Source organism: Rickettsia endosymbiont of Thecocarcelia acutangulata (assembly GCF_964263195.1).
GTDB lineage: Bacteria > Pseudomonadota > Alphaproteobacteria > Rickettsiales > Rickettsiaceae > Rickettsia > Rickettsia felis.
In genome coordinates this window covers 345794-403464 of sequence record NZ_OZ181652.1, presented here as the reverse complement: position 1 = coordinate 403464, position 57671 = coordinate 345794, and the positions used below count along the sequence as shown (strand labels likewise).

Here is a 57671-nt window from a genome sequence, read left to right as displayed (position 1 = left end):
CCCTATTTGCTCTTTAGAAAAATCGTTTTTTGCATCATTAATAAGCATATTTCCAATACCGAACTTATTAACACCTACTTCTCCTTTCCAACTACTCTTGCCCGCATAAAAAGCTTGATCTGTTAAATCGTTATGATATTGATATTGCGTTCCATCCTTATCAGTTATGTAATGAACACTTGCACCTCGTGTTTGTAAGGCTTCAAGAGTGGAATTAATATTATCACTTACAGAATAAGTAATAACTACACAGTTAGGTTTTACTCCTTCCGGTCTTGGAGCCATATATTTACCGTTTGGGCTATTTGTGTTACTGATACCGTTATTATTATCATTTGGCATAATATTTACCTCATATTTTTTTAATAAAAAGTTCAATCTCTGAACTATAGCACTAATTATTAGTATTAATTAATAACTAGGTCAAGAAATAATTAATTTTTATTAAGTAATTAGATAGGTAAAAGCAATAACATTTTACTCAAAAGGTTGGCGTAGGTTAATAGCGGCAGATAAGGTACCCTCATCTAAATAATCAAGTTCACCTCCGATAGGTATACCACTAGCTAGGCGAGAAATTTTGGCAGGATGTTCTTTTAAATATTCAGTAATAAAATACGCAGTAGTTTGACCTTCTAAAGTAGAATTAGTAGCAATAATAACTTCTTTAATATTTTCTGCAAAACATCTTTTAAGTAGTTCAGGCAACCGAAGTATGCTAGGATTTTGCCTACTAGCTGCCGATAAATTATGACCTAGTACGTGATATAAACCTTTAAAATTACCGCTACGCTCCATTGCCCATAGTTCAGCTACGGTTTCAACAACAGCAATAACCGATTTATCTCTATATTCCGAAGAACAAATACGGCAAATATTTTCCGTATCCATATTACTGCAAATCTCGCATTTTACTATTTTCTTATCTATCTCTACAAGGTTATTAATCAGGCTTTTTAACCTAACATCTTTGTCTTGTAGTAGATAAAGCACTATACGTCTTGCCGACCTAATACCAAGCCCAGGCAATTTGGAAAAAAGATAAATTAGCTGGTCTATATCATTATCATTTGTTTTATTCATAGTCAGGGTATATATCATTATAAATGAAGAGTTAGTATATGATACGAAGCCAATTTTTCAAATTCAGCGAGTACGTATTAAGACTTAATAACAATTGTTCCGGCTATCTTATCATGCAATGCTTGTTTTTTAGAAGAAAAAAGTATGAAAAAAATACCTATAGGAAAAGTCATATACCCTAAAAATCTTTTAATTAACTGCTTTAAAGTCGGACGATTTAATGTTACGGCATCTACGATTTTCATACGTAAAAACATTTTACTAAGCGTTGCACCTTTATAATACCAAAGCGTTACGAAATATGAGCCTATTACTAATATATTAGTAGCAAAAATTGAAATATTAAACAAAATATATTTATTAAAATTCCCTGCTTTAAGATATTCATAAAATTCCTGACTCATAACAGAGTTAAACATTTCATTGGGATTATGAAGATTAATGTTATTACTAAGGAAATAATCATTAAAGAACAACCATAATAAATTAAAAGAACAAAATTGTGATATTGGGATTGCTATAAAGGCAAATAATGATAAATCAAGTGCCGTAGAAAAAATTCGTGCTATAAAATCAGGATAAATAATTTGCTTTTTCATTGCCGGTTACTTTATTTTGGTGTTAGATAGTAGGGGTTACCGAAATCGTCATTGCGAGGATATGCGTAGCATTGACGCGGCAATCTCATAAAGTAATACCAATTCCTGAGATTGCCACGCTCTCTATGATCGCTCGCAACGACGATTAGTACCCCTAATCAAAATTCAATATATTACATTTATGAATCAATTTGAAGCATATAGTTTATTATTCGTTGATAGTTTTGTCTCAAATCTTGTTATCGGTTTTCAGAATGAATTAATATTTCATTCTATGAAAATGTTTGGGGGCTATAATAGTTTAATAATGCTGTTAGTAGCTATTTGTGCTTCTCTTAGCGGTAATGCAGTCAATTATATTTTTGGAATAATAGTTTTAAATATCTTTTATGCTTCCAAAAACGAACAAAATATCTTAAGACATAAAAATTTAACAAAATTATATTATAAATATGAGATATTTACAATTTTCTTAATGGCCTTTCCTTTTTGGGGATGCTTTATTTCTTTATTCTCTGGTTTTTTTAAAACAAAATTTCTAAAATTTTTAGGTATTGGTTGTTTGGCAAAAGCATGCTATTATGCTCTAAGTTTTGTGAACATTTCTAATTGATTTGCTATTTTGAGGTATTTTTTAGCGAAAATTAATAAGATTTTTGTAGGAATAGTTATTCATATTTCAAAAAAATCTTATAATTTGCAGCAAAAAATAACCAAAATTAAATCTTTTTAGAAAGGTTCACAAAACCTAAAATTGTATATATTTTAACTCATGAAAAAATTAACCAAAACTAATTCTCATAGACAACAAAAACTAGCAAGCATTATAAATGAAGCATTAATTGAGGTGCTAAGGTGCGGAAAAATGCTGGATAGTAGACTTTTTGATTGCCCTCTCACTATTACCAAAGTTATAGTTACTGCCGATTTAAAAATAGCTAATTGTTATTTCTTGCCTTTTAATACTAAATTAACAATAGATGAAATTATGGAAGCACTAAATAATTCCAAAAATGCTATCAGAAATTTTATTACTAATAAAATCAATATGAAATTCTCACCCGATATAAGGTTTCATTATGATCGCGGATTTGAAAATGCTATAAAAGTAGAAGAGTTACTAAAAAATATTAGTACTAGTAATTAAATACAGGTAGGTAGACGAGTATAGGTGCTAGGGGATAAACTTAATCATTGAAAACAATAATTATCCGTTATAATTAAAACTTAATGAATTAAGTTTCAGTATAACAGCCCCCTAGCATAAATGAACTAAAGGCTATGTGTTTTGCAACGATGGAGTTTAAACATCATTTACAAAACGACAATATCATAATAATTGAAATAATCAAGATATTTTAGTTGTCTTTTAAAATTTTTTTAAACTTTAAGTATAGCCAAAATAAAAATAATCCTTATTTTTATTAAATAACTTTAAAAGATTGTTTTTTTATATTAAAATATAAGAATCATCTTCAATAATAAAAATAAGTAAAAAATGTCCCCTCAAATAATAGAGCTATTAATTTTTGCCGCTATTGCCTTTTACATTATAAATAAATTAATTACGACTCTTGGTTCTACTTCGGAAGAAGATCCAACGAAACAAAAATCTTATTTTGGCGAACCCGTTATTAAAGACGTAACTCACAGTGTGGTTAAATCTAATAAAGAAAAAAATATTCCAACAGCCCAAGATATTAAGGTTTTTAAGGATATAATAGTAGAACATAATATAACAGCGGTCGTAGACGGGATGGAACAAATACATAAACGTCTTTATTCATTTGATCCGGTTAAATTTATAAATAACGCTAAAACTGCTTTCCAAATGATTATAGAAGCAGCGTATAAAAAAGATGCTCAAGAATTATCTGAGCTAATAGATAAAAGATATTTTGAAGAATTTGAAAAAATAGCCCCTACTTACGGTGATTTTTTTGACTCATCAGCTTTAAGTACAAGATATTCAGAAATTTACATGTTTGGCAACAATATTTTTATCAAATTACTATTCCAAGGTAAAAATGTAGTTGACAAAATTGAAGATTTAAAAGAAGAATGGACATTTACACGTAATGCTAATACTAAAGAAGTTGATTGGTTTTTAAGCAATATTGAGAGAGTGTAAATAAAATTCCACGTCATTGCAAGGAGCAAAGCGACGTGGCAATCTCGTGCTAAAGTCCTGAGATTGCTTCGTCGAAACTTGCAGTTTCTTCTCGCAATGACGGCTTAAATAACCTAACAAACCATTAGTAATGAGTAAAATTTTCTATATTATAGGCACTATATTAATAATAAGTGTCGGTATTTTTATGTTTCAAAAACAAACAGCAACAGATAACAATCAAATAATCCCAAGAAAAGTTTTATTCGGTAACCCTGATAAAGCAAGGGTTTCTCTAACCCACGACGGCAAATATATTCTATATATTGCACCGAAAGACGGTGTATTAAATATCTGGCTAGCCCCCTCAGATGATATTAGTAAAGCAGAAGCCATAACCCATGACAAAGGGCGTGGTATTTGGTCTTATGCTAAAGCTTATAATAATAAAAATATTTTATATACCCAAGATTTTAACGGTGATGAAAATGACCGAATTTATAGCTATAACATAGAGACAAAAGAGACAAAATTACTTACTCCTGAAAAAGGAGTTAAAGCCGGAATAGCAGGAGCAAGTCATAAGAAACCAAATGAGATATTAATATATTTAAATGAGCGTAATCCTGAATATTTTGATATTTACAAATTAAATCTAGATACTCTAGAAAAAGAATTAATTTATAAAAATGATAGATTTACTGATTGCGTAGTTGATGAAAATTTAAATTTAAGATTCGGTAGTTTACTAGATAAAGACGGAGCTGTTGAATATTATGAACTAAAAGACGGCGAACCTAAATTATATACTAAAATCTCAATGGAAGATTCTTTCAATACTTCTATACTCGGTTTTGATGCTAGCGGCGAAATTCTTTATATGCTTGAGGGGCGTAACCGCAATACTTCAGCCCTTAAGGCGATAACACTTGCTACAGGCAGCGAAGAAATATTAGCTGAAGATTCAAAAGCCGATATCGGCTTATTTACAGTTCATCCCACAAAACAAACTCCGCAAGCAGTATCTATAGATTATGATAGAGTCTCCTATAAAATATTAGATAAAGATATTGAAGATGATATTAAATATTTACAAGCTCTCGATCGCGGTGATTTAATTATTAATAGTAGGACGCTAGACGATAAAATTTGGATCATTGCTTATATGGCTGATAATGTACCGGTGAAATATTATAAATATGATCGGGCAAATAAAAAAGCCGAATTTTTATTTACTAATCGCAAAGAACTTGAGCAATATAATCTTGCTAAGATGATACCGGTAATTATCAAGTCACGTGACGGGCTTGATTTAGTTAGCTATATCACTTTTCCAAATGATGTAAAACTTGATGAAAATAATATTCCTGATAAAAAAGTACCGCTAATAATTAATGTTCATGGTGGACCGTGGGTTCGTGATAGCTGGGGATACAATCCTGAGCATCAATGGCTTGCAAATCGTGGTTACGCAGTTTTAAGTATAAATTACCGTGGTTCTACCGGTTTTGGGAAAGATTTCTTAAACGCCGGTAATTTAGAATATGCCGGTAAAATGCACACCGATTTAATTGACGGTGTTAACTGGACTATTAAGAATAATATAGTTGATTCTGACAAAGTTTGTATTATGGGCGGAAGTTATGGCGGTTATGCTACACTTGTCGGTCTTACCATGACCCCTGACATATTTGCTTGCGGTGTTGACGTTGTCGGTATGTCTAATTTATTAACTCATGTGCAATCTAAAGCTCCTTATATGACACCATTGTTAAGTATATATAAAACACGTATAGGACCTTGGGATACTGAAGAAGAAAAAGAGTTTTTAAGACAAAAATCACCGATTAATTTTGTTGATAATATCAAAAAGCCTTTATTTATAGCACAAGGTGCTCACGATGTGAGGGTCGTACAGGCAGAATCAGAACAGATTGTAAATAGCATGAAAGCAAAGCATATACCGGTAGTTTATGCACTTTACAAAGATGAAGGACATGGATTTGCAAAACCAGGTAATAGAATCTCATATTACGCTCTTGCCGAACAATTTTTAGCTAAGATTTTAAAAGGAAGAGCGGAGCATATAGGGGATGACTTAAAGAATGCTAATCTCATTCTGAATGATAAAGAAAAAATTAGCGGTACAGAGGCAGAAAAGATTATAGATACGGCAGTTGGGAATTAAGAACAAACTATTATACTGCGACTCGGTGTCATCCCGTGGCTTGACCACGGTATCCAGAAAAATAACTAAAAATATCAATGTTATTGATATTTTTAACTGGATCCCGTGAATAAATCACGGGATGACAAGAGGAAAATCGAGCCATGCAACAAGACCGGACAAGCCACGGGATGACAAATCGACAAAAAACTCTCTACTTTACAGTTTAAAGATTAATTATTATACTGTGCTTTAATTATTTAAATAAATTATTTAAAATGAATATTCATGAATATCAAGCAAAAGAGATTTTAAGAAAATACGGCGTACCTACCTCCACCGGACTAGTTGTTACGAAAACCGAAAAGATTAATGAAACCATAGATAAGTTAAATACGGAAGTATACGTGGTTAAAGCACAAATACATGCCGGTGGCAGAGGTAAAGCGGGCGGTGTTAAAGTTGTTAAGAGTAAAGAAGAAGCTAAGAAAGTTGCCCATGACATGTTCGGTATTAATTTAGTAACGCATCAAACAGGACCTCAAGGACAAAAAGTAAACCGTCTTTATATTGAATCAGGTTGTGATATTTTAAAAGAATATTATTTCAGTATCGTATTTGATAGATCAGCTAGCTGTATTACTTTCATAGCTTCTACCGAAGGAGGAGTTGATATTGAAGAAGTAGCAGAAAAAACTCCGGAAAAAATTGTTAAATTTTCTGTTGATCCTGCAACCGGTTTACAAGATTTTCATATGCGAGGTATAGCTTATGAGTTAGGCTTTAAGGATAACCAAGCAAAACAGATGAAAGAAATAGTAAAATCAGTCTATAATGCTTTTATTGAAACCGATGCAGCACAAATTGAAATCAACCCGTTAATTGTAAATAGCGACGGAAACTTATTAGCTTTAGATGCAAAAATTACTTTTGACGATAATGGCTTATTTAAGCATCCGAATATTACAGCAATGCGTGATCACGATGAAGAAGATCCTTTAGAAACTAGAGCGGCAAACGCAGGACTTAGCTATGTAAAAATGGATGGTAATATCGGTTGTATGGTTAACGGTGCCGGTCTTGCTATGGCTACTATGGATATTATTAAGCTTTACGGTGCTTCGCCTGCTAATTTCTTAGATGTTGGCGGCGGGGCTGATCGTGAGCGTGTAAAAGAAGCTTTAAAAATAATTTTATCTGATAAAGAAGTACAAGGGATTCTAGTTAATATTTTCGGTGGTATTATGCGTTGTGATATTATAGCGGAAGGGATTATTGCAGCAGCAAAAGACATAGGTATAAAAGTACCGTTAGTGGTTCGTTTAGCCGGTACAAACGTTGAAAAAGGGAAAGAAATTTTATCAAATTCCGGTTTAGAAATAATACCGGCCCATGATTTAGCAGATGCTGCAAATAAGATAGTTGAAGCGATACGGTAAAGTTGTAGGTGTCATTCCTGCGAAAGCAGGAATCCAGGGTAAAGCGAGATAAATCGAGCTTTTAATTTTAAAAACCTATTATGTATAACCTTTAAATTACTGGATTCCCGCCTACGCGGGAATGACATAATAACAATCCATGCAACAACGCTTTCAGTTGCTCGCAATGACGATGACGACACAAAAAAATAAAAACAATAAAAATTATTTAACATGGCAATATTAATAAATAAAAAAACAAAAGTTATCTGTCAGGGCTTTACTGGTTCACAAGGAACTTTTCACTCTGAACAAGCGATAGCTTACGGCACTAACATGGTTAGCGGTGTTACACCCGGCAAAGGCGGTCATACTCACCTTGATTTACCTGTATATAATACCGTACATGAAGCAAAAGCAAAAACCGGTGCAAATGCAAGCGTTATATATGTTCCGCCCGGCTTTACCGCTGATTCGATATTAGAAGCAATCGATGCCGAAATCGAAGTAGTAGTATGTATAACGGAAGGAATTCCGGTACTTGATATGGTGAAAGTAAAACGTGCTTTAGTCGGTTCTAAAACTAGATTAATCGGTCCTAACTGCCCTGGAGTTATCACACCGGGTGAATGTAAAATCGGTATTATGCCTGGGCATATTCATAAAAGAGGAACGATAGGTATTGTTTCAAGATCAGGTACTCTAACTTATGAAGCAGTAGCACAGACAACAGCCGTAGGACTTGGACAATCTACATGTGTCGGTATAGGCGGCGATCCTGTTAACGGCACTAATTTTGTTGATTGTATTGATATGTTTTTGAAAGATGATGAAACAAAAGCAATTATTATGATTGGTGAAATTGGCGGTAATGCAGAAGAAGATGCAGCCGAGTTTATCAAGCAATCAAAAATCAAGAAGCCTATTGTTAGCTTTATTGCAGGTATTACAGCACCTCCCGGTAAAAGAATGGGGCATGCCGGTGCTATTATTGCCGGAGGAAAAGGAAGTGCCGAAGATAAGCTTGAAGCTCTACAAAGTGCCGGCGTAACTATCACTAGATCCCCTGCCGATATCGGTAAAACTATGTTAGATTTACTGAATAAAAAAGGCTAATCATTATATACAATCATCATTGCGTGAGACATTCTATAGTACCGGGCAATTGTTAAAAAATCCTCGTCATTGCGAGAAGAATTACGCAGTAATTCGACGAAGCAATCCAGTTAAAAAATACTAAAAATTAGCATTTTTTTAATTATTTGCTGGATTGCCGCACTCACTTCGTTCGTTCGCAATGACGATTTGCAGGAATGACATCCTGAACACTCGTACATTGAACGCTCACGGATACGACGGTCAATTTCAAAAAGAGCAAGGAGTCTGCAAGGCGAGGAGCGGAGCGTATACTTAATACGTGAGCACCGCAGATCTTGCTAGACGACACCGCCAATTTTTGAAATTCACCGAGTATCCCTAATTTCTTTAACTAGTGGATAAACCATATTTAGTAACTGTGGAAAATCTATTAACCCGGGTATTAATTTTGAATCAATTATATACGCAGGTACTCCTTGGATTCTAAGGCTTTTAGCTATTTTCATATTTTGAATAATTAAATCTTTAATCTCATTGCTATCGGCAGTTTCTTCAATTTCCTTAGCATTTAAGCCATTCTCGGTTAATAATTCTTTTATAGATTCCTTAGAAACATCTCTTATTTTTATTAGTTCATCATGAACAGCTTTAAATTTACTTGGATTAACTTTATAAACGGCTAAAACTATTCTTGCCAGATATTCGGAAGCATCTCCAAGGATAGGTAGCGGTCGTAATATAACTTTAACTTTTGGATCGTTTTGCAATAATTCATTTATAGAAACATCGCCTTTTTTACAATAAGAACAATTGTAATCATAAAAAGCAATTATTGTTATATCACCGTCTTTATTTCCTATAATAGGAAAGCTTGTTCTATCTTCAATACCTAACTTATTATCTTTTAGATAGTTATTAACTTTAGTCTCATTTTCCTGTACTTTACGTTTTTGCAAGCCTTCTATTGATTCTATTATTATTTCCGGAGTTTTAAGCAAATAATCTTTGATTATTTCTTGGACTCTTTCCTCTTCACATTTCCTTGCATCCTCGCTTTGTTTAACCTCAACGGAAACCGGATTTGTAGAATAAGTTTTCATTGTTTTGAAAACAAATAAAACTCCTATCACAACTACAAATATAACCAATATTTTACCTATAATATGCTGCATAAATACCTATATTTAATTTTTATATTGTTTTTGCTTTGTTTAATGTCATTGTGAGCGGTCAAAGACCGCACGGCAATCTCAGGAATTTGGTACTAGATTGCTTCGTCGAATTACTACGTAATTCTTCTCGCAATGACGGAAAAAGCAAAACTCCTACTTCTGTCTTATTAATCTGCTCTGATCTCTTTTCCAATCTTTTTCTTTAATTGATTCTCTTTTATCATGTAATTTCTTACCTTTAGCAATACCAAGCTCGACTTTCACTTTATTTTTTTTATTAAAATACATAGAAAGAGCTACTAGCGTATAGCCTTTTATTCTAATTCTACCGATAATTTTCTTTATCTCTTTAGTATGCAACAATAATTTACGAGGTCTACGAGTAGAATGATTAAATCTATTCGCTTTCTCATATTCCGCAATATGGCAGTTATACAAAAATACCTCATGTCCGGTATCTGCCGCATGGCTTTCCTCTATAGAAACTTTGCCTTGACGCAGAGACTGTACTTCACTGCCCTTTAATACAATACCTGCTTCTAATCTTTCTTCAATAAAATAATTAAAAAGGGCTTTCTTATTTTGTGCAATAACTTTCTTATACTCGGTCATAATTTTATGGATAGTGATGTTATAATGTTTTCAATTTGTTTTTTAGCACTACCGCTTGCTTCAGTTAATGGGAGTCTAATTTCATTTTCACATAAACCTAAATAATATGCAGCATATTTTATCGGAATTGGATTAGATTCTACAAATAATGCTTTATATAAAGGCAGTAATTTCTGATGGATTTCTAATGCTCCTTTAGTGTCATTCTTATTCCATTTCTCCAATAACTTTTTACACATATCGGGAGCAATATTAGAAGCTACGGAAGTCCACCCTACCCCGCCTTGTGCGTTAAAAGCTAAGACTACTTCATCGTTACCGGTTAAAATGTTGAAATCCTTTTTAACTATTGCTCTAATCCGCAATGGACGTTCTAAATCTACACCGCAATCTTTTAATGCTAAAATACGCGGTAGCTTGCTAAGTTTTAATATCGTCTCATCAGAAAAATCTACTCCGCTTCTAGTTGGAGCTGAATATAACATAATAGGTAGATTACACGCTTCATGTAATACTTCAAAATGCTTATAAATCCCTTCTTGAGTAGGTTTTACATAAGATGGCGGACTAGCCATAAAACCATCAACCTTGATTTTTGTAGATTCCGCTGCAAGCTCTCTTGCATAAGCAGTATTATTTGATGAACATCCGCTTATTATAGGAATACGCTTATTAACGATTTCTACACTAGTTTGCAGTAATAACTTATATTCTTCAAAGCTTAAGCTACTACCTTCTCCGGTTGAGCCTGCAATTAATACTGCATCGACTTCATGCTTTATTTGATGTTTTAAAATTCTCTCTAAAGCATATAAGTCTAACTTATTATCTTTAAAAGGTGTTATAGTTGCGGTAATTAAACCTTTACATATATTGTTCATTGTTTTTTATTTTTTTATTAATTTGTCATTGCGAGGAAGGCTTGCTTGCGTAGATACCAAAATCGTCATTGCGAGGAGAAACGTAGTTTCGACGTGGCAATCTTGTCAAACATCCTGAGATTGCTTCGTCAAATTACTTCATAATTTTCCTCGCAATGACGGTTCGGGTATCCCACACAGCTCTTCCTACTCCCTAATAATACGCCCATATTCTTTTTTCAAACGATCTGCAATTTGATGATCATCGAAAGTAATCTTTTTATTGCCTAAATCTATAGAATCAATATTTTGTACCTCGATTGCCGTGCCTGTAACAAAACATCCGGTAAAATTCTCTATTTGCTCTAATTTCAAACGCTCTTCTTTTACTTCTAGACCTAAATCTTTTGCAATTTCAATAATAGTCTGTCTTGTTATACCGTTTAAAAATCTATCGGCAATTGGAGTATATAATGTTTTATCTTTAACAAAGAAAATATTTGTTGTAGTGCATTCAGCAATATATCCTTCATAATCAAATAATAAGGCATCATCATAGCCAAGAGCTTTAGCTTCTTTTTTACTCGTTATTGCCATATTATATTGAGCGGCGGATTTAGATTGTACCGGAGTGCTATCAGGTATTGCTTTACGCCAGCGACCTACATGCAAATTTATACCTTTCTCAAAAGACCTTGGCATTGATGGAATACCGGCAATCAAAAGATTAGTAGACAAATCAGGATTAGTAATATTTAGCGATTCGTCTCCGCACCAAATAAGCGGTCTTATATATGCATCCTTAATATTATTCTGTTTTATTACAAGTTCATGAGCTTTTATTATCTCGTCTACACTATAAGGTACTTTCAAACCTAATGCTTCTGCTGATTTTATTAATCTTTCCGTATGTTCTTTTAACTTAAAAACTTTGCCGTTATAAGCTCTCTCACCCTCAAACACCGATCCTGAATAATGCAGGCTATGAGTTAAAACATGAATCCTTGCGAATTGATAAGGAACTAAATCACCATTAATCCAAATATGCCAAAAAATTTGCTCTAGTTTTATCATTGTCATTAACCTATATTTATATTAAATTAAGATTTCTAAACGTCATTGCGAGCAGCCATAGGCTGCGTGGCAATCTCATGAAATAATGACAAACTCCTGAGATTGCTTCGTCACTATGTTCCTCGCAATGACGGAAAAGCTAACACCAATTTTCAAATTAAATGAGTATACATGCAACCACATAAAGCACATATTTTAATCGTAGATGATGATAGCAGAATATTAACACTTTTAAAGCAGTTTTTAAATAAAAACGAGTTTTTAGTATCAACGGCAAGCTCAGTCATAGAAGCTAAAAATCTATTAAAAACTTCTAATTATGATTTAATTATTTTAGATGTTATGTTACCTGAAATAACAGGGCTTGATTTTGCTACTACTATAAGGGATGCCGGTAATAATATTCCTATAGTTATGCTTACTGCTTTATCGGAAGCCGATGACCGTGTTAAAGGACTTGAAGCCGGTGCCTCTGATTATATAACTAAACCTTTTGAACCACGAGAATTATTACTTCGGATAAATAATTTAATTAATAATTATAATAACTTTAAAAAAGAAACGAATATAATTAAATTTGGCAATAATTTCTATAATTTTGATACAAAGGAATTCACTAAGAACGATCAAATCATATCTCTTAGCTCTACCGAACAAAAATTACTTGAGATATTAATAAAAAATTCCGGTAAATCTACTAGTCGTTTTGAACTTTCAAAAATTATGGGCGGGCTTAGTATGCGTTCTATCGACGTACAAATTACAAGAATAAGAAGTAAACTAGAAGATAATCCAAAAGAGCCGAAATATTTAAAAACCGTGCGTAATGAGGGCTATGCACTTTATATCTAAATTATTACCGAGAACATTATTTGTACGATTTATGTTCATTATAATCATTCCGATTTTAATAGGGCAAATTGTTGCTATATTTTTGTTTTACGATCGTCATTGGTATAATGTTTCATATTATACTAGTACTATTATTATTAATGAAATAGAATCACTGATTAAAGAACATAGAAATAATTCAAGAGAGATAACCCATTTATCGGAAAATTATCTTAATTTATCTTATCAATTTCAGCTTAATAAAAAGTTATCTATAAAACAACCTAAATTAAGTGAGCCTCTAACTATATTTAAAAATATTTTAGCTACAAAAATCCATGAAAAAAATATAGTTAAACTAAATAAAGAAAATAAAATCGAAGTATTTTTAGAATTAAAAGATGGAATATTATATATTACTTTTCCTGCAAAATTACTACTTAATCCTACAGTATATATATTTGTTTTATGGATTATATCTTTAACTGTTATATTACTTTCTGTTTCTATTATTTTCTCCAAAAATCAAATTAAATCAATACTCACTCTTGCGGATAGCATGGATAAATTTGGTCGAGGTGTTTTAAAAGGCAAAAATTTCAAACCTTCAGGAGCTTTAGAAATAAGAAAAGCAGGGCTTGCTTTTTTAAAAATGAAAGCCCGTATTGAAAAACAAATTACTAAAAGAACCACTATGCTTGCTATGATTTCGCATGACCTTAGAACTCCTTTAACAAGAATGAAGCTACAACTTGAATTGATGGAAGAAAGCGAAGAAATTGAAGGGTTAAAACAAGATATATTAACTATGCAGCAAATGATAAATTCTTATTTAGATTTTGCTAAAGGTGAAAGTACAGAAGAATTTGAAGAAATTTTATTATTACCTTGGATAGAACATTTTTTAAACAAATGGTTACATGTAGATATTGAATTTATAAAACTTAATAATATAGATAATTCAAAAGTACGAATTAAACCGAATTCTTTTGAAAGAGCCTTGTCTAATTTAATCGGTAACGCTATAAAATATGGAAATAAAATTAAAATATCTTTGACAGATAATTCATCTACGGTAGCTATAATTATTGAGGATAACGGTCCCGGTATAGATGATACGGAAAAACATCTTGTATTTAAACCGTTTTATAGATCGGATAAAGCAAGACAGCTTGATAATGCAAGTAACGTAGGACTTGGGCTTGCTATTACTAAAGAAATAATAAACGATCATAAAAGCTCTATTTATTTAGAGGATAGCAAGGATTTAGGCGGGTTATCGGTAAGAATCGAAATACCTAAAATATGAATACTGATATCATTGCGAGGAGAGGCAAAGCCTCGACGTGGCAATCTCATAAAGTAGGACTCCTGAGATTACCACGCTCCTTGCAGTCGCTCGCAATGACGGAAAATCTATTCATGCAGCAAAATTTAAAATATAAAATAATGACTAACATAAAACATTTAGCAATAATAATGGACGGTAATGCTCGTTGGGCAGTTCGGCATAACTTAACAAAATCTGAAGGACATAAGCTAGGTGCCGATAAAATTCGTGAATTACTGCCTGAGTTTATTAACCTTAATATACCTTATATAACTTTATATACTTTCTCTTCCGAAAATTGGCAACGTTCAAGCACGGAGGTAGATTTCTTAATAAAATTATTAAGTATTTATTTAAAAAATGAATTAAACAGTTTACATAAAAACGGCGTTAAAATAAAAGTAATAGGTAGGCTTAATTTATTAAGTAGCTCATTGCAAAAACAAATAAATAATGCTATAGAATTAACAAAAAATAATAATAAAATAACGCTTTGTATAGCTTTTAGTTATGGAAGTCGTCAAGAAATAGTTGATGCCTGCACAAAAATTATTGCAAGCGGTAAAAAAGAAATAAGTGAAAGCGATATAGGACACGCTTTATATGATCCTGAAATGCCGGATGTAGATTTATTAATAAGACCGAGCGGGGTCTATCGCATAAGTAATTTCTTGCTTTGGCAAGCAGCTTATGCTGAATTATATTTCTCACCCAAATATTGGCCCGATTTTAATAAAGATGATATAATAGAAGCTATAAATGATTACTCAAAAAGGAAAAGAACATTTGGCAAAAGATAAACAAAATATATATTTAAGAATCCTATCTGGTATAGTTTTAGTGCCGTTATTTGTTATAGCTATATTATGGTTTAAGCCTTTATTCTATATTTTAATGATATTAGTGGGTATGGGAATGTTAAGTGAATGGTATAATATGACCTATTCTTCTATTCCTTATCTATTAATCGGGCTAATTATTATTCCGATTCCTATAAGCCTATTAATATTTTTAAGTATGGAAGATACCAATAGATGGCTTATTATGCTTTATTTTTGCATAATTTGGTCGGTAGATAGTTTTGCAATGATTGGCGGCAAAACTTTTAAAGGAGCAAAACTTGCTCCAAAAATCAGTCCTAAAAAAACTTGGAGCGGTCTGATTACGGGAACATTATCCGCAGGTTTGGTTGCGGTATTAGTTAGTTTTATCCCAAACTTTCATATTGAAAATTACTATTTTGCAAATAAAATTTATTTGTTTATAATTAGTTATATATTAGCATTAATAGCTCAATCAAGTGATCTATTTATTTCATATTTTAAGCGAAAATTTAATATTAAAGATAGCGGTCATATAATACCCGGCCATGGAGGAGTTTTGGACAGATTTGATAGTATTATTTTAACCGCTCCGGTATTGTTTTTTATAAGTATACTCTAATCGTCATTGCGAGCAGCCGTAGGCTGCGTGGCAATCTCGTCAAACATCCTGAGATTGCTTCGTCACTACGTTCCTCGCAATGACGGAAAATTTGGTCCATTATAACTTATGATAATACATTTAAACAATCATTCTAAAAAAATAATTTTAAATATCTTTTTAGCTTTACTGCTTGGATATTTTGTTTTTCATTGCATATATGGTAACAAAGGGATTATTGCATATTTAAAAGTAAATAGGCAGCTTGAAAAAGCTTATGATGAACTAAAAGGCTTACGAGCAGAAAGAGTAGAACTTGAACATAACGTCAAATTACTCCGAACGGAATCGCTAAATAAGGATATGTTAGAAGAACAAGCAAAGAAAGTTTTAGGAGTAGCAGATCCTAAAGAACAGGTGTTTACAATAAAAGATACACCTAGTCAAAGGTAAACATCGTCATTGCGAGGAGCTGTAGGTCTTGTTTCATGACTTTTATGTCATTCCTGCGAAAGCAGGAATCCAAAAAAAGTATACATACAGCAAATTTTTGAAATTAAAATAAAAGCTTAGGTTATCTCGCTTTATGATGGATTCCTGCTTTCGCAGGAATGACATCCAAAACAACATTATTGATTAAAAGGAATTGAACATAATTTATGAACATTAAAATTTATCAAGACGACCTACCTAATAATTTTGAACTTGAAGGGGATATTGCTATAGATACCGAGACAATGGGGTTAAATCTACATAGAGATAAACTCTGTTTGTTACAATTTAGTAACGGCAACGGTGAAGCCCATCTTGTTCATTTTGTAAATCAAGATTATACTGCTCCTAATTTAAAAGCATTATTGTTAGATAAAACTAGATGCAAGATATTTCACTTTGCTAGATTTGATTTAGCAGCTATAAAAAAATATTTGAGTATAGATTTAGAAAATATCTTTTGTACTAAAATATCTTCAAAGCTCGTTAGAACCTATACTGATAGCCACGGTCTTAAGGATTTATGTCGAGAGCTACTTTCCATAAATATTTCCAAACAACAACAATCTTCTTACTGGGGAGCTAAAAATTTATCTCTGGAACAACAAGAATACGCAGCAAAAGATGTGCTTTATTTGCATCAGTTAAAAGATATTTTACAAAAAATGCTACTTAGAGAAAATAGGCTTGAACTTGCCCAAGATATTTTCCGCTTTTTACCGACAAGAGCTAATTTAGACCTTATAGGTTGGAATGAAATCGACATTTTCATGCATTAATATAAGTTAATAAATTGACTCTAGGTATAAAATCAGGCACATTATTTATAGGACTATTAACAGAATAGCTTTAAAATTATTTTGTTAACAGTCCCAATTAACAACTAAAATAGGGGATCTTTATGACTAATAAAATAACAAGCGAAACACTCTTAGGTTCAAATAAAACACTGAGTCTAGAGAAAGAAAAATATACTTTAGAGCCGAACAAAATTCTATCCATGACTCTAAGCGGTATATTTGAAGAAATAAGATCACAACCAAAAACAAAAAGCGATATACTTCCATTAGAATCAATATCAAAAGAAGAAAATACTTTGAATGTTGATAATAATGTAAATATTTTAGATGAAGACATAATTTTATCTATGACTCTAAGCAGTACATATGATGAGATACAAAAACAAGAAGAAACAAATATTGCGAGCAATATTCCATTAGAACCACTATCAAAAGAAGATACTTTAAGTGTTGATAATAATGTAAATGCTTTAAGTATTAATATTGTTGTAGCATTTTGTTGGTGGACAGTAAATTATATAATAGCATCAGTTGCAAATATTTGTAATTACCTTGTAGAGAATCCACTCCATCATGACACTGTTGCATCATCACATCAAGAAAAACTAGCGGGGGCTGACTCTGAAATGGATGTTATGGTCGGGATACTAGCATGTTAAAAAAATAATAACAGACGTTCGCCATTGCGAACAGGTATTGTCGGCGTGAATCGAAAGACGCATTCGGTGTCACCCCGTGGCTTGTCCACGGTATCCAGTAAATAACTAAAAATATTAATATTATTAGTATTTTTAACTAGACCCCGTGGTCAAGCCTATAGTACCGGACAATTTTTATTATATGTCATTCCCGCGAAAGCGGGAATCCAGTACTTTAAAGCTTTTTTAAAGTTTTACCCTAAAAAAACGATATAATAAAAAATCTTTAAAATTAAGATTTTTTAGCCTGGATCCCCGCTTTCGCGAGGATGACATCGAGGACTTTTTAAAAATTGTCCGGTACTATAGGTCAAGCCACGGGGGTAACACCGAGTAGGCCTTTTCACAAGCACTATTCAAACAATAATATTCACAATTTTACGAGGAACGAGAATAATCCTCTTCGGCTCTTTTCCTTCTAAAAACTTTTGTACCTTTGGCAGATTAACGGTAATTTGCTTTATTTCATCTTCACTTGCGGCAGTTTTAAACTCATAGGTATCACGGAGTTTGCCGTTAACCTGCACTGCCATAATATATGTATATAACTCTAACATTGATTCATCAAATGCAGGAAAAGCTGAATTATATAACCGCTCTTCATTGCCGAGCTTCTGCCAAATTTCTTCCGTAATATGCGGGATAAAAGGGTTTAGTAGCTGAACTAAAACATTAAAGCCGTATCTTACGGTTTTAACATCAACCGCTTCTTTATTAAGCTCAGCAGATATAGCATTAGAAAGCTCACGCATACGTGCTATTGCTCTATTTAGGGCAAAATGCTTTATATCGTCTGCGACGTGCTTTATGGTAAAATGCACTAATCTATTGAGTTCCTTGTTAATTTCGCTATTCACGTCATCTTTTAAAGAAGCTATCGCCTCAAACATATGCTCAAGCTTATTAATAAAACGTGAGCAGCCTTCAATACCGCTTACCGACCATTCTAGATCTTTCTCAGGCGGACTATCGGATAATACAAAAAGCCTAATAGCATCAGCCCCATATTGCTCTTGCATCGTCTCAAGATCGATGAGATTCTTTTTAGACTTACTCATCTTTTCAATGCGTCCCTGCACTACTCTATTATTGCTTTCCTTATGAAAAAATTCATTACCTTTTTTAACTACTTCTTCAGGATATAACCAATTATTATGCTCGTCTTTATAGGTAGCATGCAGCACCATTCCTTGAGTAAATAACCCTTTAAAAGGCTCTCGAACGCTTACGTAATTCTGCTCGTTCATTACTTTTATGAAAAACCTTGCATATAATAGATGCATTACTGCATGTTCTATACCGCCTATATATTTATCCACCGGTAGCCAATAATCACAAGCTTTTTTATCGGTCATCTCTGTAGCATTGCTATTGCAATATCTCGTAAAATACCAAGATGACTCGAAAAATGTATCAAAAGTATCGGTTTCACGAATAGCCGACTTATCGCATTTCGGACAATTAACATGTTTCCAACTAGGATGATGATCAAGCGGATTACCGTGACCGTCAAAACTAACATCATCAGGTAACGTAACGGGTAAGTCACTGCACGGTACGGGAACTATACCGCAAGCTTCGCAGTGAATCATAGGAATAGGACATCCCCAAAAACGTTGACGAGAAATCCCCCAATCTTTTAGACGATAATTTACACTGCGTTTACCTATGCCTAGTTTCTCAAATTCATCGATTACTTTTTGTTTTGCTTCATTACTAGTTAAGCCGTTTAGAAAATCTGAGTTAACCAAAATTCCATCTTCCGTATAAGCGGTCTTTTGTACATCAATATCCGTTTCAATTACCTGCTTAATAGGCAAATTCATTTTAACAGCTAATTCATGGTCACGTTCGTCATGAGCAGGACAACCAAAAACAGCACCAGTGCCGTAATCCATTAACACAAAATTCGTAATAATAACCGGTAAAACTATATTTGAATCGAAAGGATGAATGACATAAAGACCGGTAAAGACTCCCTCTTTTTCAGCCTTTTCTAGTTCGCTACTTCCTGTAATATGCGAACATTTAGTTATAAAACTCAATATTTCAGGTGTCTTAGAAATTAATTTCTCTATTATCGGATGATTAAAGGCAATTCCTATAAAACCAGCTCCGAAAATAGTTTCAGGTTTGGTTGAGAATACCTCTATAGTATTATCTTCATTATCCTTAATTTTGAAATGAAAATTAGCACCTATTGATTTACCTATCCATTTCTCTTGCATAGAGCGAACGGCTTCAGGCCACTCTTTTAAATTCTGAATTTCATTTAATAACTCTTCAGCATAATCGGTGATTTTTAAGAACCATTGCTTTAAATAACGCTTCTCAACAATTGTACCTGAACGCCAACCACGCCCGTCTACAACTTGCTCATTTGCAAGAACGGTATTATCAACCGGATCCCAATTAACAAGCGATTCTTTTTGATAAGCAAGATTTCTCTCATAAAGCTCTAAAAAAAATTTCTGCTCATGTTTATAATACTGCGGATCACAACTATTTATCTCTCTAGACCAATCATAAGAAAAGCCCATAGATTTTAGCTGCTTTTTCATATTTTCGATATTAGAATAAGTCCAATCTTTCGGATGAGAATTATTTTTTATTGCGGCATTTTCGGCAGGTAGCCCAAAAGCATCCCAGCCCATCGGATGAAGCACGTTAAAACCTTGCATAGTCATAAACCTTGCAATAACATCACCTATAGAATAGTTGCGTACGTGACCTACATGGATTTTACCGGAAGGATAAGGCAACATTTCAAGTACGTAATATTTTGGCTTGTTACTCTCGTTTGATACCTCAAAAGCTTTTTCATCATGCCAAATTTGTTGCCATTTTTGTTCTATTTGATTCATATTTTTTTATAATTTATATACTGAGTCGTCATAGGATTTATTGCATGGATCAGTTGTCTCGTCATTGCGAAGAGATGCGTAGCATCGATGCGGCAATCTCAGAAGTTTTATACTACTTCACGATATTGCCACGTCGCTTCTCTCCTCGCAATGACGGGTTGGGTAATACCTCTTCACAATGACGGAGTCATTACCTCGCACTATTAATATATATATCTCTAGCTTTTCTTAAAATTTTATCTTCAAGCGTGATAGCAAGATTTGAGGTGTTTTCATTAAGTACCCATTGTTTATTTTTAAGCATTTCTTCAAATACTTTCACTTCAATTGAATCAGGGCTTATTACATCGTCTTTGATAAATATATTGATTTTAAATCGAAAATTAGGATTAGAGCGTGGGCTATACCATTCCGTAATAATCACACCGCCGTTTGAGTCAGCTGATGCAAGAGGAGCAAAACTTATAGTCTCTAATGCTGCTTGCCAAAGATATTTATTAACCGAGCCTCCTACAGCTTTAGTAGATTCGTTTTTTACCCTGCCCGGTCTAAAAACTAATCCTTCTTCACCTGCTATAGAACCTACTTCGTCCCATTTCTGCTCTCGTTCTGTTTTTGGATAATCATCCGCTAAGATACTAGTACTTATTGCACTAAGTATAATTACAAAAAATAATCCGATAATTTTTTTCATAACCAATATTTAATTAGGGTGCTTGAGGGAAATAATAGAGAAGCTTTGGCTATTAGTCAAAATTATTTGAACTAATTATATGTCATTCTCACCGTCTTTTATGTCATTCCTATACCCCTCTATGTCATTCATAGCTAGAAGCGGGAATCTTTCGGTGTCATACTGCGACTTGTTAGCTAGATCCAGCTAAAAATAATAAAATTATTAATACTTTAAGTGTTTTTTTGATCCCGTGGTCAAGCCACGGGATGACACCAAGTGTGCTTTTTGATCCATGCAACAATACCTTGCATGAATGACATATAACTACTCTACACCTTAACCGGCATGACGACAAAAATATCTTTAGGATTCTCAGGAAATTTAATAAGTACCGGTGCTGAAACATCTGAAAAATATAGTTCTACTAAATCCGACTTCACGGCTTTTAAGACATCTTCCAAATATTGCGGATTAAAGCCTATAGCTAAAGACTCATCACTATTATATTCATAAAAACTTTCCTTATCTTGTGAAGAATTAATAACCTCTTTTGCGTTACCTCTTGCTTCACCGATGGCACTAATCTCTAAGGTTTCACGAGATAACGATAATTTTACCGCTCTAAATTTTTCAACGGTTATTATCGCTATCCTTTCTATACTATCTGCAAATATTTTTCGATTAATTACTAATTTTGAGCTGCTGCTTTCCGGAATAAAAGCACTATAATCAGGGAAAGTACCGTCTATAAGCTTTGATAGCATAATAGTATTTTCGTTACATATAAATTTAATCTTATTGCTACTTAATAAAATTTCTATATCTTCATTTATATTTTTAGGATCTTTAACTATTTTTAAAATTTCCTCGGCACTTTTTTGCGGTAATATAACTCCAAAATTCTTTATTTGTTTTTCTAATGTTACCCATGAAATCGAAAGCCTATGCCCATCGGTACTTGCCGAACAAAACTCTTTGTCTTTTATGTGTAAATAAACACCGTTTAAATTATAACGAGTTTCATCTAAAGAAATCGAAAATTTTGTCGATTCGATTATTTTAGCAAAATCCGTGCAGGAAATTTTAAAACTTGCTTCAGGATTAATACTATCCATTGGAGGAAAAGAACTAACCGGCAAAGTAAATAAATTAAATTTACAATTTTTTCCTTTGATTTCAAGTCCCGTTGTACCGAAATCTGTTAATGTAAGCTCGAAATCCGGAAGTTTTCGGACTATATCATTTAGAGTTTTCGTAGAAACGGTAAGTTCACCTTCACTTACTACCTGTACTGCTATTTTTTGACTTAAGTACAAATCCATATTAGTAGAACTAAGCTCTAGATTGCCGTCTTTTGCCGATAATTTAATGTTTGCATATTCAGGTATTACATTACGTTTTTCAACAACGGAACTTGCAAACCCTAGGGACTGAACTAACGTTTTTGTTTCAACTATTAATTTTAACATATTGTTATTCTCTTAATGTTCCTTGAAATTTTTGTTCAATAGCTGCAATTAAATCTTGGCTAAATAAATTTAAGTCAGCTTCAGTTAAAGTACGATCATCTGCTTGTAGCTCTATTTTAATGGCTATAGATTTTTTACTTTCAGGTAATTTATCACCGCTATAAATATCAAATAATATAACTGATTTGACAAGCTTTTTATTAAAATTATTTATATATGATATTATTTCACCGACTCTATGATCTTGATCAACAATGAATGCGTAATCTCTAAAATTAGCTTGGAAATCCGATACTGCAAATTCGTCTCTTTTACCGAATTTAGCTTTTATCAACGGCAAATTTGTAATATTTAGCTCGAATGCAAATATTTCCTGATTAATATCGTAATATTTCAAGATTTTAGGGTGTATCTGTCCAAAACGACCTAATAAATTTTTACCAAGCCCTATATTTACTGCTCTAGTTGGATGATAATATTGTGGCAATGCTGTCCCATTTGTTGCTATACATTTATCTATAGATAGTCCTGCATAATCCACTACCAGCTCTAAATCGCCTTTAAGATCAAAAATATCATAGCCTCGTCCAAGCGAATGAGGATTTTTATTATTATATGAACCGCTTATAATTGCCGTTAAATAAGTTGCTTCCGTATTTAAATCTATAAAGCTCGGTCCAATTTCAAAAAAAGCCATATCTTTTATAGAGCGTGCTAGATTTTTACTTACTATACTTAACAAATTCGGCAGTATAGTAGGACGCATATAATTGTCTCCTATACTAATAGGATTAAGCAAAAATAACTCTTCTTTTAATTCAGCAAACAACTTTGCATCTTCACTACTCATAAAAGAGTTAGTTACTACCTCATCATAGCCTTTGCTTGCTAATATCCTTTTAAAACTAGATATTCTTTTATGCTCTCTTAGCTTATTATTATCTTGGTCTAGTTCGGGTAGTTTTATACTCTCTATTTTATCATAGCCGTAAATACGAGCGATTTCTTCAGCTATATCTTCTAAAATAGTTATATCATGACGCCAAGAGGGAGCTATTACCTTTATAATCTCACCTTTAACATCAGTAATAAATCCTAGTTCATTTAATATAGCTTCTATCTCTTTGATATTTAATTTAATTCCCGTAATTTTTTCTAAATAGTATGCTGAAAAATCTAAAGTTTTTTTTTGAGGCTCTTTCTCACCGAATTTCACTACTTCCGATACTTCACCGTTTCCGCATATTGACAAAATAAGATTAGTCGCTATGTCTAAAGCTTTTTCCGTAAAATTTCTATCGATATTACGCTCATTACGATATCTAGCATCCGTATCAATTTGAAATCTTCGCCCGCTAGCTGCAACCATTTTAGCATTAAAACATGCAGCTTCCAGTATTATATTAGTCGTACTATCAGTACAACTACTCTTAGCCCCACCAATGACACCGGCAAGACCTTGGATACCGCTTTCATCTTTTATAGCTAAATCATTTTCGGTAAGTAAATATTCTTTGCCGTTTAGAGCGTGGAATTTAGCTACGTCATTGCGAGGCTGCAAAGCAGCTGCGGCAATCTCTTTTTGTTGTCCTGAGATTGCTTCGTCGCTACGCTTCTCGCAATGGCGTGCTACACTAATCCCCCCTTTTATCTTATCCGCATCATAAGCATGCATCGGCTGCCCAAAGCTATAAGAAATATAATTTGTTACATCCACTAAGCTTGAAATAGTTTTTACCCCGACATTTTTTAATAATTTCCGTAACCAATCAGGGCTTGGTTTATTTTTTAAATTTCTTATTTCTCTAAAAGTAAATAAAGGACAGGCTGCTTTGTCTTGCACGTTAAGCTTCATTTTAGAAGTAAATGTACTTTTTATTTCCGGGATTTCTAGCTCTTTAAGTGTTCCTATTCCTTTAGCTGCTAAATCTCTTGCAATGCCGTAAACTCCAAGTGCATCACCACGATTAGGAGTAACGTTAATAACAAATATAGGGTCATCTAAACCGTAATATTTAGTAAAATTCTCTCCAACTACAGCATCTTCAGATAGCTCTATAATCCCTTCAGACTCTGAAGCTAGCAGTAATTCCTCTTCAGAGCAAAGCATACCGCAGCTTTTTTCACCTCTAATAATAGATTCCTTAATTTTAAACTTACCGTTTGGTATTTCTATTCCGATATTTGCAAGTACTACTTTTATACCTGCTCTTGCATTACTCGCACCACAAACTATTTGTCGCATACCGCTTTTAGTCTCAACATCACAAAGTTTTAACTTATCGGCTGACGAGTGAGGTTTAGTACTTGCTATATATGCTACTTCAAACTTTTGTAGTTCTGCCGCTTTATCTATCACCTCTTCTACTTCAAGACCTATAGCTGTTAGGGCTTCGGCTATTTCAGTAACTGTGCTAGAAGTCTCTAAAAATTGTTTTAACCATGATAACGTAAATTTCATTTCGTAAGCCCTCCTGCTAAATTCGGTATATCAAAGCTCCCAAAATTATAATGTTTAAGCCAACGCATATCTCCTTCAAAAAATTGTCTTAAATCTTTAATATTATATTTTAGCATTGCAAAACGCTCTACCCCAAGCCCAAAAGCAAAACCTTGATACTCGCTACTATCGATACCGACATTTTTAAGCACGTTTGGATGGACCATCCCGCAACCGAGTACCTCAAGCCATTTATCGTTTTTATTCATCCGAATATCAACTTCGGCAGAAGGTTCGGTAAATGGAAAAAAGCTGGGTCTAAAACGTAATTCAATATTAGAATTTTCAAAAAAGCTTTTTATAAATTCCGTGATAACATATTTTAAATGCCCCATATTGATATTTTTATCAATAACAAGTCCTTCTATTTGGTGAAACATCGGCGTATGCGTCATATCCGAATCTGATCTATAAGTCCTACCAGGTGCTATAAACCTAAAAGGTGGTTTGCCGTTTTTCATAGCTCTAATCTGCACTGTTGAGGTATGAGTACGTAATAACAGCGGTTTATTGTTTTCTTGACCTTTCAAATAAAAAGTATCATGCATTTGCCTTGCGGGATGGTCATCTTCAAAATTGAGAGCAGTAAAATTATGAAAATCATTCTCGATATTCGGTCCGTTTTCTATAGTAAAACCAAACTGCGAAAATACTTGTATTAACTCCTCACTACATTGTGTTATTGGATGAATAGAACCTTGTTTATATCTCCTTGCAGGGATTGTTAAATCAATTTTATCGGCAGCAAGTTTTAAATTTAGTTCCTGCTCCTCTAAAATTTCTTCTTTTGCTTTTATTATATTCTGTATTTTATCTTTTAATTTATTGATTTTTAAGCCAAATTCTTTACGTTCCTGTTCATTAAAACTACCTAATTTTTTAAGCTCACCGGTCACTATACCGTTTTTACCTAAAAATTCTACTTTATATTCTTGTAGTTCTTTTAAGTTTTGTACTAATAAGATTTTTTCCTCAGCAAACCTTAATATTGTTTCTATATTTTCCATGATGTTTTTTGTTTGTTTTATGTTAACACTGTCATCCCGTGGCTTGTCCACGGGATCCAGTAATAAAAAATACAGCTATAAAAAGCTCGATTTATCTCGCTTTATACTGGATCCCGTGGACAAGCCACAGGATGACACAGAGGACGTTTTTTGATCGACGCGGCAATCTTAGGAATTAGTATTATTTCATGAGATTGCTACGTCGCCTACGGCTCCTCGCAATGACGAGGCGGTTAAATCAACATACACCTCATATGCCCTTCCTCTATCCCCACCAACTTCGCTTTAAATATCTGCCCTATTTCTAAAGGTTTGTCTAGCTTTACCGGAATAAAATTTTCGGTATGGGCGATATTATTATTCTCTACCAATAACTCTACTTTCTGACCTATATGCTTCTTAAAGAACTCAGATAGCTGATTCTGCCCCTCTTGTCTTAGAATTTCGGCTCTTTCTTTCCTTATAGCTTTCGGTACTTGCGGCATACGTGCTGCAGGTGTTCCTTCTCTTTCCGAATAAGGAAAAACATGTAAATATTGTAATTCCGCTTCTGACGATACTTCCGGTCTTATAACCCGCAACTTTCGACAAAACTCTATTACATTTGCCCTATTATGACGTCTTTTCATACGTTTTAATATCATATCATCGCCTGCTTGCAAGCTAATATGAAAATGCGGCATTATTCTCTCACTATAAGCTATAAGCTCAAAAAGTTCATCATCTATTTCTGCAACATCTATTGAAGATAAACGAAGCCTTTTTAGTTCAGGCACTAAATTTAAAACTCGTTTAATCATTTGTGCAAATGTTGGGCTTCCTGGTAAATCTGAACTGTAAGCCGTAACATCAACACCGGTAAATACCACCTCTTTAAAGCCGTTTAGTACTAAATGCTTTACTTGGCTCACTATAGCTCCTATCGGTACTGATCTACTTTTACCTCTACCGTAAGGGATAATACAGAAAGTACAAAAATGATCACAACCGTTTTGTACCTGAATAAAAGCACGAGATTTACCGTCAAAATTACTTACTAAATGACCTGCCGTCTCTTTCACCGACATTATATCGTTAACTATTATTTTTTCATCGGTAATTTGGTAATAGCTAGGTAATAACTTCTCTTCGTTACCTATAACTTTGTCAACTTCCGGCATATTACCGTACATTTGCAGACTTGTTTGAGCACTACAACCGGTAACGATAATTTTTAAATCAGGATTATTTTTTTTAGCCTTGCGGATAGCTTGTCTTGCTTGTTTCTCAGCTGCTTTAGTTACTGCACAAGTATTGAATATTGCCACATTATCGATACCCGATAATTCCAAGTTTTTTCGTATTATCTCACTTTCGTAAATATTAAGTCTACAGCCAAATGTTACTACTTCTTGTCTTAAATTATTGCTCACAATAATATTCCCCACGTGCTACAAGCGTAGCTGCTCCTTGCATTATTATATTACCGTTTTCTTCTTTCATAGTAAGGCTGCCATGCTTAAATACTACCGTACTCGGTGAATGGATAAAACCGAGCTTTAAACCGGCAGCAAAACTACCGCAAGCCCCGCTTCCGCAAGCAAGAGTTAATCCTGCCCCTCGCTCCCAAACAGATAAATAGATTTTATTATCTTTTACTTCAGCAAAATTAACGTTTACCCCATCTGTGAATAATTCCTTAGCCTGTAATTTTTCACCAACAATTTTTTGATCTTGAGGTTCTAACTTACTAAAAATAACCAAATGCGGATTACCTATATCAACACAAATAGTTTCCTTTAAATCAATCATATAACGCTCTGCGAGTTCCCAAATTTTATCACGGCTTGGCATCCAAGCTTCATTAAAACTAACCTTTCCTACATTAACGCTAATATTATTTTCATCTTCCACATTACATAGCAATTTTTTATTGCCTACCATTACAGTAATATCTTTCTTTCCCGTATCAAAATAAATTAACTTGGCTAAACATCTTGTAGCATTACCGCATAATTTAGCACTAGAGCCGTCTATATTATAGATAATCATCTCATAAAAATCATTATGCTCTTCATAAATAATAAACTGATCGCAACCGATGCCTGTATGACGATCAGCCATATTTTTTGCTAGCTGCGATAAATCATATGAACTTAATAAATCTCGTTTGTTAACAACAACAAAATCATTACCGAGACCATGCATTTTTACAAAATTAATTTTACTAATCATAATGTTTTATATATTAGGAAATTGTATTATAGCAAATTTCTTGGAATTTGCTATAATGAAGTGATGATATATAAAAATATAGACTATTATGCTAATTTCACGTTTCTTAGACCCTAAAAATAACTACGCATTTTTAAAAATTTTCGGCACGGAAAAAAACAAGGATATACTTATTCATTTTCTAAATGATATTTTGGGTTATACGGGAGAAGAAGTAATTACCAAAGTTACTTTTTTAAAAACTAACCAAGATCCTGATATTGCAGCAGACAATCTATAGTAGATGTATTGTGCAAAGATAAACACGGTACTCAATTCATCGTAGAGATGCAAGTAAAGTAAACATCCGGGTTTTGAGAAAAGAGCTCAACTTTATGCGGCAAAAACCTATTCAAGGCAAATACTCAAAGAGGATGAGAATCATAAAAAAATGGCAGTATACGCAAAACTTCGAGGAGTAATATTCCTAGCTATTGCTGATTTTATTTTATTTCCCGATAAAAAAGATTGGAGATCAAATCATAGGCTTCTTAATACCAAGACTTACGAGAACGACTTACAAGATTTTTATTTTATTTTTTTAGAGCTTGAGAAATTTAATAAAGAATTAGATCAATTAGAGAATCTTCAAGAAAAATGGGCATATTTCTTTAAACATGCACATGAAAGCTCTCTAGAAGAAATGGAGCATTTGATAGGTGAAGACCCAATAATTAAAAAAGCTTTTTATGCTTTGGATCAAGCTAGCTGGTCTGAAGAAGAGTTAAATACTTATGAAAAAATGATAAAAACCGAAATGGATAATTTAGCCGTAGAAGAACAAAAAATTATGGATGCTGAAGCTAAAGGAGAGGCAAGAGGAGAAACAAGAGGAGAGGCCAAAGGAGAAGCCAGGCAAAAAATTTCTATGGCTAAAAAAATGTTAGCAAAAAATAGACCTTTAGATGAAATTATGGAATTTACCGATTTAACAGAAGAAGGAATCGAAAAGTTAAAGTAATGAAGATACTTAATATTATGCTAAGTCGTGATCTTGGCGGAATTCAACAAGCATTTTTAGATTATAATGCAGCTCTTGAAATGCAAAAAATTGAGGTTATAAATATCACTTCTTACAAAGCAAAAATAAATTCTTTTCTACATAAGACAAGTTTTAAACTACCTAACTTAATACCGATTGATCCGTTATCGGTACTTATTCTTAAATATATAATCTACAAAATTAAACCCGATATAATTATAGCACACGGTAATAGAGCAATAAATTTTAGTAAATTTGCTAAATCACAAAATGTAAAATTAATCGGTATCGCTCATAATTATACCTTAAAAGGACTACGTAAATGTGATTTTGTTATTGCTCTGACGCATCATATGAAAGAATTTTTACTAAAAAATAATTTTGCCGAATCTAGGATATGCATCCTACCGAATATGATAAATATTATTAAAGATTTTATTCCAAATAAAACATATAGAAAACCTATCGTAATTGGTGTATTAGCAAGATTCGTAGCTAAAAAAGGTGTTGATGTTTTTATTAATGCTATAAAAATTTTAAAAGAAGAAAAATATAAAATTCAAGCTATTATAGGCGGTAGTGGGGAAGAAAAAAATAATTTAATTACCTTAGTACACAAACTTAACTTACAAAATCAAATATCATTTACCGGATGGATTAACGATAGAGATAAATTTTTTGAGCAGATCGATATTTTTTGCTTACCGTCTCTTCATGAACCATTTGGCATTATATTGCTTGAAGCAATGGAGGCAGGGCTACCTATCGTTAGTACGGATACTGAAGGACCTGCAGAAATTCTAACACATCTACAAAACGGACTTATTTGTAATATCGGTTCTAGCGAAGATTTAGCAGGAAAAATTACCTACTTAATAGATAACCCTATAAAAGCAAAGGAATTTTCTAAAAATGCCTATCTTACTCTCAAACAAAATTATGACATTAAAGTTGTTTCTGAAAAGTTAGCAACATTATTACGCAGTTACAAAAATAGTTAGTTGAAAAATAATAGTCTATATTGACATAGTAGTTTAAAAATTCATAATTAATATTAATTTATTTTAATGAACCTATCTTGTATCACTTTATTATCGTTCCTGCACTACTCTATGTCATTCCCGCGAAAGCAGGAATCCAAAAAAATAACTATAAATGCTAATAATATTAGTATTTATATAAAAAAGCTAAAAATAACATACTTGCTATATCAATTTTTATATTCCTGCTATATAGTTGCAATGCAAAACACGATAATATTCCCCCTAAACTCTCATTACCTACTACTTGGAATAATTATTCTTTAGCACAAAAAGATAATATACCGCAGCAATGGTGGCTACAATTTAACGATCCGGTATTAAATCAGCTAATCGAAGAATCTTTAACCGGTAACTCTGATATTGAATTGGCAATGAGTAATGTGCTTGCTGCAAAAGCACAGCTTAATCTTGTTAATTCTTATAGGTTTCCTCAAATCAATTTACAAGACGGAGCAAATCGAACAAAAAACAGCAAGGAAACAAAAGCACCGAATGAGCCAAAATTCTCTAATAATTTTGGGCTAGCAAGCGTGCTTAATTACGAGCTGGATTTATATGGGGGGCTGCTGCAAATGCTAGCGAATCGGCTAAAAAAACTTTCCTTGCAAGCGAGTATAGCAAGGCAGCGGTACGTTTATCGGTTATAAGTAACGTCACTATAAGTTACTTTAATCTTTTAGCATTAGACAAACAAATATATCTAACTGAGAAACTAATTGAGGCTCAAACGGAAATTTATAAATTAAATTAGAAATTATATAATCTTGGTGTGGGTGATTTAATATCGGTTAGTGAGGCTGCTTCCGAGCTTGCACTTACTAATTTGTCATTGCCGCCTTTAAAACAACAAAGACACAAACAGGAAACCGCTTTGAAAATTTTAGTAGGTAGGACTCCTGAAAATATAGTAAACGGCTTAATTTATCGTGATAAACCAATAGATTACTTCCCTGCTCTACCGGTATTACCTAAAATATTACCGTCAGAACTTTTAGAGCAAAGACCGGATATTAAAGCAGCAGAGCAGAATTTACTAGCAGCAGATGCAAACTTAAAAGCAATAAAAGCTACTTATTTTCCACAAATTTCTTTAACAAGCTTAATAGGATTTGGTAGCAATAAACTTAATACTCTATTTACTAACTCTGCTGAGACTTGGCAGGTAGGCGGCAACATAGCAGGACCTATTTTTGATTTTGGTAAAACTAGAGCTAATGTACAGATTGCCGAAAGCATTAAAGAACAATATATAGCTACATATAAATCAGTAGTACGTAGTGCTTTCGGGGAAGTTATGGATGCTTTATCGCTTGAACAAACATCAAGTAATAATTTTCATATATGGCAACAAAATGAAGCAGCTTTAACATCTATATTTAAGCTTGCCGATCAGCGTTATAAACGAGGTAATATAGATTACTTAACAGTACTTACAGCTAAACAAAACGTACTACAAAATGAAATTGATGGGGTGGCCATAAAGCTTTCACAGCTAAGTTCTATGGTTAATATTTTTCATGCTTTGGGCGGGGAGTGGTAGATTTTTATGTCATTCCCGCGAAGGCGGGAATCCAGTATAAAGCGAGATAAACTCCGCTTTTAATTTTAAAAACTTACTGTGTATGCATCTTTTAATTACTGAATTCCCGCCTTCGCGGGAATGACATAAAATTAGCAGAAATAACACAAACACATTAAAACAATGCTTAAAACAATAATACGGAATTTGATATTGATAACATTACTAATACTAATAGTAATATTAGTATTTTGGGTAATAAAACACCATCATAAAAGCAGTACACAAATCACTATAGCAGCTCCGGTTGAGGTAACAAAAGTTATCAGAAAAGACGTACCTTATGTGATAGAGCTTGCAGGAGCAGCTGAAACTTACCAAAGTGCCGATATTAGACCTCAAGTTACTGGACAAATATTAAGTGTAAATTTTGATGACGGACAAGAAGTAAAAGCAGGTGATTTATTATATGAAATCGATTTTCGTCCGTTTCAAAATCAATTACAGCAAGCACAAGCAAATTTACTAAGCGATACTTATAACCTTGAAAATGCTATAAAAAAAGAGGTAAGATATAGTGCTTTATATGCAGAAAAAGCCATTTCGGAAGAGCAATATTTACAGATGCTAACTAATATGAATATGCTTAAAGCCGCTGTTGAGCGAGATAGAGCAATTATTGCAGATGCTAATTTACAAATCGAGTATTCAAAAATAGTAGCTCCTTTTGACGGTAAACTTAGTGAGAGTAATTTAGATATAGGTGATTTAGTGTCACCGGATTTTGCAAGTCTAGTCACTATAAATACTATCTCGCCTATTTATGTCAGTTTCTCCGTACCTGAAGGATATCTAGATCGTATTAATAAATCTCAAAAATCTAATGACTTGGCTTTGACGGTTAAAACCGTAAACAATCAGGAAATTAAAGACGGTGATATAGTGTTTGTTGACAATGCAATTGACCCAAATAGCGGTACTATCAAAGTTAAAGCAACATTAACTAATAATGATGAAATATTATGGCCCGGGCAGTTCGTACGTGTATCTTTAACAATTTATACCGAAAAAGATGCTCTAATAGTTCCGTCTAAAGCAATGCAAACTAATGATCAAGGACCTTATGTATTTGTCGTTGATAAAGATAATAAAGCTGTGGTCAAGAATATAGATATAGTTTTTTCTAATGATGATTTTATCGTTATTAAAAGCGGTATAGACGAAGGAGAAACGGTAATAACCAACGGGCAGCTACGATTATCTAACGGAGCAGAGGTGAACGTTAGGGAATAAGATGTCATCCCCGCGTAGGCGGGGATCCAGAAAAAAGGTATAAATACAGCAAATTTTTGAAATTAAAAGCTCGATTTATCTTGCTTTATGCTGGATTCCCGCCTACGCGGGAATGACATAAAAGACGGCGGGGATGACATAAAACGATCCACACGGGCAATACCTCTTCGCAATGACGGAAAAAAATATAAAACAGGAGAAAAATAATTGGGTATTTCAGAAATATTTATTAAGCGTCCGGTTCTTGCTACTTTATTCATGGCAACTATTTTGCTATTTGGAGCATTCGGCTATAAGCTATTACCGGTAAGCGTTTTACCTGATATCGATTTCCCTACTATTCAGGTTTCAGTAAGCTTGCTCGGAGCCGATCCGACCACTATGGCATCTTCGGTTGCATTACCGCTTGAAAAGCAATTCTCGACAATATCCGATATTGATTCGATGAGTTCGGTTAATAGTAACTGCACTACTCAAATTACTTTGCAATTTAATTTAGACCGAGATATAGATGCCGCAGCACAAGACGTACAAGCAGCTATTTCATCCGCCGCTAAGCAATTACCGAACGACTTACCTACCCCACCCTCATATCGTAAAGTAAATCCTGCCGACGCACCTATATTTTATTTATCTTTAACCTCTGATACTCTCCCTTTATATACCGTGGACTATTACGCCGAAACAATTATGGCTGAGCGTTTATCAATGTTACCGGGCGTTGCACAGGTACAAGTTTACGGCTCACAGCAATATGCAGTGCGTGTGCAGGTTGATCCTGTTAAAATGGCAGCAAATAATATAGGGCTTGACCAAGTATCAAATATTATCAGCTCTGCCAACGTTAATTTACCGACCGGAGCTTTATACGGCAAAGATATCTACTCAAGCATTAGAGCCCCCGGGCAGTTACAAAATGCTAAAGAATATAACGATTTAATACTAACTTATAAAAACGGTAACCCGCTTTTTCTTAAAAATATAGGTAAAGCCATCGATAGCGTAGCTAACAATAAAATAGCCGCTTGGTATAGGGATAAGCCGGGGGTAATACTTGCTATTCAGAAACAACCGGATACTAATACTATTGAAATAGTCGACTCTATAAAAGAAGTATTGCCGTTACTCCGCAGACAAATCCCTGAGGGTGTTAATATTAATATCATGTTTGATAGGTCAATTTCTATCAGAGAATCGGTAAATGATGCTAATTTTACTATGTTACTTGCTTTAATACTTGTAGTGATTGCTATATTTCTCTTTCTGCATAATTTACGATCCGTGATTATTCCAACTATTGCCCTCCCCTTATTATTGTCGGTACTTTTGCCTTTATGTACTTATTCGGCTTTAGCATCGATAATATGTCTTTAATGGCTCTAACGCTTGCGATGGGTTTCGTGGTAGACGATGCAATAGTAGTGCTTGAAAACATCACACGACATATGGAAAAAGGTGAAGGTAAAATAGCGGCATGTATTAACGGTACCAAAGAAATAAGATTTACTATCGTCTCAATGACTTTATCCCTAATGGCAGTATTCATTCCGATATTATTTATGAGCGGAATTTTAGGGAAATTACTGCATGAACTTGCCGTTGTTATTACTACCGCTATTTTGCTTTCGGGAGTTATTTCAATAACCGTAACACCTATGTTATGTAATGTGTTTTTAAAAGACCGTCATTGCGAGGAACGTAGTGACGAAGCAATCTCACGACAACAAGCCGAGATTGCCACGGCGTCTTTAATGCCTAGCAATGACGACCTACCGCTAACAGAAAAAGCCTTTGAATATATAAAACAAAAATACGGTACCAGTTTAAAAACGGTAGTAGAACATTCTACGGGACAAATCTTAGTTTTTACTGAAGCAGCCCAAACTATTTCCTTTGATGCGATGGTAAAAGAACAACAGCAAGTAAGCGATGTATTACTTAAAAATCCTAATATAGATTCATTCTTTTCGGCAGTCGGTGTTTCAGGTAGAAATTCTGCCGTCAATCAGGGTACAATCTTTATTAGCTTAAAACCAAGAAATCAACGAATTGGGGCAGACGAGGTAATTGACCAGCTACGTTCAAAACTAAATCATTTAGTAGGTTTAAGGGTATATATCCAGAATGTACCGACCATTACGATTGGCGGACAGGCAACCAAAAGCCAATATCAATATACTATGCAAGGACTCGATCAAGATGAGCTATTTAGTTTTACACCGAAATTAAAAGACAAGCTTACACGGATGCCAGGTTTTATTGATGTAACGTCGGACTTACAAATAGCACAGCCACAAACTTTAGTGCAGATTGATAGATATAAAGCTGCAAAACTAGGTATATCGGTCGAGCAAATACAGAATATCTTATATGCAGCTTATGGAGCTGAGCAAATCTCTACATTATATACCCCAACAGCTCAATATGACGTTATTTTAAAACTAGATCCAAAATATCAAACAGATTCATCAATGTTATCCTTAGTCAATATTAACTCTGCAAACGGCAATTTAGTACCGTTAACGACGCTTGCTAAAATCGTTAATAATGTCGGTCCTCTTAGTATTTCACATTTCGGACAATCACCTTCAGTTACAGTATCATTTAACCTACAAGATGGGTATTCAATTAGTGATGCCGTTCCAAAAGTTAATGAGGCAATAAGAGAGTTACAAATGCCGGCTACGATTACCGGAAGCTTTCAAGGAACGGCTCAGGCATTTCAGTCGTCTTTTTCCGATCTTGGCTTACTGCTTGGGCTTGCCGTTATAGTCATTTATATTATCCTTGGCATGTTATATGAGAGCTTTGTGCATCCTATAACCATACTTTCGGGACTGCCTACTGCTATATTCGGAGCATTACTTACGTTGCTAATATTTAATAGCGAGCTTGATATGTACGGATTTGTCGGGCTTATTATGCTAATCGGTATCGTTAAGAAAAACGCTATTATGATAATCGATTTTGCTCTAGAACTTGAGAGAACCGGCAATAAATCTTCGCATGAAGCGGATTTATGAAGTATGTATAATAAGATTTAGACCGATTATGATGACTACCTTAGCTGCATTAATGGGAGCTATGCCTATTGCTCTTGGAGTCGGAGCAACGGGAGCAGAGAGAAGATCGTTAAGACTTGCCGTAGTTGGCGGCCTACTCACATCACAATTACTTACTCTTTATATTACACCGATAATTTTCCTATATTTAGAAGCAGCTAAGAGATGGTTAAAAAATAGCAATTACAAAGCTGAAATTAGAAACTATCCGGAATTAAATTGGAAAGATTAACATTGTTGTATGGCTCGAGAAACCCGTTCGGTGTCATACCGTGGCTCGACCACAGTATCCATAAAAACAATTAAAAATACTAATAATATTAGTATTTTTAACTAGACCCCCTGGACAAACCACAGAATGACAGAGTTATCAAGCTTGTTCAGTATTCGGCGTCGTTTTCTCTTCTCCGGCAATCGTAATTTCATCACTATCATAATTAAATGTGTCTGTTGTAGAAGGGGTAGACGGTACAGGCGATTTGCTTACTAACTCAGAAGACTTTTGATCTAAATAGTCTCTTACCTCTCGTTTACCAAGCAATTCCATAGCATCATTTTTATTACTCTCTTTTATATATGCTTCAGGAATATATGCCTTAATATATTCCATATCAGATGCGTTTTTTAATAAATAAGGTGATACAAATTCTAATATATCCTTACCGCTTCTTTTATAATTAGCAAATGAGTAAGCAACACAAATGCCGTAGTCATTTAATTTATTACAAAATTCTTGTATCTTGTCTGTCAAATGTTGTTTTGCAGATTCTACAGCTTTTAAAGCATATAATATCTGTTCTCTTGTTGCTTGAATAGAAACATCATCTGAAACCATCCCGTAAGCTTTTTCAAGCTCTTGATCTTTAAAATGTAATTTTTTTGTTAATTCTTTTATTTCAGTAACAATAGGGTTTTGAAGGCCTTTTATAGAGGTAAGACTAGCGGTACTTACTGAGAGTTTACTTTTCATAATATACCTATTAATAAATTTAACATATTTCTATATTTAAATATTAATTTTTATTAAAAAATAATAATCTTATTTGAAAAACAATAAATTTATTAAATAGTGATAAATATATTACAATTGTCATACCGTGACTTGACCGGTCTTGTAGCGTGGCTCAGTTTTTCGTCATTGCGAGAAGAATTACATAGTAATTCGACGAAGCAATCCAGTTAAAAATTCTGATTTACAGAATTTTTTTATTATTTTTTCTAGATTGCCACGTCGCTTCGCTCCTCTCAATGACGATTTGGTAGCCATGCAAAATGATATACATTATATCGAACAAGCATTACTGCCGTTATCATCATCTTCACGGATAAATTTTTGCTTTACCTTAGAATTGTTATTATACGGCTTACTATTTTTTACCGGTGGATAATTTACAGGTTCATAATTTGTAACGGGGGGTGCATAATTTTGGTTTACCGTAGCATTTGGACAAGTATATTTTGATATATCACGCTTAGTTTCTCTAAGCATTGCTTTTATCTGATTTAATTCCTCTTGCATCCTTTTTTCTTTATCGCTATCGTCTTTTCTAACCTTTTTATTTGCTCTACTTAAAGTCATATCATCATCGGATTCAGCGAAGCCGGACTCTGCTTTTTGCCTTGCTATATCTCTTTTAATCATCTTAAGATACATATCACGATTTCTCTTTACAGGATCGATTCTTTCTCCTCTTAAAGGACTATCGCTATCATAGTCATCATCATCAAGATTATCTTCTACTATATTCTTTTTAGCCAAAGTAATATATTTATTATTATATACAGGTTTTCTTTTGCCGCCTTTAGCACCTTTACTATCAACTAATCTATTATTTGCGGATCTTTGAAAATAGCTTCTAAAATTATCGGTACAGGCCGAAAGTAAAAACATTCCTAAAAATAATATTATAATTTTTTTTAACATATATTTATATTATTCCAAAACTTTTATTATGATTAATGCCACATAATAGCTAAACTTGCAAGGATAAAGCACTAAAGTTCTGTGTGCTTAATTAAATTATTGTTATTCTGAGGTATTTTTGGTCTTGTTGTATGTTTCCCATCACGTCATTGCGAGCGACTAAAAGGAGCGTGGCAATCTCAGGACTTTAGCACGAGATTGCTTCATCAAAACTTACAGTTTTTCCTCGCAATGACAGAAAACAGAACCTAAATCACTCTTTCTATTAAATCACTTAACAACACATGCCCTTCTTTTCTTCTTTTTAATAAATTTTGTGAAGAATCCTCTAATATCTTAGGATTATTTATCAAATCGAGTATTTTATCTGCTAATTTTCCTACAGAAATATTATTCTGCTCTAAACACCATCCTGCTTTTTTATCTTCCAATAATTTTGCATTGTAATATTGATGATTATCCGCAGCACTAGGCAGCGGGATAAAAATTGCCGGCAACCCTATATAGGTCAATTCTTCTATAGTAGATGCTCCTGCTCTTGAAATCACTAAATCAGCTTCTTTATATTTTAAGGCCATATTATCAAAAAATTCAGCAAATTCATAATTAATGTTTAATTTAGAGTATATATCTTTTATTTTTACTTGATCATCTAATGCTGCTTGCTGCATTATATTTAATTTAAGATTTGGCTGTTTTTGCATTAAAATTTGAATACTTGCAGGTATCAGCTCTGAAAATAGCTTAGCTCCTTGACTACCGCCAAAGATGAATATAGTAAAAAACTTGTCATTCCGTGGCCCCGCCACAGAATCCAGTCTTTTTTTTATTTTTTTGGACCCCGTGACGGGGCCACGGGATGACACTAAGTACACTACAGAATCCAACTCCCTAATATTCTCCCTAACTACCCCACCGGTAACTACTATTTTACTTTTTGCAAATTCCGGTAAATTTTTTACGTCTTCATAAGAAATAGCTATCTTTTTAGCAAAGCTTGCAAAAAATTTATTAACTTTTCCAAGGTAAGAATTCTGTTCATGAATTATAATCGGTACTCTTAAAAAAATTGCTGCAAACATTGGAGCTATAACAGGATAACCGCCAAATCCTATAATAGCTGAAGATTTGATATTATATAATAATTTAATAGCTCTTAAGATCGCAATTGATAAGTTTGGTAAAAATAAAAAAATATTACCTGAGCGTTTTAAATCTAAGATATGAAAAATTAACCCCATATTCTGATTTATATATTTTTGGCATCTTAAATCAGTAATAAAATGAACTTCATATCCACGTTTCACTAATTCTTCCCCAAGAGCAACAGCCGGAAAAAAATGCCCGCCCGTACCACCTGCTACTAAAATTATTTTTTTCATATTTCAATATTACGAATTTTGTACGAATTTAAAGGTGTTCTGTGTCTTGTAAAGCCAAGAAGCATACCGGTAGCGATAGCTATTGCAAGCGTTGAAGAACCACCGTAACTAATAAACGGTAATGTCATACCTTTAGTAGGAAGTAAATGCAAGGTCACACCCATATTAATTATTGCTTGAAGCCCTAATTGTGCAATTATACCGCTAGCAGCGAATTGTACAAATTTATCTGTTTCGTTTAATAACTTAATAAGACTTCTTAATACTATAAAAGCAAATATACCTATAACAATAAGGCAAATAATAGCACCAAATTCCTCACCTGCTACAGCAAAAATAAAATCCGTATGCGAATCGGGTAGTACCTGCTTTACTGCTCCCTCCCCTGGACCTCGTCCATATAACCCACCATGCTCAAAAGCCTTAAGAGACTTACTAACTTGATAATTCTCGCTACTATCGGGATCTAAAAATGAATTAATTCTTTGCGTGACGTGCGGTAACCAAAAATAAGCGATAGTTACTCCTATCATTCCTAAAAAACCGGCTAGAACAATCCAAAATATCGGCATACCCGCAATAAACAGCTGAATACCGAAAACTGCCGTAATCATTACAAGCATTCCAAAATCCGGCTGAATAATTAAGAGAATAGCAACCATAGAATAAAGTATTACACAAATCGTAAAACTTGGAAAATCATCATTAAATTTTAGCGATAATATCCAGCCTGTAACAACCGCAAAAAACGGTTTGATAAATTCCGAAGGCTGAATAGATAGACCTAAAATATTAATCCATCGCACTGCCCCTTTTACTTCATAACCCCCAAATTTAACTGCTATTAATAAAACTATACTAGCAATAAACCCAACTATTGCAAAACGCCTTAACCATTTTTTATTAAGACATGAAAATAATAATATAAGCCCTGAAGCGGCAGCTAAATAAAATATTTGTCTAGATGCAAAATAACTTTCTTCAAGCCCTATTCTACTTGCTACTGCTGAGCCGGAAGTAGTAACAAGCATTAGACTAAAAGCAAATAAGATAATTAAAGAAATTATTATTTGCCTATCGGTACTCCGCCACCATAATTTTATAAAATTATTAGATATTTCGTTATTCATATTATATGCCCTTTTCGTCATTGCGAGCGGTCGAAGACCGCGTGGCAATCTCAGGAATTCGCCCGAGATTGCTTTGTCAATTACTTTGTAATTTCCTCGCAATGACGTTTGGATAACTTCATAAACAACTCGCCACGCTCTTCAAAATTTTTAAACTGATCATATGAGCTACAACTAGATGCTAACAAGATATTTTTTACCTCCGCGTTATCACCTACTGCATCCTTATAAGCCAGATCAAAAGCCTGCTCAAGATTATCACATATTACAAAATCTACTATATTCTTAGCAGTATTTGCAAATATTTCTTTAGCTTGACCATAAAAATAAGCTTTCTTAATTTTACTGAAATAAGGCTTTATTTCCTCAATACCACCCTCTTTAGGGATTCCTCCCGCAAGCCAGTAAATATTATCTAGTGCTTTAATTGATTGCACGGCAGATATGGCATTTGTTGCTTTACTATCATTATAAAAACTTATATTATTTATACTACCGATATATTGCATTCTATGAGGTAAACTTTGAAAACTACTTATAGACTCAAGTATTTTTTTAGACTCTACTCCTATTATTTTAGCTACTGCATAGCTTGCAGCGATATTCTCATAATTATGAGTTCCTTGCAAATTTTTATTAAAAGATAATTTATAACTTATATCATTATCTTTAACTTTATCATCAACTACCGAAATGCCGTTTTCAAGAATTTTAGTAACCGAAAAAGGAATTAGTTTTATACGCTGCTCTTGCTGCAATGTTATAAAAATTTCACGACAATAATCATTATCAATATTAATTACTGCATAACTATCTTTATCCATTCGATCAAAAATCTTAGATTTTGCTGCAATATAACCGGTCATGTCTTGATGTCTATCTAGATGGTCGGGAGTGATATTAAGAAGTACTGCTATTTTAGCTGTAAAGGTTTTTACTAGATCTAGCTGAAAAGAAGACAATTCAAGTATATATCCATCCTTACTTGCTTTAGCTTGCAAAGCAGGAACTCCAATATTACCGGCAACCGGATAGTCTAAACCGTTACCATTTAAGATATGGCTTATTAAAGCAGTAGTAGTACTTTTACCGTTTGTACCGGTTACGGCAATAAAGTTTAAATTTTTTGATTTTTCAAATAATAAATCTATATCAGAAATGATTGGAATATTAAAATTTTTTGCAATACCTACTATCTTATGCGTTAAAGGAATTCCAGGGCTTAAGACAATTTTATCTAAATTTTGCCATCTTGAATCAGATAAAGCAGCAATTGAGTTGTTGGTATATAATTCTTCAAATATATCTCTATTTGCTTTTAAATCATCATAAACAATTACGTCACATTTACCTTGCAGCTCTTCATAAACCGATATACCGGTTTTACCAAGCCCAAAAATACCTATTTTTTGTTTTGTATGAGAATTCATGAGTTAATTTGAAAGAACAACGTCATTGCGAGCGACTGAAAGGAGTGCGGCAATCTCATGAAACAGTATATAAACTCTCAAGATTGCCACGTCGAGGCTTTGCCTCTCCTCGCAATGACGTTAAAATAACAATTCTTAGTTTATCTCTTGCATTAAAGCTTGTTCACCTTCATTAAATTCACCCTGTCCTTTTATATTATTATAGGTCGATTTACTATTCCCGGGATCAGGCAAATAATAATGAGGCGGAACTTCTAGTGCTTTAGCACGCTGTACTTGATACTCATTAGGTCCGGCTGTTGATATACCTACGGTTTCTTTTAACTTTTTACTACAAGCAGAAGTAATTAATAAGACAGTAACTAATAAAAAAATCTTTTTCACTTAATACACCTTTAATTAAAATTATATTTTATAGTTTTTTAACTTGGACTAGGAACAATCAATTTTGCAAGCCTCGACTGTGCTCACGTATTATATATACGCTGTGCAGTCTCGCTTTTAAATTAACCGTCCCTAGCCCAAATTAATTCACTATATCGTCCCCGTTATGACCGGCATTACGAATTTTTTCAGCCATAGCTTCAATTTGAGCATTATCATAATTCCCTTTAGCCTTTTCTTCAATAACTTTTTTAGTACTATAATAATCTTCTATTAAGATAATTACTCCTATTGTAATAAAGCAATCAGCTAAATTAAATACGGGGAAGCTATAACTCTGATAATGAAAATGGATGAAGTCAAAAACTGCTCCTCTAAAAAATCTATCAATTAGATTACCAACAGCTCCGCCGATTACAAAGCTATAACCTGCAAAACTCCCTATTGTTTTTGAACGTATCATCAGATAATATAAATAACAGACAATAAGCGTGTTAGTTATTAAAAAAATAGCATTGCTATATTGATAATATTCACGCATTAGACCAAAACTAATACCGTAATTCCAAGTATAAACCATATTTAAGAAAGAAGTAATCTTAAGCATTAAGCCCGGCTTCCATCTTAAATTATCAATAAACCACCATTTACTTAACTGATCAATAATCACTAAGGTTATTATTATACGACTACTACGAGCAAATGTTATATATAGTTTTTTTAGGAGTAGGAACATAGATGTTTTGTGAATGATGGCTCTTATGTTATTTTTTGCGTGGATCGGTTTTATCGTCATTGCGAGAAGAAACTGCAAGTTTCGACGAAGCAATCTCAGGACTTTGGCACGAGATTGCAACAATGCTTCGCTCCTCGCAATGACGTCTATCCTACAATGAAACCGCGGCTGCTTTATCAGCTTGCAATTCCTTATCAAGCTTAATATTTAAAATTTTTATTTCTTTTTTAAATTGTTTAAATTTCTCTAAATTTTTTCCGTTTAATTCTACACCCGGTGTTGTTTTAACCGACATAGGATTAACATGTTTGCCGTCAATTTTAACTTCATAATGCAAATGTGGACCTGTAGCTCTGCCGGTACTTCCGACATATGCTATAACCTGCCCCTGTTTTACTATGCTTCCCACTTTTAAATTTTTTGCAAAATTTGAAGCATGAGCATAAGCAGTAGATAGCGTACCACTATGTTTTACCTGAATAAATTTTCCATAACCCGACTTCCAACCTATCTCCGTTATAACTCCGTTTCCTGCGGAATATATAGGCGTACCGGTTGGAGCTGCAAAATCAACTCCCTTATGAAGTTTAGTATAACCTAGTATCGGATGCTTTCTATTACCGTAATGTGAAGAAACTTTTATAACTTTTAGCGGAGTTTTAAGTAAGCTTCTCTTTACGCTCTTACCGTCTTCGGAAAAAAACACCTGATTATTTGCCTTATTATCATGCGAATAGCGATATATATTATATTCCTTTCCTGAAAGATTTAATGAAACATAAAGGATTTTACCGTGATGGGAAAATTTACCGTCTTCCGTTACGTATTTTTCCGTTATTACGGTTGCAGTATCGCCGCTTTTTATTTGACGCTGAAAATCGATTTGATAAGCATAAGCATTAATCAGCTCTATTATACTATTATTCGATAAACCCAGTTTTTTAAGGGCTGACATAAAATTTGATTCAATACTTACCGATGATTTAGCAACTTTCTTAGTTAAGGGCACTATAATTTCTGCAACTTTGAAATTATCACCTTCTCTAATTACTTCAATAGTTTTTAGCTTATCGATAATTATAACGATTTTATTTAAGAATGTTACCTCTGAAGTTAAATCTTCATCTTCGTTTTCGGTAATTTTTGTTTCATATTCAAAAGTAATTTGCTGCCCTATTTTAAGAGCAGAAGATAATTTTCCTTCTTTTATTAAACTTACAATTTTTTCTATTTCATTTTTAGGGATATTTTGTTCTATCAAAATTGACTTTATAGTATCGCCTTTTTTTACTACTACTTCTTTAAATGAAATTGTTTCTTCTTCATTACTATCAGGTTGTACTAAAGTTATGGATAAAGTGTCGTTAACATAATTATTAACGGCAAAAGAGACAAAAACAACTAATGCTATAAATAATAATAAGGAGGAAGAGGTGAGAATTTTCCTGAGACGTGCACTAATAAAAGATGACGGTAATATGTCATTAAAATCATAAGATAGTGCGGTATCATTCATTAAAATTGCTCTGAAGATTATTTGAATCAATTTTTCATTACTAATAATAATATGAACTATATACAAACAAATTACAATAGAAAATTGTAAAATTTTGTTTTATTTCTGTTTTATTAGTTTTTTATTGATTAAAATTAAATTTTTTATATAAGTTAATTTTCATTAACTTATATAGAGAAAGATTATGCCTAGACTTTTGCTATTTCTATTAATTTTTATAAATCTTACGTCTTGCTCATCTAACCATAATGCTGTCAAACCACCCAAAATAGAATATTATGAGAATATTTCTTTAAATAAAAACTGTCCTATAAATAGTGAAATAGTTCTAGTAGGCGGTTGTTTTGATTTATTACATTACGGTCATATAGAATTTCTACGCAAAGCTAAAAAACAAGGTAAATACTTAATAGTCGCTTTAGAGCCTGACGAAACAATTATTAAATATAAAAAACGTCAACCTATACATAATCAATTACAACGAGCAAAAATTTTAAGTTCTTTCACATTTGTTGATAAAGTACTTATATTACCTAAACTAAAAGATTTTAATGATTACGCCCGATTAGTACAAAATATTTGTCCTGCTGTAATCGCTGTAACAAAGCACGATCCTCAGTTAATAAATAAACAAATTCAAGCAAAATTAATAAATGCGAAAGTAATAGAAGTTATTGACTTACTGCAACATCCTAATATAGGAACACTTTCTAGTTCAAATATTATTAAAAATATGTAGTTTTTACAAAAATTTATCGATTTTTACTTTAATAAAACTGTATATACATTTATATATATAAATAACTTTATATGTAGCTATGAAAAATATTATTAGACATCTTTCCAAACCAGCTTATAGAGAGGAATTTAAAGGAGATACTTCACCTCGCACCGCAGCGTATATAAACATACGTGAGGATGCGAGTACTGGATCGACGTCTAAATTACCTCTAGAAGCGAAGTTTGGGAAAATGTCTATTACTTTTATTAGTTTATTGATTTTTAGCAATATTTGCTTTGCCTCCGAGCCGTTACCTTGGCAAGTAACGTTCCAGCCTCCGGCAAGTCCGATTATGGAGGAATTACATCATTTTCATAATTTTCTGCTTTATATCTCAACAGCTATTGTTTTATTCGTTGCCGGATTACTTGGCTTTGTATGTATCAGATTTAATGCAAAAAATAATCCAGTACCGGCAAAATTTTCACATAATGTTTTAATAGAAATAATTTGGACTGTAATCCCTATTATAATTTTAGTTATTATTGCAGTGCCGTCTTTTAGAATATTGCGTCATGCCGAGAAAATACCCGAAACGGATTTAACTATTAAAGTAGTAGGTTATCAATGGTATTGGCATTATATATATCCTGATCATGATAATTTAGAATTTGATAGCGTAATGATCTCTGATGAGAATTTAAAACCTGACCAAAAAAGATTATTAGACGTTGATAATCGGATTGTTATACCTGAAAATGCTACCGTAAGGTTTCTCATTACCGCAGGTGACGTAATACATAGTTTTGCCGTTCCGTCACTTGGGTTTAAAATAGATGCAGTGCCTGGAAGAATTAATGAAACATGGACAAGAGTTGCCAAGAAAGGTGTATATTACGGACAATGCTCAGAGCTTTGCGGCATCAATCACGGCTTCATGCCGATTGCTATAGAAGTAGTAAGCAAAGAGGATTTCGACAATTGGATTGCAAGCAAGAACAAGACGGCCATGAATGGCAAGAATCCAAAATTGGCGGCTAACTAATTATATGATAATGAGTGAGGAAGAATATAGAAATCAACCGGATGTGATTAATGATCCTGAATGGAGCAAGGCTTTTTATTACACTTTGTATGTAGGTAATTGTGCAGATTATGATGAGGGAATGACTTATATTGAAGAAAAATTAAGCAATCCCGAAGAGTTATCACAGGCTGCAACATGTCAGGCTTTAGGTATTTTAGTACGTAGATTTTATAATATTAAAGAAAATTTAATATTACCTTTATTGTTTGAAAATTTGAAAAGTACCAATGAAAAAATTTTAAATGTAACTTTGGAAACGTTAGGCGACATTGCCCATGATGTACCAAGATTAAAAAGAAAAATTTGTTTAGCACATTTTAAAAATGGTTTTGATTATTTTACTGAAAAAAAATTAAAAATATTTACCGATAAGGGTTTAATCCATTATTTAAATAATGAAGAAGAAAAAAAAGAGTTTATTTTAAGCTTCTGTCAAAACTCTTTAAATTATCAGGAAACTTTAGAAGTTTGTTTATATTTTCTTAAAAAAAATGAAAGCGAGAAAATAAATATAGTAGCTTTTGACGGACTTGCTTATATATTATTTAGGTTCAGAAAAATAGATTTTAAGGCTGTTTTACCATTTATTAAAAGATTTTCAAAATATTCTATAACGGGATGTGAAAATATATATGCTGAGTCGCTTTTGGAGGATATAGCAATTATGATATCAAAATTGCGAAAGAAAGTAATTTCTCTTTTAAAAAAATCTCCTGTATTTTTTCTAGTTTTGTGGTTTGTAAATTATATAATAGCTAAAAATAAACCAAAAGATCAAATAAAACTCGAGAAAATACTAAAATTACACTTAAATAATCTTAAAAGAAAAAAACTTAAGTATAACTTTGATTTTTAAGCTTGATTAAAAACTTAACACAACCAGAATAATAATTATGGATATAACTACTACCGAAATTTATCACGATGACCACCACACTCCGCACGGTTGGAGGCGGTGGCTTTTTTCTACCAATCATAAAGATATCGGCATTATGTATATCATATTTGCCGTTTTTGCCGGAATTGTCGGAGGGTTATTTTCTATTCTCTTTAGGTTAGAGCTTGCAATGCCCGGCGGCATTTTCTTAAATCATGATTTCCAGCTATATAATGTGCTTATCACGGCACATGCGATTATTATGGTATTCTTTATGATTATGCCGGCTTTGTTCAGTGGTTTTGGTAACTATTTCGTACCTCTGTTAATAGGGGCTCCCGATATGGCATTTCCACGCCTTAACAATATCAGTTTTTGGCTATTAGTTCCTGCTTTCATCCTGCTTATGGGTTCTGCTTTTGTTGACGGCGGACCTGGAACGGGCTGGACGCTCTACCCTCCTTTAAGTAATTTGAGCGGTCACCCGGGAGCAGCCGTTGATATGGCTATTTTCAGCTTACATTTAACCGGTCTATCGTCAATCCTCGGATCAATTAACTTAATTGTTACTATCTTTAATATGAGAGCTCCGGGCATGGGGCTTTTCAAGATGCCGTTATTTGTTTGGTCTATATTAGTAACTGCATTCCTTATAATCTTAGCCATGCCGGTACTTGGCGGAACTATAACTATGCTGCTTACCGACCGTAACTTTGGAACTAATTTCTTTAAACCGGACGGCGGCGGTGATCCTGTATTATTTCAGCATCTATTTTGGTTTTTCGGTCATCCTGAAGTATATATCGTAATACTTCCGGGCTTTGGTATAGTTAGCCAGGTTATCTCAACTTTTTCACGCAAACCTATATTCGGCTATCAAGGAATGGTCGGAGCTATGGTAATAATCGGATTCGTCGGGTTTATCGTATGGGCTCACCATATGTTTACTGTTGGTCTTTCTTATAATGCACTTATATATTTCACTGCCGGAACAATGATTATAGCAGTTCCGACGGGCATTAAAATATTTAGTTGGATAGCAACTATGTGGGGTGGCTCGATTACATTCCCAACTCCTATGCTATTTTCAATAGGATTTATTATATTATTCACGATTGGCGGCGTAACCGGCATAATCCTATCAAATTCGGCACTTGATAGGGTACTGCACGATACTTACTATGTTGTGGCACATTTCCATTATACAATGTCGCTCGGTGCTTTATTTACGGCATTTGCAGGGTTTTATTACTGGTTCGGCAAAATATCCGGTAAACAATATCCGGAAATTTTAGGCAAAATTCATTTTTGGATTACATTTATTGGTGTTAATTTAACTTTCTTCCCACAGCACTTTTTAGGGCTTGCGGGTATGCCAAGAAGAATACCGGACTACCCTGAAGCTTTTGCCGGCTGGAATATGGTTTCGTCGATAGGAGCAGGTATCTCTATGGCGGCTGCTCTTTATTTTGTATTTATCGTTTTCTATACACTAAAATACGGAAAAGATTGTCCAAATAATCCTTGGGGTGAGGGTGCTGATACGCTTGAGTGGACACTTACCTCACCACCGCCGTTCCATACTTTTGAAACACCACCGCATATTGAGGGGTAATAGTGGCTTTGCTGTGCGGATGCCCAGTCGTCATTGCGAGGAGTTGCGTTAGCAACGACGCGGCAATCTCATAAGATAATTTAAAAAACTCCTGAGATTGCCACGCCAGCATAAATGCTGGCTCGCAATGACGGGACTTTTATAAACAACATAGCTGACAGAAAAATAATAAAACGATAACAAAATGAAAAAGAAACCGATAATAGGTGTTACACCTGATTTAGCTCAAAATTGTGAAAAATATAGTTACGCTGCTTTTCCATGGTACGCCTTGCGAAGAAACTATACCTATGCAATTATTGCAGCCGGTGGTGTACCTCTATTATTACCTTATCAAACTGATACAATAAATCAGCTTATGGAACTTGTTGACGGTGTTGTAATTCCAGGCGGTGATGAGGACATACATCCTAAATTTTATGAGCCGGAATACGCCGAAGATGTAGTAATTTCTAATGAAGAACGTGATAATTTTGAGATATTAGTTTTAAAGAAAGCATTAGAGAGAGATATTCCGGTTTTAGGAATATGCCGAGGTATGCAGTTATTAAACGTTATTTTTAAGGGTACGCTTATTAAACATATTCCTTATTATATTGAAACTGTAATTAATCATACACAACCTTCGCCTAAAAACATAGTTTCACATGCAATTAATATAGAAGCAAGTACTAAACTTGCTAAAATAGCTAATAATCAGCTACAAACTATGGTTAATTCGACTCATCACCAAGCTGCTAAACAACTCGGTAACGATCTTATAATATCTGCAAAAGCAGAAGACGGAATAATCGAAGCCATTGAATCAACGAAACATAAATTCGTTATCGGCGTTCAATGGCATCCTGAATATCTTAACGATAATGGAGTAGATTTAGAATTATTTAAAGAACTCGTAAAAGTTAGTAAGTAAATATTAGTTTTCAATATAATTAGATGGACATATTACAAACGCTTTATTATATTCATATCCAAGCGGCCAACAACATACGGAATTTTTAGAGCGTTCACATACGAAAGTAGAACCTCTACCATTGTCTCCCAGTTGATACTGACCATAAATTACAGGTCCACATTGTTCTTGCTAAGCAATTGAATATTTTACTCGATTATCTTGCACATCCCATTGTTGTAAACAGCCACCAATAATACAATTCATTTCAGCCGCAAATAGTTTAACCAATTTTTGTATTATCAAATCTTCTTGTTGTTCTACTTGTATATTATCATAATAAGCTATATGTGAGTTTAAATTATTAGCATAAGCTCATGCTGTTATAGAGACTATAATAATAAATAATATAATAAAAATTTTCATATGATACCTTATTTATAAAATTTAAATTAATATATTTTAAGATACTTAATAAGAAACTAATAATCAAATATTATTTATTGTACTATATTATCGTTTTAAATAAGATTTGTTTCAGACCTTGGATCTGCTATATTATCGTAAAAAACATTATTTATGACTGCTGATTATTCTTTTTTGAAAAGTTTTGCTGAGTATATCATTGATAAATTAGAGAAAGGTACAGAAGTTCACATAATATTGCCTAATAATTTCTCATGCCTAGAATTAAAGAAAATTTTAACCGATAAATATAAAATTAAATTACCTATAACTATTCCTTTTAATTCTCTTATTTCAAAAAAAACCGATTCGGATTATGTATCTAAAATAGAAGAACTTCTTATTATATCAAAAATAATTACCGAATATAAAGACTTACAATTCAATAAAAATGAATCATTAAAAGCTGCAGAAATTCTAAGAAAATTGTTTAATGATCTTATAATCAATAATATCGATATAAAATTAATTGAAGTCTATAACAATTCTAACTATTGGCAAAAGATTTATAAATTTCTAGAATATTGCTTTTTAAGGTGGCAAGAAGAAATATCGTTTACTCAAAAACAAACTAAAGCAGTTTATAAGCTAAAGTTATTACAAGAAGCAATAATAAGGATAAAGAATAGGAATAAGAAAGTAATACTTGCCGGAATATTCAAACCTAATGTTTTTTTTAAAAGATTTGAGGAAGACTTAAAGGACTACATAGTTCACTATCACCCTGTCTCAAAGCAGATTAGCGATGGTATATCTTATTATGAACCTAATGACATTTATGAAGAGGCTAAACAAATAGCTTATATATGTAGCCGTAATAAAGATAAACGGATTGCAATCATTACAAATAATAATAAACTTAAAAGAGTATATTGCAATTTTTTAGACAGATACGAAGATCTACTAGGTAATGACTTAAGGCTTACTAATATAGGTGAATTACTAACTTCCATTATTAAAATATTATGTAATAATTTTGATTTAAAACTCCTATTTTTATTACTTAAAAATCCTTTAATTAACTGCTCTGCTACACAAAAATTAGAAGTAATGCTATCTAATAAAAAGCGTTTTATATCCTCGCCTAAATATTTATTGCAATTACAATTTGATAACGAGGATACAAAAGAATATTGCCGTAACTTAATAGATATTTTATTTACCGATAACCCGCATAATATACTAGATATTCTGACCTTAACTAAAGAAATAGCTGAAAAACTTTTACCTACTATTTGGGAAAAAGAAGGAGGAGCAGAACTAGTTGAATTTTTAACAAATTTAACTGCATATAGCAAATATATAAATTCAATGGATAAAAAGGATTTTCCTAAAATTTTTTCTTTTTTACTCTCTAATATCAAATATTATAAAAATACTGACTCTGCCAATATTATTATAGCACCACCGGAAGATTTAGCATTATGTACATTCGACTTAATTATATTACCGCATTTTAATAATGAAAACTGGACACATACCGCTAAATCTCACCCATGGCTTAGCAAGAAAGCTTTGCAGATACTAAATATAGATTACAATGAAACCGCCTCTACTCTATATTCAGATTACTTCAATTTATTTCTACAAAATAAACAAGTAATTATACTAAACGCTAAAAAATATGATGGTAAGTTGTCAGTGCCGAGTAATTTATTTTTGAAATTACAGGATGTCATTCCTGCGGAAGCAGGAATCCACCTAGACATGGATTCCCGCCTACACGGGAATGACATAAGGAAAGATGACATAGGGGACAATTTCACAGCACATAGCCACTCTTTCCCAAACATCTTATCAGTAACCGACATAGAAACATTAATAAGAAACCCATACGGGTTTTATGCTAAGAAAATCCTTGGACTACGTAAAAAAGATAATATATGGGAAGAACCTAAAATATCGGATTTCGGTAATTTTATTCATAAAGTTTTAGAGGAATATTCTAAAAATTACGACAAACAATTTATTAATTTAAATTTGCTTGATAAACAAAATGCTTTAATAAATATCGGCAATCATATTTTATATGGCACTATTTTACCAAACTACACAAAAAAAACTTGGCAAATAAAACTCACGGCTTTCAGCAAAGCTTTTATTTTATTTGATATAGAACGCCGAAAAAACTGCAAAGAAATCTATTTTGAAACTAAAGGGGAATTACGACTAAATATTGCAGGTCAAGATATAAAAATAATCGGTATAGCTGACCGAATTGAAATAAGTAAATCAAATAATATAACTATACTGGATTATAAAACCGGTACTATCCCAACTAAAAAAGAAATAGAACTAGGACTCTCTCCGCAACTTATTATAGAAAGTTTAATGTTGCTAGAAAACGGATTCCTGGAATGTAATTCTATATCCCTCTTATGTCATTCCCAACCTCTTTTATGTTATTCCCGCGAAAGCGGGAATCCAATCACCATTGCCTATGTAAAAATAACCAGTACCGAACCTTATGTGCAAACAACAGAAATAGCTTTAAGCATCGAGACTTTAAATAGACATAAAGCAGGACTCATAAAATTACTTGAATATTACGTTACAAATAAGTCCTTTTCTTATGATTTGAATTTATCAAAATATAATGATTATTTGCATTTGAGTCGATAGAGTTAATTATAACAGCCGTCATTGCGAGGAAATTGCATAGCAATTGACGAAGCAGTCTCGTGCCGAAGTCCTGAGATTGCCACGCTCCCTACGGTCGCTCGCAATGACGAAGTGGTAGTCAAGACACGGGGGTAACATAACATTTACAATCCCATCACTAACTTAAATCCTTTATTCTTCCCCATGATAATCTTACTATCCGTATTATAAATAATCGGATCGTTAATTTTTTCATGACCGAATCTATTTGTTTTAAATACCGGAATATTTAAATTATCTGCAAAATTACGAAGCACTAACATTGTGGCGTCAAGATCTTTACCAAATGAACCAAATATTATAGCCTTAACATCCTCAAGTAATCCTGCTTGCTTTAAGTGTAAAAGCTCACGATCTAATCTAAAAGGAGCTACATTCACATCTTCTAAAAAAAGAATTTTTCCTTTAGTCTTTATTTGCCAACTGGTTCCTATACTAGTCTGCACCATAGTTAAATTACCGCCGGTTAGTTTACCGTTAACAAGATCACTTGATTTTGCTATATCGTTAAGCGGACTCAAATTATCTATAGTAACCTGCTTTACCTTACCTTTTAATATTTCAGCAAGCTTGGTAAAATTACTTTGATCTTTATCAGTTTTTAATAAGTCGGCTATATTACTGCCGTGAATAGTTTTCCATCCCCATTCTTGTGATAGAAAAAGATGTAACGCCGTTATATCGCTATATCCTATAAAGAATTTCTCTTTATTTGGTTTTGATAGCTTTAGTAAATCGGGAATTATTCTAGCAGAACCGTAACCGCCTCGTAAACTCCATACTACATTATCAGACTCATCAAATAATATATCCCGCAGGCAATTAAATCTTACTTCATCGCTACTTGCAAGAAAGGGTAGCTTACCTTTAGCAAAACACTTAGAAAGAATTTGTAAATTTAATCCATTAATATTTTTTAAATCCGATAAGGTCTTATTATCAGCACCTGTTGCCGGAGCAACAACAGTAATAGGGATATTTTTTAGGTTAGTAGCAGCAGAAAAAGCTGATATTGAAAAGAATAATATTATTAGTAAAGATAAGTTTTTAAGAATCATGAATATAATTGATAGGTATTTGAGAATCCTGTTATATGAATCAGTAAACCCTACTATGTCATGCCGTGACTTGACCACGGCATCTAGTCTTTATTTTATTTTTTCTAGATACCGTGGATAAACCACGGTATAAAAGAGGAAAGAATTAGATTCCCGCTTTTAGCTAGGAATGACATAAGAAACGAGAACAATATTGAAGATAACAATAATGCTATACAACTACTTAAACTGTATAGTCACAATCAAATAAATGTGAAACATTAGAAATTTCCATTTCTTCAATATGTAACTGTTTATCAGTTAAAGCTCCATAATTTTCATATATTGTTACAAAATCAGGGATTACTTTACCCATATTTTGTGCAGTAGAATCAACTACATCAAAATCTTTTTTAGAATGTAACAAATCATGTGCTAATTTCAGAGCCATTTCTTTCGCTATAGATGCACTATCTGTACTCTTAAGTTTTTTGAAATTATATTCCAATTCTCCTGTATTTCCTTTATCTAATAGCTCTATAAATTTCTTAACTTCAATTTTTTTACCATTAGTAAGCGTCACTTCAGATTCTAGTAATTGTGATATAACCTCAGCAGTTGAAGCAGTAGCACTGTTATACGCTTCTTCCTGTACCTCGCTTTGCGTACTTGGTTCTATTTTACTATCAAAAGAAACATATGGATTTGTTATACCATTTTCTACAAAAAACTTTTTTGTTGAAACACCGTTCCATGTTGCAGGATATATATCTACGACATCTTGAAGTGCAGTACCCACACATCCATCAACATTAATCGTTGTTCCCTTAGTGCATTGCATAAATGCTAATACCCCATCAGGATCTAACTTTGAGAAATGATCTTTAAATTCAGCAGTTACATTATTTTCTTTAGTGCTACGTTCTGCTTCTGCTACAGCCTTTTCTACTAACTCAGCTTGTATATTTGGTTCTATTTTACTATCAAAAGAAACATATGGATTTGTTATACCTTTTCTATAAAAAACTTTTGTGTTGAAACACCGTTCCATGTTGCAGGATACTTCATATCTACGACATCTCGAAGTGCAGTACCCACACATCCATCAACATCAATTCCTGACTGCTTAGCAGTATTCATAAATAATACTACGCCATCCAAATCTAATTCTGAAAAATACTTTTTAAATTCAGCAGTTACATCACTTATTTTAATACTATGTTTTGCTTCTGCTAAAGCCTTTTCTACTAATTCTTCTTGACTGATTTGTTGTGTCGGTACAATAATATTATACTTCTTAATATTAACATCAAGTGCATTTTTGGTACTAGCATCCAATTAGATACTAAGCTATTATACTGAGCCGGATTATTTTTAGCTTCTAAAATATTCAATATTTGTTTAAATTCCTCGATTGTTTTTTCGCGTTTTTCCCTGTCACCTAAAAGCCAAGCCCATTTAAAATTTTCAGTTAACCCATCATATCTTGGAAATTCAACATATGCAGTTTCACGATCATATGTAATTTTACTTCCGTTGAGTTTATTAATTCTGTCGATCTGGTCTTTACATTTATCTACTTGAGAATCATTATCATTTTATCATTACGAACTTTTTTAAATTCTTTATCTACTTTTCCTAAGAATCCACCTCTTGGCATAATCTCCTCCTTAATTCATATTGTTAATTAGTTTCCATATCATACTTATATATTACTATATGTCAAAACAAAACACTAATGGAAAATTAACTTTTTACTATATCACAAGCATGTAAGTCACGCTTAAAGTACAAGTTACTATTCTTATTTAAGATTACCCTATAAATCTGAACATTTTCAAGTACTCTTTGAACATAATCTCTTGTTTCTCTAAATGGTATAAGTTCTATCCAGTCAATAATTTTTCTTGTATCTTTTATATCCCTTGGATCACCGAATCTATCAATCCATTTTACTACGTTATGACTTCCGGCATTATAAGAAGAGATAGATAGAATATAAGAACCTCTATGATCATCTAATAGTTTTTTGAAATGATGCGAACCGAGTTTAATATTATATACTGGATTCCTAGTTAAATCTGCTACATTACATTTCATATTTATAGATTTTGCGGTATCACAAGCAGTACCCTTAATAAGCTGCATGAGTCCCATGGCATTTGCATAACTCACGGCCTTATGGTCAAAGACTGATTCTTGTCTAATTATTCCGTAAGTTAAATGAGAATCAATAGGCAAACCTGCTAGATTATAGGGAGTCGGGAAAGCACAATCTGGAATAAAAGCATTATTTTGAGCAGCAATCTTTGCTACATCCACTATATAATGGGTATTATTACATCCTTTAATAATATTCACGATTATTTGAATTTCTGCAGGATTTGTAGTATTTTTAATCGCTGCTTTGGAATATATCATGGCTAAGTGGTTTTTATTGTATTTAACCAGTAATCTTATTGCCTTAATAATCTCTTTATTTTCTATATTTTTTCTTTCTTCAGAAGTTACCACGGGAGCAGGCGGTAAAACCAGTTTTGTCCTATTTAATTCAATATTTGCTACCTGCCCATAAAAGGTAAAAGAATATTTAGCTGCCTGCTCGTAAAATTTTCTAGCCGTTTGCTTATCGCCTTTTGCTTCATAAGTACGACCGAGCCAATAAAATCCACGTGCCAAACTAATCGGGGTTTTAACAACTTTGATAAACTTATTAAAATGTACTAACGCTTGATCAGGCTTTTTTAAAAAGCTTAAAGAAAGCCAGCCCGCAAGCCACTCCTGCTCTCTTATAGTTTCAGGGCAGGTAGCAAAGGGCATCGTTGCCATTCTATAGCTATTAGCAAAATCCTTGTAATCGATGAATTCACGAGCATAATAGGATTGAATACGACACCATTTAGCAAAATGTTTACGGTTATTTTTAGCTTTCTTAAACAAAGTAATAACTTCCTTTGTCGGCTTTTGCATTTTTTTAAAATCTAAATAACGATATAATAAACCGGAACTATAGTATTTTTCAGGAACATTTTTAAAAAGCTTTTCAGCATTTGGCGATTTACCTATAATCGCAATTTGGACTTTAAAAGAATTACGGTAACCTTGATCTACATATTTTAGTGACTGCTCGGCAGATCTAATATCATTTTTCCATAAATGTTCTTCTATTCGCACTAAATGATCATTTGCAGTTAAATATTTATGCCACTTATTGTAATATACATTTTCTTCTTCAGGAGTGAAATTGGCATATACCCAAGCCTCTTTAATAATAGGTAGTAATATCTTCTGATCTTTAATTAAACTACTTGCAGCTGCCGCATAAAATTTATAACCTTTGCCGGTAATAGGAGGATGTTTACTAAACCAATCAAAAATTA

50 protein-coding genes and 4 pseudogenes (2 of these 54 running past the window's edge) are annotated in these 57671 nt (G+C 33.1%); 28 read left to right on the top strand and 26 right to left on the bottom strand.

Features of this window, described 5'->3' with window-relative positions; genetic code table 11:
• From ACE38Q_RS02180 to ACE38Q_RS02170, 3 genes are all read right to left on the bottom strand, one after another.
• Positions 1-342 carry the 5' end (the start) of an N-acetylmuramoyl-L-alanine amidase gene (locus ACE38Q_RS02180; RefSeq protein ID WP_500189930.1) on the bottom strand. 447 nt of this gene lie to the left of the window's left edge, so 342 of the gene's 789 nt are visible here — the first part of the coding sequence; its start codon is at positions 340-342; its stop codon lies beyond the left edge, outside the window.
• Positions 343-477: 135 nt separating this feature from the next.
• Complete coding sequence (gene recR / locus ACE38Q_RS02175; protein WP_500189929.1) at positions 478-1083, bottom strand: recombination mediator RecR; 606 nt, start codon at positions 1081-1083, stop codon at positions 478-480.
• 77 nt (positions 1084-1160) lie between these two features.
• Positions 1161-1682, bottom strand: coding sequence for an RDD family protein (locus tag ACE38Q_RS02170; RefSeq protein WP_500189928.1), 522 nt, complete (start codon positions 1680-1682; stop codon positions 1161-1163).
• A gap of 181 nt (positions 1683-1863) precedes the next feature.
• On the opposite strand from ACE38Q_RS02170, the gene ACE38Q_RS02165 reads away from it, so the two are divergent.
• The 6 genes from ACE38Q_RS02165 to sucD all read left to right on the top strand — a co-directional run bounded on the left by ACE38Q_RS02165 (position 1864) and on the right by sucD (position 8493).
• The gene (locus tag ACE38Q_RS02165) at positions 1864-2295 is read left to right on the top strand and encodes a YqaA family protein (protein WP_500189927.1); all 432 of its coding nucleotides are present in this window, start codon (positions 1864-1866) and stop codon (positions 2293-2295) included.
• A gap of 159 nt (positions 2296-2454) precedes the next feature.
• Positions 2455-2829: a 30S ribosome-binding factor RbfA gene (gene rbfA, locus ACE38Q_RS02160; protein WP_500189926.1), complete on the top strand. Its 375-nt coding sequence runs from the start codon at positions 2455-2457 to the stop codon at positions 2827-2829.
• 351 nt (positions 2830-3180) lie between these two features.
• On the top strand, positions 3181-3813 hold the full coding sequence (locus ACE38Q_RS02155) for a Tim44/TimA family putative adaptor protein (protein WP_500189925.1): 633 nt from the start codon (positions 3181-3183) through the stop codon (positions 3811-3813).
• A 130-nt stretch (positions 3814-3943) separates the two neighbouring features.
• On the top strand, positions 3944-5980 hold the full coding sequence (locus tag ACE38Q_RS02150) for a S9 family peptidase (RefSeq protein ID WP_500189924.1): 2037 nt from the start codon (positions 3944-3946) through the stop codon (positions 5978-5980).
• A gap of 257 nt (positions 5981-6237) precedes the next feature.
• Positions 6238-7398, top strand: a complete 1161-nt coding sequence (sucC, locus tag ACE38Q_RS02145; protein WP_500189923.1) for an ADP-forming succinate--CoA ligase subunit beta — start codon at positions 6238-6240, stop codon at positions 7396-7398.
• A gap of 213 nt (positions 7399-7611) precedes the next feature.
• Complete coding sequence (gene sucD / locus ACE38Q_RS02140) at positions 7612-8493, top strand: succinate--CoA ligase subunit alpha (protein ID WP_500189922.1); 882 nt, start codon at positions 7612-7614, stop codon at positions 8491-8493.
• Positions 8494-8840: 347 nt separating this feature from the next.
• Here sucD and ACE38Q_RS02135 read toward each other — a convergent pair whose 3' ends face one another.
• The 4 genes from ACE38Q_RS02135 to ACE38Q_RS02120 form a co-directional block, all read right to left on the bottom strand.
• A complete protein-coding gene (locus ACE38Q_RS02135) occupies positions 8841-9647 on the bottom strand; it encodes a DsbA family protein (RefSeq protein WP_500189921.1) in 807 nt (268 codons plus the stop codon).
• 153 nt (positions 9648-9800) lie between these two features.
• A complete protein-coding gene (smpB, locus tag ACE38Q_RS02130) occupies positions 9801-10259 on the bottom strand; it encodes an SsrA-binding protein SmpB (RefSeq protein ID WP_500189920.1) in 459 nt (152 codons plus the stop codon).
• A complete protein-coding gene (dapA, locus tag ACE38Q_RS02125) occupies positions 10256-11140 on the bottom strand; it encodes a 4-hydroxy-tetrahydrodipicolinate synthase (protein ID WP_500189919.1) in 885 nt (294 codons plus the stop codon). Before dapA ends, smpB begins: the two co-directional genes overlap by 4 nt.
• A gap of 186 nt (positions 11141-11326) precedes the next feature.
• On the bottom strand, positions 11327-12199 hold the full coding sequence (locus ACE38Q_RS02120) for a branched-chain amino acid transaminase (protein ID WP_500189918.1): 873 nt from the start codon (positions 12197-12199) through the stop codon (positions 11327-11329).
• Positions 12200-12364: 165 nt separating this feature from the next.
• Between ACE38Q_RS02120 and ACE38Q_RS02115 the strand changes: the two genes are divergently transcribed.
• The 7 genes from ACE38Q_RS02115 to ACE38Q_RS02085 all read left to right on the top strand — a co-directional run bounded on the left by ACE38Q_RS02115 (position 12365) and on the right by ACE38Q_RS02085 (position 17727).
• A complete protein-coding gene (locus tag ACE38Q_RS02115) occupies positions 12365-13045 on the top strand; it encodes a response regulator transcription factor (RefSeq protein WP_500189917.1) in 681 nt (226 codons plus the stop codon).
• Positions 13029-14333: an ATP-binding protein gene (locus tag ACE38Q_RS02110; RefSeq protein ID WP_500189916.1), complete on the top strand. Its 1305-nt coding sequence runs from the start codon at positions 13029-13031 to the stop codon at positions 14331-14333. Before ACE38Q_RS02115 ends, ACE38Q_RS02110 begins: the two co-directional genes overlap by 17 nt.
• 113 nt (positions 14334-14446) lie before the next feature.
• Positions 14447-15154, top strand: a complete 708-nt coding sequence (gene uppS / locus ACE38Q_RS02105; RefSeq protein WP_500189915.1) for a polyprenyl diphosphate synthase — start codon at positions 14447-14449, stop codon at positions 15152-15154.
• Positions 15114-15797, top strand: a complete 684-nt coding sequence (locus ACE38Q_RS02100) for a phosphatidate cytidylyltransferase (protein ID WP_500189914.1) — start codon at positions 15114-15116, stop codon at positions 15795-15797. Before uppS ends, ACE38Q_RS02100 begins: the two co-directional genes overlap by 41 nt.
• A 108-nt stretch (positions 15798-15905) precedes the next feature.
• Positions 15906-16229 (top strand): FtsB family cell division protein, encoded by a 324-nt coding sequence (locus ACE38Q_RS02095; RefSeq protein WP_011270984.1) that lies wholly within the window; start codon positions 15906-15908, stop codon positions 16227-16229.
• Between the two features lie 206 nt (positions 16230-16435).
• Entirely contained in the window at positions 16436-17047 is a 612-nt protein-coding gene (locus ACE38Q_RS02090; RefSeq protein WP_500189913.1) for a ribonuclease D, read from the top strand.
• Positions 17048-17169: 122 nt separating this feature from the next.
• The gene (locus ACE38Q_RS02085; protein ID WP_500189912.1) at positions 17170-17727 is read left to right on the top strand and encodes a hypothetical protein; all 558 of its coding nucleotides are present in this window, start codon (positions 17170-17172) and stop codon (positions 17725-17727) included.
• Positions 17728-18122: 395 nt separating this feature from the next.
• Here ACE38Q_RS02085 and leuS read toward each other — a convergent pair whose 3' ends face one another.
• The 7 genes from leuS to dapF all read right to left on the bottom strand — a co-directional run bounded on the left by leuS (position 18123) and on the right by dapF (position 28496).
• A complete protein-coding gene (gene leuS, locus ACE38Q_RS02080; protein WP_500189911.1) occupies positions 18123-20630 on the bottom strand; it encodes a leucine--tRNA ligase in 2508 nt (835 codons plus the stop codon).
• 190 nt (positions 20631-20820) lie between these two features.
• Complete coding sequence (locus ACE38Q_RS02075; RefSeq protein ID WP_008579838.1) at positions 20821-21324, bottom strand: DUF3576 domain-containing protein; 504 nt, start codon at positions 21322-21324, stop codon at positions 20821-20823.
• Positions 21325-21635: 311 nt separating this feature from the next.
• On the bottom strand, positions 21636-22775 hold the full coding sequence (dnaN, locus tag ACE38Q_RS02070) for a DNA polymerase III subunit beta (RefSeq protein WP_500189910.1): 1140 nt from the start codon (positions 22773-22775) through the stop codon (positions 21636-21638).
• Positions 22776-22779: 4 nt separating this feature from the next.
• Positions 22780-25236 (bottom strand): phenylalanine--tRNA ligase subunit beta, encoded by a 2457-nt coding sequence (gene pheT / locus ACE38Q_RS02065; RefSeq protein ID WP_500189909.1) that lies wholly within the window; start codon positions 25234-25236, stop codon positions 22780-22782.
• Complete coding sequence (gene pheS / locus ACE38Q_RS02060; protein ID WP_500191210.1) at positions 25233-26282, bottom strand: phenylalanine--tRNA ligase subunit alpha; 1050 nt, start codon at positions 26280-26282, stop codon at positions 25233-25235. Before pheS ends, pheT begins: the two co-directional genes overlap by 4 nt.
• 233 nt (positions 26283-26515) lie before the next feature.
• Entirely contained in the window at positions 26516-27709 is a 1194-nt protein-coding gene (locus ACE38Q_RS02055) for a MiaB/RimO family radical SAM methylthiotransferase (RefSeq protein ID WP_500189908.1), read from the bottom strand.
• The gene (gene dapF / locus ACE38Q_RS02050; RefSeq protein WP_500189907.1) at positions 27684-28496 is read right to left on the bottom strand and encodes a diaminopimelate epimerase; all 813 of its coding nucleotides are present in this window, start codon (positions 28494-28496) and stop codon (positions 27684-27686) included. The genes ACE38Q_RS02055 and dapF overlap by 26 nt, the downstream gene beginning before the upstream one ends.
• Before the next feature lie 88 nt (positions 28497-28584).
• On the opposite strand from dapF, the pseudogene ACE38Q_RS02045 reads away from it, so the two are divergent.
• The 9 genes and pseudogenes from ACE38Q_RS02045 to ACE38Q_RS02005 all read left to right on the top strand — a co-directional run.
• A pseudogene (locus ACE38Q_RS02045) lies at positions 28585-29496 on the top strand (Rpn family recombination-promoting nuclease/putative transposase).
• Complete coding sequence (locus tag ACE38Q_RS02040) at positions 29496-30518, top strand: glycosyltransferase family 4 protein (RefSeq protein ID WP_500189906.1); 1023 nt, start codon at positions 29496-29498, stop codon at positions 30516-30518. The pseudogene ACE38Q_RS02045 and the gene ACE38Q_RS02040 overlap by 1 nt, the downstream one beginning before the upstream one ends.
• A 413-nt stretch (positions 30519-30931) precedes the next feature.
• Positions 30932-31207, top strand: a complete 276-nt coding sequence (locus ACE38Q_RS02035) for a hypothetical protein (RefSeq protein ID WP_500189905.1) — start codon at positions 30932-30934, stop codon at positions 31205-31207.
• Complete coding sequence (locus tag ACE38Q_RS02030; RefSeq protein WP_500191208.1) at positions 31114-31311, top strand: TolC family protein; 198 nt, start codon at positions 31114-31116, stop codon at positions 31309-31311. The genes ACE38Q_RS02035 and ACE38Q_RS02030 overlap by 94 nt, the downstream gene beginning before the upstream one ends.
• Before the next feature lie 18 nt (positions 31312-31329).
• Positions 31330-32100 carry a TolC family protein gene (locus tag ACE38Q_RS02025; RefSeq protein ID WP_500189904.1) on the top strand — a complete coding sequence of 257 codons (771 nt, stop codon included), beginning with the start codon at positions 31330-31332 and terminating at the stop codon, positions 32098-32100.
• A 162-nt stretch (positions 32101-32262) separates the two neighbouring features.
• Positions 32263-33372 carry an efflux RND transporter periplasmic adaptor subunit gene (locus tag ACE38Q_RS02020; protein WP_500189903.1) on the top strand — a complete coding sequence of 370 codons (1110 nt, stop codon included), beginning with the start codon at positions 32263-32265 and terminating at the stop codon, positions 33370-33372.
• A gap of 258 nt (positions 33373-33630) precedes the next feature.
• Positions 33631-36395: pseudogene (locus tag ACE38Q_RS02015) on the top strand (efflux RND transporter permease subunit).
• A complete protein-coding gene (locus ACE38Q_RS02010; protein WP_500189902.1) occupies positions 36379-36666 on the top strand; it encodes an efflux RND transporter permease subunit in 288 nt (95 codons plus the stop codon). Before ACE38Q_RS02015 ends, ACE38Q_RS02010 begins: the two are co-directional and overlap by 17 nt.
• A 5-nt stretch (positions 36667-36671) precedes the next feature.
• Positions 36672-36768: pseudogene (locus tag ACE38Q_RS02005) on the top strand (permease); the annotation flags it as partial.
• 36 nt (positions 36769-36804) lie between these two features.
• Here ACE38Q_RS02005 and ACE38Q_RS02000 read toward each other — a convergent pair.
• The 8 genes from ACE38Q_RS02000 to ACE38Q_RS01965 form a co-directional block, all read right to left on the bottom strand.
• Positions 36805-37404 (bottom strand): hypothetical protein, encoded by a 600-nt coding sequence (locus tag ACE38Q_RS02000; protein WP_500191399.1) that lies wholly within the window; start codon positions 37402-37404, stop codon positions 36805-36807.
• A gap of 312 nt (positions 37405-37716) precedes the next feature.
• Positions 37717-38358, bottom strand: coding sequence for a hypothetical protein (locus tag ACE38Q_RS01995; protein WP_500189901.1), 642 nt, complete (start codon positions 38356-38358; stop codon positions 37717-37719).
• A gap of 248 nt (positions 38359-38606) precedes the next feature.
• Positions 38607-39740, bottom strand: a complete 1134-nt coding sequence (gene murG / locus ACE38Q_RS01990) for an undecaprenyldiphospho-muramoylpentapeptide beta-N-acetylglucosaminyltransferase (protein ID WP_500189900.1) — start codon at positions 39738-39740, stop codon at positions 38607-38609.
• Entirely contained in the window at positions 39737-40870 is a 1134-nt protein-coding gene (gene ftsW / locus ACE38Q_RS01985; RefSeq protein ID WP_500189899.1) for a putative lipid II flippase FtsW, read from the bottom strand. The genes murG and ftsW overlap by 4 nt, the downstream gene beginning before the upstream one ends.
• An 80-nt stretch (positions 40871-40950) precedes the next feature.
• Positions 40951-42300: a UDP-N-acetylmuramoyl-L-alanine--D-glutamate ligase gene (gene murD / locus ACE38Q_RS01980; RefSeq protein WP_500189898.1), complete on the bottom strand. Its 1350-nt coding sequence runs from the start codon at positions 42298-42300 to the stop codon at positions 40951-40953.
• Positions 42301-42435: 135 nt separating this feature from the next.
• A complete protein-coding gene (locus ACE38Q_RS01975; protein ID WP_011270963.1) occupies positions 42436-42684 on the bottom strand; it encodes a DUF3035 domain-containing protein in 249 nt (82 codons plus the stop codon).
• Between the two features lie 142 nt (positions 42685-42826).
• Positions 42827-43420, bottom strand: coding sequence for a signal peptidase II (gene lspA / locus ACE38Q_RS01970; RefSeq protein WP_500191205.1), 594 nt, complete (start codon positions 43418-43420; stop codon positions 42827-42829).
• 151 nt (positions 43421-43571) lie between these two features.
• Positions 43572-44936, bottom strand: coding sequence for a M23 family metallopeptidase (locus tag ACE38Q_RS01965; RefSeq protein ID WP_500189897.1), 1365 nt, complete (start codon positions 44934-44936; stop codon positions 43572-43574).
• A 184-nt stretch (positions 44937-45120) separates the two neighbouring features.
• On the opposite strand from ACE38Q_RS01965, the gene ACE38Q_RS01960 reads away from it, so the two are divergent.
• The 6 genes from ACE38Q_RS01960 to ACE38Q_RS01935 all read left to right on the top strand — a co-directional run bounded on the left by ACE38Q_RS01960 (position 45121) and on the right by ACE38Q_RS01935 (position 53215).
• On the top strand, positions 45121-45675 hold the full coding sequence (locus tag ACE38Q_RS01960; RefSeq protein ID WP_500189896.1) for an FAD synthase family protein: 555 nt from the start codon (positions 45121-45123) through the stop codon (positions 45673-45675).
• 79 nt (positions 45676-45754) lie between these two features.
• A complete protein-coding gene (coxB, locus tag ACE38Q_RS01955; protein WP_500189895.1) occupies positions 45755-46702 on the top strand; it encodes a cytochrome c oxidase subunit II in 948 nt (315 codons plus the stop codon).
• Positions 46671-47600, top strand: coding sequence for a hypothetical protein (locus ACE38Q_RS01950; protein WP_500189894.1), 930 nt, complete (start codon positions 46671-46673; stop codon positions 47598-47600). Before coxB ends, ACE38Q_RS01950 begins: the two co-directional genes overlap by 32 nt.
• A 37-nt stretch (positions 47601-47637) precedes the next feature.
• On the top strand, positions 47638-49236 hold the full coding sequence (ctaD, locus tag ACE38Q_RS01945) for a cytochrome c oxidase subunit I (RefSeq protein WP_500189893.1): 1599 nt from the start codon (positions 47638-47640) through the stop codon (positions 49234-49236).
• A 184-nt stretch (positions 49237-49420) separates the two neighbouring features.
• A complete protein-coding gene (locus ACE38Q_RS01940; RefSeq protein ID WP_500189892.1) occupies positions 49421-50149 on the top strand; it encodes a gamma-glutamyl-gamma-aminobutyrate hydrolase family protein in 729 nt (242 codons plus the stop codon).
• A gap of 558 nt (positions 50150-50707) precedes the next feature.
• A complete protein-coding gene (locus ACE38Q_RS01935) occupies positions 50708-53215 on the top strand; it encodes a PD-(D/E)XK nuclease family protein (RefSeq protein WP_500189891.1) in 2508 nt (835 codons plus the stop codon).
• A 143-nt stretch (positions 53216-53358) separates the two neighbouring features.
• On the opposite strand, the gene ACE38Q_RS01930 is transcribed toward ACE38Q_RS01935, so the two are convergent.
• From ACE38Q_RS01930 to ACE38Q_RS01915, 4 genes and pseudogenes are all read right to left on the bottom strand, one after another.
• Entirely contained in the window at positions 53359-54312 is a 954-nt protein-coding gene (locus ACE38Q_RS01930; protein WP_500189890.1) for an LD-carboxypeptidase, read from the bottom strand.
• Between the two features lie 586 nt (positions 54313-54898).
• A pseudogene (locus tag ACE38Q_RS01925) lies at positions 54899-55252 on the bottom strand (hypothetical protein); the annotation flags it as partial.
• Between the two features lie 44 nt (positions 55253-55296).
• Complete coding sequence (locus tag ACE38Q_RS01920; protein WP_500189889.1) at positions 55297-55629, bottom strand: hypothetical protein; 333 nt, start codon at positions 55627-55629, stop codon at positions 55297-55299.
• A gap of 408 nt (positions 55630-56037) precedes the next feature.
• A protein-coding gene (locus ACE38Q_RS01915) for a lytic transglycosylase domain-containing protein (protein ID WP_500191203.1) crosses the window boundary here: on the bottom strand, positions 56038-57671 show its 3' portion. Its footprint extends 355 nt past the window's final position; the window shows 1634 of its 1989 coding nt (coding positions 356-1989); the start codon falls outside the window, past its right edge — the gene reads right to left on this strand; its stop codon occupies positions 56038-56040.

What these genes read in the sequence shown, in the direction of transcription:
- recR (WP_500189929.1), bottom strand. Translation starts at nt 1,083, where the DNA reads ATGAATAAAACAAATGATAATGATATAGACCAGCTAATTTATCTTTTT.
- ACE38Q_RS02170 (WP_500189928.1), bottom strand. Translation starts at nt 1,682, where the DNA reads ATGAAAAAGCAAATTATTTATCCTGATTTTATAGCACGAATTTTTTCT.
- ACE38Q_RS02165 (WP_500189927.1), top strand. Translation starts at nt 1,864, where the DNA reads ATGAATCAATTTGAAGCATATAGTTTATTATTCGTTGATAGTTTTGTC.
- rbfA (WP_500189926.1), top strand. Translation starts at nt 2,455, where the DNA reads ATGAAAAAATTAACCAAAACTAATTCTCATAGACAACAAAAACTAGCA.
- ACE38Q_RS02155 (WP_500189925.1), top strand. Translation starts at nt 3,181, where the DNA reads ATGTCCCCTCAAATAATAGAGCTATTAATTTTTGCCGCTATTGCCTTT.
- ACE38Q_RS02150 (WP_500189924.1), top strand. Translation starts at nt 3,944, where the DNA reads ATGAGTAAAATTTTCTATATTATAGGCACTATATTAATAATAAGTGTC.
- sucC (WP_500189923.1), top strand. Translation starts at nt 6,238, where the DNA reads ATGAATATTCATGAATATCAAGCAAAAGAGATTTTAAGAAAATACGGC.
- sucD (WP_500189922.1), top strand. Translation starts at nt 7,612, where the DNA reads ATGGCAATATTAATAAATAAAAAAACAAAAGTTATCTGTCAGGGCTTT.
- ACE38Q_RS02135 (WP_500189921.1), bottom strand. Translation starts at nt 9,647, where the DNA reads ATGCAGCATATTATAGGTAAAATATTGGTTATATTTGTAGTTGTGATA.
- smpB (WP_500189920.1), bottom strand. Translation starts at nt 10,259, where the DNA reads ATGACCGAGTATAAGAAAGTTATTGCACAAAATAAGAAAGCCCTTTTT.
- dapA (WP_500189919.1), bottom strand. Translation starts at nt 11,140, where the DNA reads ATGAACAATATATGTAAAGGTTTAATTACCGCAACTATAACACCTTTT.
- ACE38Q_RS02120 (WP_500189918.1), bottom strand. Translation starts at nt 12,199, where the DNA reads ATGACAATGATAAAACTAGAGCAAATTTTTTGGCATATTTGGATTAAT.
- ACE38Q_RS02115 (WP_500189917.1), top strand. Translation starts at nt 12,365, where the DNA reads ATGCAACCACATAAAGCACATATTTTAATCGTAGATGATGATAGCAGA.
- ACE38Q_RS02110 (WP_500189916.1), top strand. Translation starts at nt 13,029, where the DNA reads ATGCACTTTATATCTAAATTATTACCGAGAACATTATTTGTACGATTT.
- uppS (WP_500189915.1), top strand. Translation starts at nt 14,447, where the DNA reads ATGCAGCAAAATTTAAAATATAAAATAATGACTAACATAAAACATTTA.
- ACE38Q_RS02100 (WP_500189914.1), top strand. Translation starts at nt 15,114, where the DNA reads ATGATTACTCAAAAAGGAAAAGAACATTTGGCAAAAGATAAACAAAAT.
- ACE38Q_RS02095 (WP_011270984.1), top strand. Translation starts at nt 15,906, where the DNA reads ATGATAATACATTTAAACAATCATTCTAAAAAAATAATTTTAAATATC.
- ACE38Q_RS02090 (WP_500189913.1), top strand. Translation starts at nt 16,436, where the DNA reads ATGAACATTAAAATTTATCAAGACGACCTACCTAATAATTTTGAACTT.
- ACE38Q_RS02085 (WP_500189912.1), top strand. Translation starts at nt 17,170, where the DNA reads ATGACTAATAAAATAACAAGCGAAACACTCTTAGGTTCAAATAAAACA.
- leuS (WP_500189911.1), bottom strand. Translation starts at nt 20,630, where the DNA reads ATGAATCAAATAGAACAAAAATGGCAACAAATTTGGCATGATGAAAAA.
- ACE38Q_RS02075 (WP_008579838.1), bottom strand. Translation starts at nt 21,324, where the DNA reads ATGAAAAAAATTATCGGATTATTTTTTGTAATTATACTTAGTGCAATA.
- dnaN (WP_500189910.1), bottom strand. Translation starts at nt 22,775, where the DNA reads ATGTTAAAATTAATAGTTGAAACAAAAACGTTAGTTCAGTCCCTAGGG.
- pheT (WP_500189909.1), bottom strand. Translation starts at nt 25,236, where the DNA reads ATGAAATTTACGTTATCATGGTTAAAACAATTTTTAGAGACTTCTAGC.
- pheS (WP_500191210.1), bottom strand. Translation starts at nt 26,282, where the DNA reads ATGGAAAATATAGAAACAATATTAAGGTTTGCTGAGGAAAAAATCTTA.
- dapF (WP_500189907.1), bottom strand. Translation starts at nt 28,496, where the DNA reads ATGATTAGTAAAATTAATTTTGTAAAAATGCATGGTCTCGGTAATGAT.
- ACE38Q_RS02040 (WP_500189906.1), top strand. Translation starts at nt 29,496, where the DNA reads ATGAAGATACTTAATATTATGCTAAGTCGTGATCTTGGCGGAATTCAA.
- ACE38Q_RS02035 (WP_500189905.1), top strand. Translation starts at nt 30,932, where the DNA reads ATGAGTAATGTGCTTGCTGCAAAAGCACAGCTTAATCTTGTTAATTCT.
- ACE38Q_RS02020 (WP_500189903.1), top strand. Translation starts at nt 32,263, where the DNA reads ATGCTTAAAACAATAATACGGAATTTGATATTGATAACATTACTAATA.
- ACE38Q_RS02010 (WP_500189902.1), top strand. Translation starts at nt 36,379, where the DNA reads ATGAAGCGGATTTATGAAGTATGTATAATAAGATTTAGACCGATTATG.
- ACE38Q_RS02000 (WP_500191399.1), bottom strand. Translation starts at nt 37,404, where the DNA reads ATGAAAAGTAAACTCTCAGTAAGTACCGCTAGTCTTACCTCTATAAAA.
- ACE38Q_RS01995 (WP_500189901.1), bottom strand. Translation starts at nt 38,358, where the DNA reads ATGTTAAAAAAAATTATAATATTATTTTTAGGAATGTTTTTACTTTCG.
- murG (WP_500189900.1), bottom strand. Translation starts at nt 39,740, where the DNA reads ATGAAAAAAATAATTTTAGTAGCAGGTGGTACGGGCGGGCATTTTTTT.
- ftsW (WP_500189899.1), bottom strand. Translation starts at nt 40,870, where the DNA reads ATGAATAACGAAATATCTAATAATTTTATAAAATTATGGTGGCGGAGT.
- murD (WP_500189898.1), bottom strand. Translation starts at nt 42,300, where the DNA reads ATGAATTCTCATACAAAACAAAAAATAGGTATTTTTGGGCTTGGTAAA.
- lspA (WP_500191205.1), bottom strand. Translation starts at nt 43,420, where the DNA reads ATGTTCCTACTCCTAAAAAAACTATATATAACATTTGCTCGTAGTAGT.
- ACE38Q_RS01965 (WP_500189897.1), bottom strand. Translation starts at nt 44,936, where the DNA reads ATGAATGATACCGCACTATCTTATGATTTTAATGACATATTACCGTCA.
- ACE38Q_RS01960 (WP_500189896.1), top strand. Translation starts at nt 45,121, where the DNA reads ATGCCTAGACTTTTGCTATTTCTATTAATTTTTATAAATCTTACGTCT.
- coxB (WP_500189895.1), top strand. Translation starts at nt 45,755, where the DNA reads ATGAAAAATATTATTAGACATCTTTCCAAACCAGCTTATAGAGAGGAA.
- ACE38Q_RS01950 (WP_500189894.1), top strand. Translation starts at nt 46,671, where the DNA reads ATGGCAAGAATCCAAAATTGGCGGCTAACTAATTATATGATAATGAGT.
- ctaD (WP_500189893.1), top strand. Translation starts at nt 47,638, where the DNA reads ATGGATATAACTACTACCGAAATTTATCACGATGACCACCACACTCCG.
- ACE38Q_RS01940 (WP_500189892.1), top strand. Translation starts at nt 49,421, where the DNA reads ATGAAAAAGAAACCGATAATAGGTGTTACACCTGATTTAGCTCAAAAT.
- ACE38Q_RS01935 (WP_500189891.1), top strand. Translation starts at nt 50,708, where the DNA reads ATGACTGCTGATTATTCTTTTTTGAAAAGTTTTGCTGAGTATATCATT.
- ACE38Q_RS01930 (WP_500189890.1), bottom strand. Translation starts at nt 54,312, where the DNA reads ATGATTCTTAAAAACTTATCTTTACTAATAATATTATTCTTTTCAATA.